Raw genomic sequence first — 57,671 nt, forward strand, 5'->3', positions numbered from 1 at the left:
GGGACGACTCACCCCACACCCCTGCACCCACCGTCGATGGGCCGACGCCGTCGACCGCTCCACACCCACCCCCGACACCCTCATCGTCCTCGGACTCCTCGGCCCGCAGGACCAGCCACCGCCGTTAGCCGGTCCCACGCCCACACCGGACCCGCCGACGGAAGGCACCCCTGATGGCTGACGAAACTCCGCCTGATCAGCACCGCCGTCACCGCCCACGCCCGCGACGCGTCGACCACGACGACGCCCAGACCGTCACCGACCACGGCGTTCCCGACGCCCGGCCGACGCTGGTAGCCCCGCTCCACCCCCACCGCCGACAACAAACCCACCCGACGACAACACCTTGCGCGACGTCCTCGCCCTGTCCCACGTCCGGCCGCGTGACCTCTACCTCGCCGACGTTCACGTCCCACGGCGTCTGACCCGGCTCCCTCGCTGATCTGGAGTTTTCACCTGTGCCCAGTTTCATCTTCGATGCTGCCGGCACCGCGCCGCTGCTGATGCACAACGCGCGGTTGGTCGATCCCCTCGACACCATCGTGCGGCAGATCCGGCCCATCTCGGCGAAGGCGAAGAAGACCGACGACGACCACGCCGAGATCGCCCAGCTGGAATGGCTCGGCGGCCTCTACCACGACCCCGATGTCGGTCCGTTCATCCCGGCACCGAACCTGACCAAATGCCTGGTCGAGGGCGCCCGCCTGTCACGCGACGGCAAGAAGGTCGAACGTGGTGTGCTGATCGAAACGATGAAGGTCCCGGTGCTGTACGAGGGTCCCCGGGATCCCGCCGCCCTCTACGCCGACACCCGCCACGTCCACCGCGCCCCCGTCAAGGTCGGCAACGCCCGCGTCATGCGCACCCGACCAGTGTTTCCCCACTGGCGGTTACAGGCCCGCGGCGTCTACGACCCCGCCGTCATCAACCTGGCCGATCTGCGTAACGCCGCCCACACCGCCGGCGCGTTGATCGGACTCGGCGACGGACGACCCACCTACGGGCGTTTCGTCGGCACCCTCGACGGCACGGACTGACATGGACGCCACCCGCCCAGTACCAGCCCCGGACGATGACCGCCGACCCACTCGCCGACCCGGCCAGCCGGCCGGCTCAGCCCCCCGATGGCAGATCCTCGCCACCGCGATGTCGCGGCTCCAGCCCGGAGACATCCTCAGCTACGACGAGATGGGACAACTGCTCGACCTCGACCCCGCCGACCACACCGGTGGCCGGCAGGCCATCCACGCCGCCGCCCGCAAAGCCGCGGAGGTGCTGCTCACCCGGCACCGCACGGTGTTCACCGTCGCACGGGGGCGGGGCTACCAGCACGCCCGCCCCGACCAGGTCCTCGACCTCGCGCACCGCCACCAGGCCCGCGCCGTCGCCGAGGTCACCGACGCCCACACCAAGGTCGGCACCATCGACCTCACCAGGCTCGACGTGACCGCCGCCCGGCTGGTCCAGGCCACCGCCACCGGCCTCGCCCACCAGACCGCGATGATGCGCCAACTCGACGTCCGCCAGAACCGGCTCGACACCGCGATGGCCGCCCTGCAGCAAATCCCCCGGATTGGTGACGCCCAGACCGAACCCCACCAACCCCGGCCCGCCCCCGGCGTGTGGGATCGCCGCGACGGCCCCGCCACCTACCAGCAGCCTTCCGTCGTCTCCCGGGTCGACCCGCAGGTCACCGAACTCGACACCGGCGGGCGCGGCACACCGCCGCCCATCAGCTCCCCACACCCCGAACCCGGGGCGTAGAGGGGGAACCCATGGCACGCCTGCGTCGCGGCGCGCCGAGCCAAGCCGCCCGCTCGGCTCGGCAGGGCAGCGCACGGCATGCCAGGGCCATCCAGGGAGGAACACCTCCGGGGTCCGACCCGACACCGGGCCGGACCCCGGAGCCCCCGACCGGCCACGACGACCCGAACCAGCACAACCCAGCCCGCCCACACTCCCCGGCCGGCCGCTCCAGACGCGCCGTAGCGACCTGACCGCCCGGCTCGACCGAACGCGCGACAGCCAGGTCCGTGTCCGGGCCGACGACCACCACCAGAGCAAGCACGACCGGCCGACCGGCCGGCAGGCACGAGAGGAGCGAGCAGTGATCGGCATCGCCCTGTTCAACTACCACAACGGCGGCCGGACGCCGGACGGCCGCTACGACTTCACCCGGCTCCAACAAGCGTTCGCCGACGTCACCGCGGCGCCCGCCCTGATCCTGTTCTGCGAGGCGAGCCGCTACCGCGACAACGCCGGCGCGGCGAAGTACGCCGCCGCCGAGGCCCTGTCGGACCAACTCGGTGTCCCCTACGTCGCCGAACTGGGCTCGATGCGACGCGGACCGATGCCACCCGCCATCTTCTACAACCCGGACCTGCTGATACTGCGCCGCTGGTGGAACCCCGACGACCCCGGCGTGTTCGACGACCAACGCAACGTCGCCCGGTTCGCCCTCCGCGACAGCGCACGAGCACGCGACCAGCGGCGGGAGTTCCTGGCCTTCGTGCACCACTTCGAACCGCTGTCCGGTGACGCCCGGCTCGAGGAAGCCCGCCGCGTCAGCCGCTACGGCAGCACCGAACCGCTGCCCGTCATCGGCGGAGGCGACCTCAACGGCACCGCGTCCGGCGGCCACCTACCGCAGCGGGACTGGATGGCCGCCACACCCCACCAGCGCACCCACAAAGGCACGCTCCGGCCGGACGGCACGTGGGGGCCGGACACCCGCGCGGTCGACCACCTCATTGGCGAATGGGACGCCACCACCCGGCAGCGCACCAACGGCTGCGGCCTGCACGCCGTCGCCGAAATGGCATGGCGGGCCGATCCCACCCAGCCGATCACGCCGACCGTCAACCCCGGCATCGACCCCGGCGGCGGTCTGCTCATCGACTGGCTCCTGGCCAACGACGCCATGACACCCCACGTCCTGCCCGACACCTACCGCGTCCACCTACCCGACCCCGGCCAGCCGCCGCCATCGGACCACCGACTGATCACCTGCTCCCTCACCCTGAACACCCCTGCTCGCCAGGAGCGGCGATGAACCCCACCACCAGTAGACGGGGCATCCTCGCCGCGTGTCTAGCCGCCGTACTTATGAGCGTCGCCGGCGGGTGCGGGACCGACACCGAGGACCCGCGGCCCGACCCGACACCGCCGTACGACGAGATGCCCCAAAACCTGTGCAACCGGCTGCGGTCGGAGGACCTGTTCCGGCGATTCGGGCTCACCCTCGCTCCCGCCCTGGACCACCACACGACCTACAGCGTGGGACGGACCCACTGGTTTGCGAACTGCATCTACGTCGCCCACGCCACCGACGGGCGTTTCACCACCAAACTCGGCGGCTTCGAACCCGTCGGCGGAATACAGGTCCGGGTCTACGACGACGTGCCAGGAGCGGTCGAGGCGTACAACCAGGACGCCATCCGCTACGTCGACCTGTGGGACGACACCACACCCGGCACCACCACCGCCGACCGCACCGGCTGGTGGGAGGACAGCGGAATATCGTTCGAAACCGTCGAAGACCTGGACGCGAACAGCACCACCGGCGGCGGCCTCGGAGCCACCCAGATCGACATCACTCACCTCGTCCGCGACGAGAACCTGGTCGTGATGGCGTACGTGCAGGCGCTGACACCCACCGCGGAGACGGACACCGCGCTCGCATTCCTGCACGACCTCACCGACACGCTGACCGACCAGACAGCCAGACGCCTCGGCCGCTAGCCAGACAACCCAACCCGACCAGACCCGAGAGATGAAGGACCGGAAACCACCACCGTCGCCTCCCAGGGCTGCAGGGCCGGCGACCGAGCCGCACCACAGCCATGAGGCTGCGGTCACGTCACCGGTGTCGGGCATCCCGAGCGGCCGTTCGTCGACTGACCCGACCGCGGCCGCCCGCACGGCAACGGCGACCGGTACGCCGTCAACCCGATGCCGGCGGCATCAACCCGACCCGCCGCCGGCCACACGGCCCGACCGACCGATAGAGGGGATAACCTTTGACCGCGGTGATGATGGACTACCACGGCCACCGCGAGCCGTTGCCCGACCCCGGCCGCGCCGCCGAGCTGTTCGCCGATCAGACTGAGTCGATCATGGCCCACGGTGGAACCGGCCAGACCATCTGGATCGGCCCCGTGAACAGGCAGGCTCAGCTGCGGATCGACGTCGACACGCACGTCAACCGGGCCGCGGTGTGCTGGCTCCCGGACGGCACACGGGGCATCGAGCACGAACCCGTCGGCCCGATCACGGTTGTCGAATCGCCCGATTCCGGCCTGGTCACCGTGCCCGCCGTCCTGGCCCGGGCCAGTGTCGCCGCCGCCGGCCGCGCCGTCGCCGAATACACCGCCACAGGCCGCCGACCCACCTGCCTCACCTGGCAGACAGAGCACCAATGACCCGGGGTGATGCCGGGCAGGGGTCGGGGGCGGCGCGATCGACTCTTGCGGGAGATCGACATGGAGATGGTGCCGCGCCGCCCGAGCGCAGCATATGACAGGCTGCGTTGCGCACCTCGGGCTCACAGCCGTTCGGGTCCACCAGCCCCGCCCGGCACACGGGCGTTGTGGGCGGTCAGGCCCAGGCCGCACACCGACGGCCGACCCGTCGCGTACCTGGGTGGGGCGTTCCTCACCACGTGGCTGTTCATGACCACGGCCGTCGATGGCATCGTTGACCCGAACGCCGCGCCGATCGTCGACGCGCAGGTCGCCAACTGACTCCGCACCCAGCGGCTGGCGTCTCTCCGCGTGAACAAGACGCCCGACGACGAGCGGTACCTGGAACTGCTGAAGGACCGGGCCAGCGGACAAGGCGCGCGCCAGCGGCGCGGCCGTGATGTCGCCGACCACGACCAACCGCAGCCGGAAGTTGACGAACTTCTACATGAAGCCGCCCGGAACGGCCGGATTGCACCCGGCGGCGAGCATGGCCACCCGGCCCGGCCTCCCCCCGCCCTGGATACCACACCCTGCAGTCCGGGCCTGCAGCCGTCAACGCCGACGCGGTCGTGGGCGTCTTGGGTGTTCGCTGGGTGCTCCCCGCATAGCGGGTCATATCCGGCAAATCTGGCCGGACAGAAGGTGATTCGATCATCGATCGATAACCATTTTCCCAGGTCATGTGGTGGGCCGCCTGGGACTCGAACCCAGAACCTAAGGATTAAAAGTCCTCAGCTCTGCCGATTGAGCTAACGGCCCGTCAAGGGCCAACCCTACTCCGCCTGGCCGCGGCTGCTGCATCCGCCCGTCTGCTGCCCGGGTCTGGGGCTGTCGCGGCTGACGGGTGACGGCGGGTGTCGGTGTACGGGCGCCAGTGCAGAGCCAGGTACGCCAGACGTACACACGCCGGGATGTCTGCCGATTCGGATCCGCCGGCGGCTGCGGACGCAGTGGCCTCCATCCGCTGTTCACGCTGGGTTACCAAGAGAGTTGGGTAGGTGCACCGGCTCGCGGCATGAGCGCACACCTGATCTTGGTTGGCGCGGATTCTGCTCGGGCCGGGGTCACGGCAGGATCGGCTAAACTGGCGGCGGCTGCCAGGAAGCCACCGGTCCGCGGGAATGGGCTTAGCCCACCTGGGGTGTGCAGCATGATCACCAACGTTCTCCTTTCGGCCTGACCGAGCGGACATCAGGCAGACGAGAGGAGACCGTCGTGCCTACCCTGGACATTCCGGCCCGTCCCGACCTCGACAGCTTCCGCCGGCAGGCCCGGTCCCTCCAGCGCGCCGTCCGGTCCGGCGACGCCGGCGCGGTGGCGCGGCTGGCCCACCACAATCCCGGCGGGGTTCCCGACGACCTCAGCGGCCTGCCGCTTGCCACCGCGCAGTTGGTCGTCGCCCGCGAGTACGGGTTCGCCAGCTGGCCGCGGCTCAGGCGATACCTCGCAACAGTGGTTGAACACGGCTGGGAAACCGGGCTCGGCGCGGTTTCGGTGGCCGACCGTGCGGACGAGTTCTGCCGCCTCGCCTGTCTGACGTACGGCCGCGAGGACGGGCCGGCGCGCTGGGCCGAGGCCCGGCGACTGATCGCTGAGCATCCCGATCTGACCTCGGCGAACATCTGGGCCGCCGCTGCGGCTGCCCGTCCGGACGACGTCGCTCGGCTGCTCGCCGCGCGTCCGCGACGGGCGGCCGAGCGAGGTGGCCCGTTCCGGTGGCGGCCGCTGTTCTACCTCGCCTACTCGCGTCTCGACCCGGCCGTGTCGGTCGAGCGTGTGCTCGCGGTCGCCGAGCAACTGCTTGCCGCCGGTGCTGACGCGAACGAGGGCTACCTCTTCGATGCCCTGCCGTCACCGTTCACGGTGCTGACCGGAGTTTTCGGCCTCGGCGAGCTAGGCCCGCGGCGTCAGCCCCGCCACCCGCACTGGCAGGCGTTGGGCCGGCTGCTGCTCGCCGCCGGTGCCGACCCCAACGACGCGCAGACCCTGTACAACGGAATGTTCACGCCGGATGACTCACACCTGGAGCTGCTGTTCGAGTACGGTCTCGGCGCCAGCGATGGCGGCCCATGGAAGACCAGGATCCCAGACCTGGACGCACCTTCGCAGATGCTGCGGACCCAGCTGCGCTGGGCGGTCGAGCACCACCAACCCGACCGGGTACGGCTACTGGTTGAGCACGGAATCGACTTCCGCTCACCATTCGAGGGTGCTGGGCTCACGTGGACCCCCGGCGACGGCCGGACGCCGGTCGAGCTGGCCCAGCTCAACGGCGACACCGAGATCACCGGCTATCTCATCGCCCGAGGTGCCACCCCGCCCGGTCCTGACCCGGTTCGAGAGCTGATCGCCGCAGCGTTCCGCGCCGACCGTTCCACCCTGGACCGCATTCGCGCCGAACATCCCGGTGCCGTGGACCATGCCCGCCGCACCCGTCCCGGACTCATGGTGTGGGCCGCGACTCAGGCGCCGATCGAGACGATCACGCTGCTGGCGGAGCTCGGCTTCGACGTCAACGCATACGGGCGTGGCGACGCCCCGGTCGAAGAGCCCTGGGAGACCGCACTGCACCACAGCGCCGGGAACGGCAACCTCGCACTTACCCGTTGTCTCCTGGACCTGGGGGCCGATCCCGACCAGCGCGACCAGCGCTTCGACGCAACTCCGCTGGGCTGGGCCAAGCACCTCCACCAGATGGCGACCGCCACACTACTCGAACCGGTCACCACCACTCCAGCCACCAGCCACTGACCTGTTCGAACGCTGCTCTCGCACCCAGGCAGACAGCACCGCCACAGCAAAGACCGGTGACTACCCCTCGCCTGCCGCGCTGGCGAAGAGCCGACAAGGCATGTAGACATCCGCTCAGTCGGCAAGTCCGGACCTCAATCGACACTGCAGGACGGTCACGAGGCGTGACGGCTCCGACTGGAGTGGCGCGCGACTCGCGGCACGAGCGGATACGTGATCAAGGAGGCTTATTCAGCAGGGTCCAGTAACCCACAGTGGACCCCCCGATGAATGAGGCGGCCCGCCCTCCCATAGGATGGAGTTTCCACACAACAACCAAAGAAAGCGGACCGCCGAGCATGTATCATACCACCGGCTTCACGACCGATCAGATTCGCGACCTCTGCGTGCTGGTCCGCGCCGAATGCCGGAACCTGGGCATGGAACCGTGGCCCCCGGTCCTCGGCCTCTACCGTGCCCTCGTGGTCGCGTTGACCTACATGCGTCGTAACCGTGTCCAAGCGGAGATCGCCGAGGCGCACGGCGTCTCCCAGTCGACGATCTCACGGGCGGTCACCGCCATCACCCCGGTCCTCGACCGCGTGCTGGCGGGGTTCGTGCCGACCGCCGACGAGCTCGACCCGACCGCCCAGTACATCGTCGACGGCACTCTGTTCCCCTGCTGGTCATGGCGCACGGACCGCTGTCTGTACTCCGGCAAGCACAAGACCACGGGCATGAGCGTCCAGGTCGCCTGTACCCTCGACGGCGCGCTCGCCTGGGTCTCCGATCCCGTCACCGGCAACCACCACGACTCGTACGCGATCAACGACACCGGTGTTCTCGTCAGCCTGAATCCCGGAGACTGGATCGGCGACAAGGGCTACGTCGGCAACGGCATGATCACTCCGTACAAGAAGCCCAAGGGCGGCGAGCTCACAGAGTGGCAGAAGGAATACAACAGGCAGGTCAACAAGATCCGCTGGGTCGTCGAACAGGTCATCGCAAACCTGAAGACCTGGAGAATCCTGCACACCGACTACCGCAGACCGCTCGCGACCTTCACGGAAACGATCTCCTGTGTCATCGGGCTGCACTTCTACAGGATCGCCTGTGAATAGACCTCAAGAGTCCGATCAGCTCGGGTGGCCCAGCGGAGCAGTTCACGTTGAGCCGATGCGGGCTGCGAAGATCGGCCGGTGGACGGCGATCTGATTGTGGCGATGGCACAACTTCGGGACGCGTTCGCCCAGTACCAGGGCAGGGCGGTGCTCGATGGCTGTCCGCATTGCCGGGGGCCGGCGTCGGTCGACGACCATGACTTGTTCTCTCTGTCGATCAGCATCGGCGGTACGGTCGGCAGCCGCGATGATCTGAAGCATCTGCTGCCTCTGCTGCTGGAGCGCATGGCCACCGCCACGGACCTCGACCCAGCGATCGTGCTGGGCAAGCTGTCCCGCGAGCGGTGGCGGACCTGGCCCGAACTCGAGCGGGACGCCGTTGACGGCTACCTGGATGCGGTGCGGCGGTCGTTGCTGGCGACGTACCCGTCGCAGGTCGGGTCGTTCCTCGACCCGACCACCTTCCTCGACGCGGTCGTCGCCGCCGGTGAAAACGTCACGCGATTCCTCGACATCTGGGACCTCACACTCAACTCGGCGGCAGACCGCCACCTGGCCGACACCGTGAACAGACTCAACTTCGCGGACCGGAGGCCGGCCACGCTGGCCGCCTGGCTGCGCCGCGAAACGGTCCGCAACCGGCTGGATCGCGCGTTCGCGCGTGACCACGCCATGTCGTGGGCTGACGACCTGGCGCGGGCCTACGATCTCGTCCGCTCGTAACAACACCTCGTGTTCGCCAGATCCACGCGCTATGTAACATGCCCGATGCCCTGGCACGGCAGAATATCGGGGGTGACCGCACGGAGCCGACTGACATTCATCATCCAGAGCGAAGCACTTGCTGGGGACGAGATCAGCCAGCGGATGGCTCTGCAGCCGACAAGAGTCGTCGAGAAAGGCGACCCGGTATCGGGGAGCAGTCCCGATCGTGGACAACGCCGATACACGACCTGGGAGCTGGCCAGTGGTCTGCAGGACGGTGTGGAGCCGGCCGTGCATCTGGAAGCGCTACTCCCTCTCGTCCATTTGCGGGTCTCTGCGCTTCGCCAGATCCAAGCCACGGGGGCGACAGCCTTCTGGTCGTGCTTCGTCACCGCCAAGCCGACTGGAAGCATGCTCTGGTTCGAACCGGAAGTCCTCTCCCGCCTCGGTGAGATCGGGGCAGCGCTCGAGTTCGACATCTACGACAGCGACGACGATTGAGCACTGACATCGGCACCACCGCGCCTGCCCTGCTGCTCGCTGTCACTTAAGGCGACGCCCGATTGGCGTCAGGTCCGGATGCAGGGACAGGTCAGGGCCGCTCGGCGTAGGTTCGGCACGTGCTGGAGGCGTGGAGATTGATCCTGACGACGGGCATGGCGCGGCAAGTCCGGCGGTGGCGGGCGGACAGCTACACGTGGCGCGCGATCGGAGCAGCCGCCGACCAGGCATGGGGTACCGCGTCCCAAGGCAACCAGCTCTTCGGAAGAGACCTGTATCTGGAGGCCGCGCGGATGCTCGGTGAGGATCCGGATGCTGATCCCTGGAACTGAGTGTGGCGAGGCGCGATGTCGTAGGCCCCGCCGAAGGGGTGCCGGGTTACGGTTCCCGGTCACCTGATGCTCGGCGGGCTGGCGAGTGCTTCGGTCAGCATGGTTGAAGACGCCGCATGCGTGCCGGGCAGGGTCGCCCATGGGCGCGATCAGCACGGGCTGTACTGGTCGCTGGTCGGCCGGCGGTGCAGGCCCTCCGGCGTGAAGGAGAACGATTCGGGGAAGTTGCCCGGCCGGTGGCGGACGGCGAGCACGACCGGTTCGGGATGGACGCCCTGCTGTCCGGTCTCGGACGTGGTGTCGGCGAGCATGTTCCACAGGTGGAAGCAGACCAGGTCGTCATCTCGGTCGGCGGTGCTGTAGGCAAGCGTTTTCGGGTAGTACGGGTTGGTTCCGCCGATCCACAGCGACGGAGGTCCGAACGTCTCGATGACCTCGGACAGGGTCCGGTCCTGCGCCACCCAATCGCAGATCAGGTCGCCCGCATGGTTCCACTCTGCCATCGTCAGGACCCGGTCCAGTTCCAGCCAGCCGAGGTGATGCGCGATCTCGGCGTAGATCGAGGTCGTCGCCTCGCGTAGGGCGTCTGCGGGCAGGATGGTGCGGTAGGCGCCGCTGACGCCTGTCGCGGAGACGGCGTCTCGGTCACGTAGACCGTCGCACGCTGTCTGCCACCGTGCCAGGCTGCCGTCCACGGCGGCCATCGCTTCCAGCACGAGCCGTTCGGCGATCTCGCCCCTGCCGTACATTCCAGGGCGACGAAGCACATCATTCAAACGATCGAGATGGTGCTGGCGCACCTCGGCGAGAGTCGGTTCAGGACGCTTCTGGCTGCTCATCGCACCCTGATCATGACACGTCGGTGTGATCCGACAGTGGTGCTTACCGGCAGGACCGCACGTCGAGCACCGCCAGTGCCGTCGCTCAACGTGACGCACCATCGGCGGCAGTTGAGGTCACGGCGCGCAGCCCTGAACTCGGCACCGACCGGGCGCGGTGAGCCTGCCCGCCGGGACGCCTAGGCGGCAGGTGAGGTCCGTACGCAATGCGGCTCGGGTCGACTTTGCATCGCTGTCCTTCAACGTCTAGCGTTGGGTCTACTTTCCATGTGGAAAGTACCGTTTATGAGTGGAGTACTCGATGGCGGGAATGAGCACACCGCGCGGCTCGGCTCGGCGACCCGCGACGAGGCCCGACGGAGGTGTCACCCGGCTGGATCCGAAGCGGGCCGCCGACGATCTCGCGAAGGCCGACGAGCGGCTACGTCGCGGTGCGGAGTTGGTACTGCCGCGCTGGTGGACGCTGGCGCTCTTGCTGTTCCTCGTCCTACAGACCGGCGTGAGCTGGGACATGCCGGCGTCACGCTGGCGCGGGGTGCTGATGGTCGCGGCCGGATCAGCGATGCTGGCCTGCGTCGCACTCGCCGTGACAAGGGCCCGCGCCCGCCCGCTCCCGATCAAAATCGGGTGGCGCAACGGGCTGCTGATCGCCGCTGTCGCGATCACCTCCTACGCCGTCATGATGGGACTCGGTCTCGCGCTGCGCCTCCTCGCGGTTCCCCTACCCTTCACGCTCAGCGCCGTCCTCATGGCTGTGACACTCGCGCTGCTGGGCGGGCGGTTGCGGCGCGGGAAAGGTAGCTACCTCCAGCGGGTCAGACGGAGCCAGTGGTGACCATCGACCCGCCCCGCCCCGACCCGGTCATCAACACCACGACGCGACTGTCACTCATGGCCGTGCTCGCAGCCGCGCAGGAAGTCGAGTTCGGCGCCGCGCGCGACGCCAGCGGGCTGAGCGACTCAGTCGTGTCGAAACAGGCGACCGCTCTCGAAACGGCCGGATACCTAGCCATGCGCAAGGGCCACGTCGGACACCGACCCCGAACCTGGCTATCACTGACTCCAACCGGACGCCGCGCACTGCGCAACCACATCACAGCGCTACGACGAATCGTCGATCTCGCCAACGAGTGACACCGCAGTCGAACCTACCAGCATTGCAATCACCCACGGTGACGATCGGTTCGCGGCATGAGCGGATCTCGCTGTACCGCCCCGACACCTTCAACCGCCGGAGCGGCCCGTGGCGGCAGGTTCAGATCCGGACGCCCGCGATCGGCGACGCTGCTTCGAGTGGAGGGCTCAGGCACGTAATTTGCGCGAATAACGTGCCTGAGCCCTCCACTCGGCGGCGGACCGAGACTCGACGGACCGAGGTGCGCGCTTCTCGGCAGATCCGCGCGTCGAGGGATCGACAGCGCCCAGCGAACCCTCACGCAACGTCACCAACCTTGACCGTCGCCACGTCGAGGGGTCAGTCGCCGTGCGTAGGTCGAGATCGAAGCGGTGTGCACTTGCAGCCGTACCTACCTCAGTACTCGGACCTGTACGCCGACAGCGGGTGACGTGTCGGGCGATCTTGGTGTCCTCAGTCGCGGGTTGGGGTCGTCCGGGGTTGGTGTGGTTGGAGGCTGGGAGGTGGTGTCGGCGGTTCGGGTCGGTCAGGCGGCCTGTGTGCGTCGGCGGCGGGGAACCAGCGCGGCGGCGGCCTCCGCCTTGTCCCGCTCGACCTGGAGTTCGACGATGACGGAGGTGTAGATGTTGCTGGTGATGGTGATGGTGGAGTGGCCGAGGAGTTCCTTGACGTCGGTGAGGTCGGCGCCTGAGGCTTTCAGGTAGGTGGCGGCGCAGTGTCGTAGGTCGTGCAGCCGGACCGGGGGCAGTCCGGCGTCGCGGACGAGGCTGTCGAAGCGTTTGCTGACGGTGTCCGGGTGCCACTTCTCGCCGTCGGGTTGGACGAAGAACCATCCGGTGTCCGGCCAGCTGCCGCCGCTGGCCAACTTCCAGCGGGCGCGGCGGGCGAGGTAGGCGCGCCACGCGGCGGCGGTGAAGCTGTCGAGGGCGAAGGTGCGGTTACCCGCCTCGGACTTGACTTTCTTGTCGACCGCTTCGTAGCCGACGGTGGTGCGTTGCAGGTCGACGGTGACGAGGGCGGCGTCCAGGTCGACGGTGCTGTCCCGCAGGCCGAGTGCCTCACCGCGACGCATGCCTCGGTGCATGATGCCCACGAATACCGGGTAGAGGGCGATGTCGTGGTCCTGGGCGTAGTCGAGGAAGGCTCCGGCCTGTTGCGGGGTCCACACCATGACCGGGCTGGGCTTTGTTCCGGTCTCGCGCCACCGTGCGACGGCTCTGTCCGTCCACACCCGGGGTTTGGGCTGCTTCGCCGACGGTAGTTCGACGTGCTTGGCCGGGTTGAAGTCGATGAGCCGGTTGTTGGATCGTGCCATCGCGTCGTTGAGTGCCTTACGCAGGGTGGCGCGGATACGTTGCATGGTCGACGGCCCGGTGGTGCGTGCTCCCCGGACGGTGGCGCGGATCTGCGGGTCCCCGCTCTGCCGGGCGATCTCGATGGCGGTGTTGCGGTCGGTGATCGCGGTGAACATGGCGGAGATGTGCTCGACCCGCAGTTTCACCAGTGGGACGGTGCCGAGGTGCGGGATGAGATGGTTCTCGATGTGGCTGGCGTAGATGCGTTTGGTGCTCGGTTCGATGGTGCGCCGGGACTCGAGCCACTGCCGCAGATACTCGCCGAGGGTCATGTCGACGCTGGCCGGGAGGCCGGTGTTGACCCGCTTGGCGATGGTGTCGCGGTCAGGCATCGGGTCGCCGGCCTTGACCTTTTTGAGCAGGTCGGCGATCTCGGTGGCGAGGGCGGTGTCGTCGCCGGCGAGCGTCAGCAACGCGATGGCCTGGCCGCGGTCCTTGACCGCGTCGTCGCGGCTGTCGAAGGTGTAGCGGCGCAGCGGTGACCGGCGGGAACCGTCGACTCTTCTCGGTAGTTCGAGTTGGTATCCCCACTTGCCGTGGTGGGAGCTCCAGGCGCCTCCGGCGCGGCGCAGGTGGGGGCACCGTTTGCCGAGTTTCTTACCGTCGGCGTCGCGGCAGGTGCAGGTCTTGTGGATGGATCCTTCGGCCATGGTGGGCGTGGCTCCTCGGGGTTGGGGGTGCGGCCGGTGGCTGCGGATTTCGTACGGGGTGATCGACGCGTGCGTCGGCGAGCAGGTCAAGTCGCCGGTGGCGGGTCGGGCGGCTGCTCGTCGGCGACGGGTAGGTGCAGGGCGTGGAGGATCGCCGCGACCGGTATCCGGTAGCGGCTGCCGAAGCGCAGCACGGCGACCGGGAACTGGCCGCGTTTGGCGAGTTCGTAGGCGGCGGCGCGGGACAGGCCGAAGATCCGCGCCGCGGTGGTGATGTCGGTGACCGGGCCGAGGGCGCGAATACGGTCGGCAGTCCAGACGGTGTCGTCGGGCTGCTCGCTGTCCGGGCCGGGGCGGTCGGCGAAGTGGTGGTCGGAGCTGGTCATGGCAGGGGTGGTCCTTCCGGGAGACGTGAGGTGGAGGGAATCCACCGGCCACAGAGGGAGGCCGGCGGGCCGCAGCGGGTCAGCGCGCCTGGATAGTCAGGGGCGGATACGCGGGCCTGGAAGGCCAGATCGGCGGCGGAACAGTCCTTGGCGTCGCCCAGGTGTCGCTCGGCCGGTCCACGCCTGCGGTACCGGTGGCCGTCGGGTGGGGACGGTTTTGTCGAATGGGTGGTGGTGGGCCCGCCACCGTGGTGGTGGCGGGCCCTCTGCGGGTGGGTTGGGTCATGGTGAGGTGGTGGGGCGTGGGAAGCGGGCGTCACCGAGACGCGGCCCTGGTCGGAGCCGGGGCGCCGGTTCGGGCGGTGTGGTCAGGGAGTCCGACTTGGCGAGTCGGGTGCGGCCCACCGGTGTGGGCACAGCAGCAGCCGCAGCGCGGCGGCCGCTTGTTGGGGGACGACGCCGTTGCCGAGGACCCGCAGCGCGCCGGTGCGGGGTATCGCGAGGCTCGGGTCGGTGACGTGGCCGTCGTTGAGGCCCATGAGCCATTCGACGAACGGCGGGGCCAGGACGGGTTTGTCATGTCGGCCGGGTTGGGTGGGTTCGGGGACGCGGCGGCCGAGCAGCTGTTCCCAGCGGGCCACCGCTGTCGCGTAGGCACCCCACCGGTCGGTGTCGGGCTGGCCCAGCCCGGCGACGGTGGTGCGCAGGTCGGCGCCGCCGTCGCCGTGTCGGCCCGGTCCCCGTGCGTCGGAGGCGCGGGGGGTGGGCAGGGTCCGGTCCGGCACCCGTACGGCCGCCGACGGCAGGGTGAGGTCGCCGCGTGATCCGCGCTGCCCCGGGCTGCCCTTGGCGCCGTCGGAGGCGCGTGGGGTGGGGAGCAGTATCTGTGACAGCGGTGGCCGCCACCCGGTCCCGGCCCGCCGGCCCGGGGTGCCGGTGTCGCTGGCCCTCGGCGTCGGCAGCAGCCGCGGGGCGGCGCCGGACTGTCGGTCGTTCCCGGCCTGCGGGGACACGTCCGGCCCATGTGGTGTCGTGTGCGGAGTCGGTGGGAGGTGGTGGTGGCGGGTGCCGGTCGGCTCGACCAGGTCGGGTAGTCCGTACTGGTGGCCGGGGCCTTTGCCGTCACGGGCGCACGGGGTGGGCAGTGTCGGTGCCTCCTCGTTCGGTGGGTGTGGCCAGCAGGAACAGGCGGTCTCGGCGGTGGGGTGCGCCGATGTCGGACGCGCGTAGGCATAGCCAGCGCGTGTCGTACCCGATCTCGGCCAGGTCGGCGTGGACGACGTCGAGCCCTCGGCGCAGGAGGGCGGCGACGTTCTCCACGAAGACGAGCCGTGGTCGTAGTACGCGAACGGCTTCGGCGATGGTTGTCCACAGGCCGCTGTGGATACCGGTGATGCCGGCGCGTCGGCCGGCGTTGGAGATGTCCTGGCAGGGGAAGCCGGCGGTGACGATGTCGACTGGTGCGACGGTGCTCCAGTCGATGGTGCGGATGTCGCCGAGGTTCGGCACGTCGGGCCAGTGGCGGTTAAGGACGGTGCTGGCGTGGCGGTCGGTATCGGCGTACCAGGTGAGGCGGCCGCCGAGCACCAGCTCGACGGCCAGGTCGAGGCCGCCGTAGCCGGTGCACAGCGAGCCGATCCGCGCGGCGGCGGGAGGATCAACGGCCACCCCACCTCCCGGCACCGCCGGTACCGGCCCGGTTCCGGCGTGTGGTGTCGGCGGCTGGCTGCCGCGTAGGCGGTACCGTCGCGCCGTGACCGACCAGACGACGAGTTACACGTGCCGCCACTGCGGCCAGCGCCACGACGGGCCGCCGTTGTCCTACGGCAGCGACGCGCCCGCCTACTGGAGCGACACCCTCGCCGCCGACGACCACAGCGGCCTCACCGACGAGCAGTGCGTCATCCAGGGACAGCACTTCTTCGTCCGCGCGCGCATCGTCATCCCGGTCACCGACGCTGACACCGACTTCGACTGGGGTGTCTGGGTGTCGCTGAGCCAGGCCAACTTCGACCGGATGAACGAGGTATGGACCACGCCCGGGCGGGAACGGGAGCCGTCCTACTTCGGCTGGCTGTCCACGGAGATCCCGATCTACCAGCCGACGACGGTGAACCTGAAGACCCGGGTCCGCACCCAGCCGGTGGGACACCGGCCACTGGTCGAGCTCGAACCCACCGCGCACCCGCTCGCCGTGGAACAACGCAGCGGGATCACCCTGGCCCGGGTACGGCAGATCGCCGAGGAACTGCTCCACGCCCAGCCCTGAGAACACGGCGGTCTCCCCGGCGGCAGACCGCAGTGGACGTCGCCGGTCGGACACATCGCTGCCACCGGGCCACGGGGAACGGTGGAGGTGGGTGGGTGCGGTCACGCCACCACCCCGTTCCCCGGATCCCGATGCGCGTGCTTGGGTTCGCGGGAACTTCCGGACCTTAGTGGCTTGGCCAGGACGAGGACGTCCTCGTGGGCGATCAGGTGCATCGGCACCCCGGCCTGGCGGGCCTTACGCACGGCGGAGAGTTGGAAGAACGACGGGCGGGCGATCAGCCGCCCGCCGCGGACGGCGGCGAGCAGCGCCACGCACCGCTCGACCGGGACGAGCCCGGCGGCGACGCCGGCGCCGATGACCGCCGACGGCAGGTCGACCAGTTCGCCGCGTTTGCGCCACGGCCGGGCGGTGACCACGACGATCCCGCCGGGCTTGAGCAGGGTGGCGCAGCCGGCGAGGATCTCGGTGAAGCCGTCGGCCAGGCCGGGCAGGTCCCGGTAGGCGAGGTTGCCCTTGTCGGTGCCGTCGTTGTAGGTGTTGTCGGACTTGTGCACGCCGGCGCCGGCCTGCGGGCGGACCAGGCCGTGCACGGTCGGCCCGTACGGCGGCGAGGTCACGACGAGGGACACCTGTCCGGCCAGCGCGGCCGGCAACAGGCTGGTGATGCGGGTGGCGTCACCACGCACGACCGACGCCCGCCCGGTCGCGCCCTGTCGGTGGGCGTGGACGACGTTGGCGTCGGCGATGTCGCTCCACCTGCTTTCGTACTCGACGCCGACGGCGTCCCGGCCGAGGTGGACGGCTTCGACGAGGGTGGTGCCGATGCCGCACATCGGGTCGAGCACGAGGTCGCCGGGTCGGGTGTAGGAGCGGACGGCGTGGGCGGCGATCGCGGGCAGCATCCGGGCGGGGTGTGTGACCGACTGGGGCACATAGCGGCCGCGTCGTTGGACCGGGCCGGTCGACTGGGCGGTCGCCCACACCGACAGGCCCTGCGGCCACACCGCCGGCCTCTGGCCCCGACCCTGGCCCTGCCCCGGGTCCCGGCCGGCGTCGTCGCCGGTGTTGGGGGTGGGTTCAGGCACGCCGCTCACCGCCCCGCTGGGTGGTGAAGACGAGCAGGTCGGCGTGGACCTTGACGTGGAGGACGAACTCCTGTCCGGCGGTGGCGCGGGCCAGGGACAGCAGTTCCTCGTCGGTGGCGTGGTAGGTGAACCGGTCGCCGTCGGTGTCGGCGGCGACCGCGACGATGTGCTGCAGGTAGCCGAGCCCCGCGCTGGTGGCGGCGTCGACGACGGGGGTGAAGTCCTGCGGGGCGGCGGTGACGCCGGCGGGGGCGGCGGTGACGCCGGCGGGGGCGCCGGCGACGAGGACCAGGCAGCCGCCGGGGCGCAGCAGTCGGCCGCAGGCGGTGAGCAGTCCGCCCAGCCGGGCCAGGTTCGCGGTGTCGTCGCGGGTGTGCAGGGGCCAGGTGGCGACGACGAGACTCGTACGCGGTTGCGGGTTATCGTCGCCTGGCGGGGTGGTCGGGTCGTCGCCGGGTAGCGGGGCGGGGTCGGTGAGGTCGTCGCCGAACCACACCCCCTCCTCACCGGACCCGTCCAGGTCAGGACCGCCCGGGTCCGGCCGGTGATCGGATGGCGGAGCCGGTGGTGGTGTCGGTGGGCCGACGGTCAGCCTCGCCGGCCCCGTGAACCGGGCCGGCAGGTGCGGGCGTCCACCACGCCGGCAGGCCGTGGTCAGCGCGTGGGTGTCGGTGAGGTCGACGACGGCGTCGCCGGGCCGGCTGTAGGCGGCGACGAGCCGGTACGCCAGCCGGCGGGTGATGGTCGTGTTCTGGTCGTCGCCGCTGCGGGCGGTGCGCCAGACGGTGATCGGCACCGGCGGGTCACCGGCGACCACATCGATCGGAGGGACGTTCGGGTTGCCGCCCGGGTGGGCGGGCTGCGGCGTGGAGTGCTCGCTCATGTGGTGTCGGCTCCGCGCCGCGCCGTGATGCGCTGACATCCCCCGAACCGGCGCGTGTGGGCTGTGGCGAACATCCGCCGCGCTCACAGGCGCTCACAGGCGTCGACCAGATTGTCTCGGTCGTCGGCGTCGGTCGTGCCGTGGCCCGTGCCCGGGGTGTCGCGGCTCTCCGGGGACGTGCTGCGGCGGTCCGGCCGGTCGGCCCTGGGTCGCGGCCGGCGTTGCCGCGGATGCCGGGGCGGCCCTGCCTGCTGTGCCCGGCGACGGGCGGGGGTGGGCGGGCGTTGTCAGCGGGTCGGGGCGTGTGCGGTGGACCAGGCTTTTCCGGCAGGGGTGAGCTGCTGTCAGGGCGGTGCTGGTTCTGTCAGCGGGGGTCGTGTCAGCGGGTGGCAGAGGACCGGCTGCTGTCACCGGCGGGGCGGCCGCTGACAGCGGCGGGGTGACAGAGGACTGTGAGCGGGTCGTCGTGTCACAGGGCGTGGACGACCGGGGTTGGCGCGTGACGCGGGTCGCGGACCGCGGCGGGGTGGCAGCGGGCCGTGGTCGGTGTTTCTGTCAGCGTGTCACAGGGCAGGTCAGGCCTCGGGTGACAGTGCGGCGCCGCCGCCTGGGCCGTGGATGTGGGGGTGGCCGGGGACGGCTGTCCGGGCGGTGGCCGGGGCGGCGCTGTCAGTGGTGTGTGAGCCCGTTGTGGCGGAATCGGTGGCGCCGTTCGCCGCGGCGTGACCCGGCGGACGGCACCAGGTTCCGTTTCTGTCAGGGGGGTGTTGACATGAGTGTGTCCGACACGGGTTGGCCGACGTCGGCTCTTGACGCGGCGGGGGCCGCGTTCGCGGCGTTGACGTGTGAGCCGGATCCGCCGCTGGTTCTCGACTGCGCGGCGTTCGCCGCTGACACGGGTCTGCCGGGGCGGGTGATGCCGCTGTCCGAGGTGCGGGACTGGCTGTTGCGGCGCCCGCGTGCCTACACGGCGCGGGATGAGGTGTGGCGGGAGGTGGTCCGTCGGGCCCGGCTCGACGGGCCGCACTGGGTGGTGGGTGCGGTCGGGATGGCGTTGCCGGCGTTGCGGCGGTACGCCGCCGCGCTGTGCCGGGGCTACGACGGGGATCCGGCGGATGTGGACGCGGAGATCCTGACCGGGTTCCTGGCCGCGGTGCGCGACCGGGTGGACGTGGCCGGGCCGGCGCCGTACGCGGGCCTGGTCAGGGCGGCGTGGCGGGCGGGGCGGGATCTGCGGTTGCGGCAACGCGGGTACGTGCCGGTGGAGGACATCGACCAGGTGGTTCCGGGTCCGCGGGCGCCGCGGGTGCCCTACGGGCATCCGGACCTGCTGGTACGGCGGGCGGTGATCCTCGGCGTCGTCGACGCCCGGGACGAGCAGGCCTACATCGATGTGCGGCTCGGCCGCCGGGCGGTCGAGCCGATCGCGGCCGGGATGGGGGTCAGCGTGGACGCGCTGCGGATGCGGCTGACGCGGATCGACGGGCGCCTCGCCGAGGCGTTGGCGGACGGGCTGCTGAGCGGGGTGGCGTCGCCGGAGACGATGGCTCGGCTGCGTCGTCGTGGTCGACGCCGGCCCGGTCGTGGCCCGGTCGGGCGGCGCGGCACCGCCGAGGCGGCCGCCTGATTCCTCGTCTGCCGGCGGTGTGACGGCCGCGTCCGATGCGATGTCGCGTCGGGCGCGGCCGTCTTCCGTGTTCGGACGAGGCCGGACCCTCGTGGCGGGGTGTCCAGGCGGGTCGGGTCGGAACGGGTCGGCCGGGGGCCGTGTGGCACCGGCCTTGGCAGCCTGCGGTCGTCGGTGTGAGGGGCCTGCGAGCGCGGCGGGTGTTCGCCGGGGCTCACAGCGGCCGGTTCGGGGGTGTGGGACCACTTGGGCCGTTACCGGCCGCCGGTCCCGCCCGCCGCCGGGCAGTTGTGAGCGGAGCGGACGCGATCCCGTGTGCCTCGGGTGCCGCGCCACCGATGCGCTGACACCACATCGATGACCGTGACCCACCCCGTGAGGGAGGACGAGCTCCTCCCCGGGGCCCACGGTTCGCCTGCTCCGTTCATCCGCGCCCGGCGGCGGTCCTGTCCCGACCGCTGTCGAGTCGCCACGCCCCCCTTGTTGTGGGGGCGTGGCGGGAGGTGACCACGATGTCCCGCAACCCACATCACATTCCACGAGCCCGACTGTTCCGCCGCCGCGCGCTGCGCGTGGCCGTGCCGCTGGCCGCTGTCGGTCTCGCTCTCGCCGTTCCCGCCGCCGCCCACGCCGACGCGGGCGGCGCCGTCCTGCTGGCGGCGAACTCGCTGCCGGTGGTGATCGCCAACCTGAGGAACTGGATCATGGGGATCCTCGCCGCGGTCGCCACCCTGTTCCTGGTCCTGGCCGGCGTGTACTGGGCCACCGCGGGCGGTGACCCGTCGCAGGTCGAGCGGGCCAAGTTCGCCTTCCGCAACGCGTTGCTCGGTTACGGCCTGGCGGTGCTCGCCCCGGTCCTGCTGCAGGTCGTCCGAGGCGTCGTCGGGGGCTGAGCGCGGTGTTGCTGACAGGTCCCGTCTTCGACGCGATGATCGCGTGGTTGACCGAGGCGGTCCTGGCCTGCGTCGTCGCGGTCTTCGACGTCATCACCGGGGTGCTGCTGACCACACCGCAGGTCACCGCGATGCCGCAGGTGCGGGCCCTCACCGGCCGGTCGGTGTGGATCGTCGACTCGGTCTTCCTGATGGCGTTCGTCGCCGCCGGTGTCCTGATCATGGCCGCCGGCGGCGGCGGCGAACAGTCCCGGTACACGGTCAAGGACCTGCTGCCCCGGCTGGTCGTCGGGTTCACCGCCGCGCACTTCTCCCAGCTCGTCTGCGCCCAGCTGATCGACCTCGGTAACGCGGTGACCGGGGCGGTCAGCGACGGCGCCTACGACGGCGACGGGGCGCTCACCGCGATCCACACCCACCTCACCGCCGCCGCCGCGAACCACACCGTTCCGCTGCTGTTCCTGATCCTGGCCGCGGTCATCGCCGTGCTGGCCGCGGCGGCCGCAGTCCAGATGATCGGCCGGTTCGTGGCGCTGATGGTGATGACCGCCGTCGCGCCGCTGGCCCTGGCCTGCCACGCCCTGCCGCAGACCGACCCGGTGGCCCGCCTGTGGTGGCGTTCCTACACCGGCTGCCTGACGATCCCCGTCGCGCAGGCGTTCCTGCTCACCGCGGGCGAGCAGATCCTGCTCGACCCGGCGGCGGCGCTGCCCGTGCCGGTCGACCCGGGCGGCACCGTCAACCTGCTCGTCGTGGTGGTGCTGCTGTGGACCACCGTCAAGATCCCCGGGCTGATGGCCCGCTGGGCCGGCCAGAGCCGACGCGGCATGACCACCCTCGGCGCGGTCGTCGTGGTCCAGCAGCTCGCCCGCGCCGTTCCCGGCCTGAACACCCTCCGAAGGAGTATCCGATGACCCGACCCGATCCCGACGAGCCGACCGTCACGGCGCGGATGCCCGCCGACGTCGACGCCCCCGACAAGGTCGCCTACGGGCTGACGTTCCACCAACTGGCGATCGTCGCCGCCGCCGCGTTGATCTTCTACTGCCTGTGGCAGGCGCTGCACGACACCGTCGCGGCCCCCGTCCTCGTCGCCGCCGGGGTGCTGATCGGCGGGCTCGCCGCCGGGGTGGCGCTCGGCCGCCGCGACGGCCTGCCGCTGGACGTGTGGCTGGCGCACGCGGTCCGCCACACCCGCGCCCCCCGGTCGCTGTCCACCGCATCCACCGGCGACGGCGCCGTCCCGGACTGGGTCGACGTCCCCCGGTCCCGGCGGCTGCCGCTACCGGCGCCGCTGCGGCTGCCCGCCGACGCCATCGACGACGACGGGCAGATCAGCCTCGGCGGCGCCCGGGCGACGATCGTCGGCACCGCCACCGTCAATCTGGCGCTGCGCACCCCCGGCGAGCAGGCGGCGTTGATCGACGGCTGGGGGCGGTGGCTCAACAGCCTCTCCGCCCCCGTCCAGATCGTCGTGTCCGCCCAGCCGGTCGACCTCGCCTCCCACAGCCGGGCCCTCGCCGCCGCCGCGCACACCCAGCCACACCCGCGGCTGACGGCGGCGTGCGCCGACCACGCCGCGTTCCTCGCCGACCTCGCCGTCCGCCGCGACCCGCTGCGCCGTCAGATCCTGGTCGTCAACCGCACCGCCGGCGCGGAAGCCGGCCCCCACGCCGCGCGGCGCCGCGCCGACGACACCGTCCGCGCGTTGTCCGGCCTCGGGGTGACCCCCCGCGTCCTGGACGGCGCGGCCGTCACCGCCGCCCTCACCGCCGCCGCGGACCCCTACCGGCCGCCCCGGCCCGGCGGGCTGGCCGCGCCCGACACCGTGATCACCACCGCCCCCACACCCGCCAGCCGCAACCCGAGGACATCATGACGATCATCCGCAACCGCCGCCGCACGGACGGCGGCCCCACCGGCGCGGCCGCGGTGGCGTCGACGGTCGCCCCCGCCGCCGTCGAGGTCACACCCCGCTGGCTGCGCGTCGGCGACGGCTACACCGCCACCCTGGCGGTGACCGGCTACCCGGCCGAGGTCGGCCCCGCCTGGCTGGAACCGCTGCTGTCCTGGCCCGGCCGGCTCGACCTCGCCCTGCACATCGAACCGCTGCCCGCGCCGGTCGCCGCCGCCCGGCTGCGCACCCAGCAGGCCCGTTTCGAATCGTCCCGACGGGTCGACGCCGACCGCGGCAAACTCGCCGACCCCTACACCGACGCCGCCGCGGCAGCCGCCGCCGACCTCGCCGACCGGCTCGCCCGCGGCGCCGCGAAACTGTTCCGCGTCGGCCTGTACCTCACCGTCCACGCCCGTAGCGAAACCGAACTCGCCACCGCCTGCGCCCAGGTCCGCGCGGCCGCCGCGTCCACCCTCATCGACGTACAACCCGCGACCTGGCGGCATCTCGCCGGCTGGACCACCACCCTGCCCCTGGCCTACGACGGGCTGCGGATGCCACGCACCATGGACACCGCCGCGCTGGCCGCCGCGTTCCCCCTGTCCAGCCCCGACCTTCCCGCCCCGCTGCCCGGCGCACCGGCCACCACCGGCGGTGTCCTCTACGGCGTCAACCCCGCCAGCGCCGGCATCGTCTGGTGGGACCGGTGGACCCAGGAGAACCACAACTCGATCATCCTGGCCCGCTCCGGCGCCGGGAAGTCGTACTTCGTCAAACTGGAAATCCTGCGCAGCCTCTACCAGGGCGTCCAGGTCGCCGTCGTCGACCCCGAGGACGAGTACCCGCGCCTCGCCGACGCCGTCGGCGGCAGCACCGTCCGGCTCGGCCGGCCCGGCGTCAAGATCAACCCCCTGGACCTGCCCGCCGGTGACCACCGCCCCGACACCCTGACCCGCCGGGGACTGTTCCTCCACACTCTCATCTCGGTCCTCGTCGGCCACCAGCCGCCACCCGCCGAACGGGCCGCCCTCGACCGGGCCATCATCGCCGTCTACCGACAGGCCGGCATCACCGCCGACCCGGCCACCCACCACCGGCCCGCGCCGCTGCTACGCGACCTCACACAGACACTCCACGCCGACGCCGACCCCGCCGCCACCAACCTGGCCGCCCGACTCGCCCCCTGGGTACACGGCAGCTTCGCCGACCTGTTCGACGGACCCACCACCCACACCCCGGACGGGCACCTCGTCGTCTGGTCACTGCGGCACCTGCCCGACGAACTACGCACCGTCGGCACCCTGCTCGCCCTCGACTCGATCTGGCGCGCCGTCGACACCCCGAAACACCCGGCACGGCGGCTCGTGGTGGTCGACGAGGCATGGCTGCTGATGCGCGACGGCGAAGGCGCCCGGTTCCTGTTCCGCATGTCGAAAGCAGCCCGCAAACGCCACGCCGGGCTGACCGTCATCACCCAGGACGCCGCCGACCTCCTCGGCACCGACCTCGGCCAAGCCGTCGTCGCCAACGCCGCCACCCAGGTACTGCTCCGCCAGGCCCCACAGGCCATCGACGCCGTCGGCGACGCGTTCGGCCTCACCGCGGGCGAACGACGGCTGCTGCTGTCCGCCCACCGCGGCCACGGCCTGCTCATCAGCGGCACCAACCGGACCGCGTTCGACGCCGTCTCCAGCGACACCGAACACGCCCTCGCGACCACCGACCCGACCGAACTGGCCGACCCCGACGAGGAGGACACCCTGTGACACCACCCACCGCCGCCCTCCCAGCGGCACCCGCCACCACGCCGCCACCGGCGCCCGACCCCACGTTCGGGCCCGGCTTCGGTGTCATCGCGCCGCCCACCGGACCCACCACGGCCCTGGTCGACGCCGCCGGCTGGGCCGCACAGCGGCCGTGGCTCGCCGGCGTCGCCGCCGCGCTGCTGGCCATCTGGGCCGCCGGCCGCAACCTGACGGAGGTTTGGCGGCACCGCCACCACGCCGACGGCGCGCGGCTGATCACGATCGCGCCGCCACCCGAGGTCGACCCGCACCACGCAGCCGCGTTGTGGGCGAACATGGCCGGCGTGCTGACCCCGTCACGGCGACGCCGCCTGCTCCACGGCACCCCGCACGTCGTGTGGCAGTACACCTGGTCCGGCCGGCAACTGCTCATCTCCATCTGGGTACCCGGCACCGTCCCGCCCGGCGCGGTCGAAGCGGCAGTACGAGCCGCATGGCCCAACTCGGCCACCACCACCGACGACGATCCGCCACCACCGATCCCCCTCGACGCGCGACCCGCCACCGGGGGACACCTGCTGCCGGTGCACGCGGAATGGCTACCACTGGCCACCGACCACGACACCGACCCACTGCGCCCACTGATGTCCGCCGGCGCCCAGCTCAAACCCGGCGAGTACGCCTGCGTGCAGATCCTCGCCCGCCCCGCCACACCCCAGCGGGCGGCACGGGCCCGCCGCGCCGCCGGACGGCTACGCGCCGGAAAAACCGCCGTACCCGCGCTCAACCCCGCCGCCCCGCTGCTGTGGCTACTCGACACGTTCCTCCCCGGCGGCGGTGGCAGTGGCCGCACCGCGGTGCCGACCGCCCGACGGGACCCCACCATCGACCGCGACGTCCGGGCGATCCTCGACAAAACCGCACACCCGCTGTGGCAGACCGCAATCCGGTACGCCGTCGCCACCACCAGCCGCCGCCCCGCCGCCAACCCACTTGGCCGGCTACGCGGCATCGCCGACACCCTCGCCTCCGCGTACGCCGTCCACACCGGCCGCAACCGGCTCACCCACCGGACCCGGATGCCCACGCCGGTGGTCGTCCTCGCCGCCCGCCGCCTCGGCCCCGGGTTCCTCACCTCCACCCCGGAACTCGCCGCCCTCGCCGCCCTACCCCGGGACCTGGCCGTACCCGGCCTGGACCGGGCCCGGGCCGCAGCCGTCCCGGCACCGGTCGCCGTCCCCGGCGGCGGACGGGGGGTGAAGATCCTCGGCGACGCCGAGATCGGCGGCCACCGCGTCGGCCTGTCGGTCCCCGACGCGAGATACCACACCCACGTCATCGGCTCCACCGGCTCCGGCAAGACCACCCTGCTGGTCAACATGGCCCTCGACGACATCAAAGCCGGCCGGGGCACCATCGTCATCGACCCGCACGGCGACCTCGTCCTCGACATCCTCGACCGCATCCCCGCCACCGTCGCCGACCGCGTCGTCCTGTTCGACCCCGACCAGCCCAACCCTCCGACGCTGAACCCCCTCGAAGGAGACGACCCCGACCTCGTCGTCGACAACCTGGTATCGATCTTCGGGAACATCTTCGCCAAGGCGTGGGGCCCGAGGATGGACGACGTCATGCGGGTCGCCTGTCTCACCCTGCTGCGGCACAACAACGTCACCCTGCAGCACATCCCACCACTGCTCAACAGCCCCCAGTTCCGGTCCGCGATGACCGTCGACCTCGACGACCCGGCCGGGCTGAGCGGCTTCTGGCAGTGGTACGACAGCCTCAACGACAGCCTCCGCTCACAGGTCATCGGACCGGTCCTCGCCCGCCTCCGCGCCTTCCTGCTCCGCGACTTCGTCAAACGCACCATGCGATACCCGAAGTCGAGCTTCGACATCGGCACGGTCCTCGACGGCGGGGTTCTGCTGGTCCGAATTCCCAAGGGCACGCTCGGCGAGGACACCAGCCGGCTGCTCGGCTCCCTCGTTCTCGCGCAGGTGTGGCAGGCCGCCACCGCCCGCGCCGCGATCGAACCGGACCGGCGCCGCGACGCCACCCTGATCATCGACGAAGCGCAGAACTTCCTGACCTTGGCGAACTCGTTGGACACGATGCTCGCCGAAGCACGCAAATACCGTCTCTCGTTGACTCTGGCCCACCAGGACCTCGCCCAGTTCCCCCGCGACCTGCTCGCCGCCGCCTCCGCCAACGCCCGCAACAAGATCTACTTCACCGTCGCCCCCGAGGACGCGAAGATCCTGTCCCGGCACACCATGCCCGAACTGGGCGAACACGACCTCGCCCACCTCGACGCCTACACCGCCGCCGCCCGACTCGTCGTCAACGGCCGCCACACCCCCGCGTTCACCATGCGCACCCGCCCACCACGACCGCCGGTCGGCGAAGCCACCGCCATCCGACAGGCAGCCGCCACCCGGGTACCCGCCCAGGACACCAGCGCCATCGACGACCTCGTCGAACGACTCAGCCGCAAACCCGCCGACCGGCGAACCCGCCCGAAAAGCGACCACGCCTGAAAAGGCTGTCAGCCCCGTGACGTCACCCGGGCCGCGCACCGGCCCGTCACCCGGCCCGTCACCAGTGACCGCCGGACACCAGCCGCACAGTGCTGACCTGCGCCGTCAGTGCCGCACACGCCCCTGACAGCCCCTCCGCACCGCCCCCGCCCCAGCCAGACACCCCTCCCGATCGGGAGGGAACCCCTTCCTGCCCAGGAGCAACCCGTGTACTCCCGTGTTCCCTCCGCCTCCAGCAAACCCGATCCGCTCGCCGTCTACGGCCGTATCGTCCCCCGCGACCACGCCCTACTCGCCCTGCTCGCCGAGCACTACCTGCTGTCCACCGACCAGATCACCACCGCGTTCTTCCACAGCCGCCGCACCGCCCAACGCCGGCTCACCATCCTGCACCGCCTCGACGTACTCCACCGCTTCGGCCGCAGCCACCACACCGGCCGGTACGGATCCCTGCTCTACACCCTCGGCCCCGTCGGCCTGCAACTACACCCCACCACCTACCACGACCCGACAGACACCAACCGCAAACCACCCCGCAGCTCCCTCGAACGCGCCAAACGGATCGCCGCAAGCGGCCAACTCAACCACCTACTCGGCGTCAACCAGTTCTTCACCGACCTGATCGCCACCGCCCGCCGCGACACCCACACCCACCTCGCGCGCTGGTGGTCCGAACAACACGCCACCACCGTCTACGCCCAGGCCGGCATCCGCCCCGACGGACACGGCATCTGGACAACCGCAGACACCTCCACCGGCTTCTGGCTCGAGCACGACAACGACACCGAGAACCTGGCCCGCGTCGTGGCCAAACTCCGCGGCTACGAACGCCTCACCACCTTCGGACCCCGCTACCCCGTCCTGTTCTGGGTACCCAGCCGACGCCGCGAAACCAGCCTCCTCAACGTCCTCACCGGACTACACACCGCCACCCCGATCGCCACCGCCGTCCACAGCCCCGACCCCGCCGGCCGGATCTGGACACTCACCTCCGACCCCGACCACCGCCGCCACCTACACCAACTCCCCAGCGACCACGGCCCCGACACCGTCACCAACCCGCAACGCTTCGACGCCAGGTAGAGGGCCCAACTGTCGGCGAGCAGGGGACTGCGTACCGATCTGCTGAGAACAGCGCACCTGACCGCGGGCTTCGCGGCGCTGGGCGTGCACGAAGCGCTGGTGCACACTCATGACATCACCGGAGGGGCTTGGCATCCGCTGGCACCCGCCAAGATCACTCTGCAGCGCCGTGCTCACCAGGCTGTTTCCCCCACGCTCCCGGAGATCCGGTCCAGGTGCTTCTCTGGTACACGGGGCGCGTGGACCTCTCCGGCCGTCCTCGACCCCCTCCTGGGTCTTGAAGCGGCGGTCGAGTAGGCCACTGCCCGCAGATCGTCATTCGTGCCGCCGGTCGGGCGTACCGCCGGCTGGTCAGGTCATCAGCCCTTCCTGATCGTCGCGGATGTCACCGCTGGCGCGGATGGCGTCGAGGATACTTAAATTTACAGACGCCTATCTATATGCTGGGAGGGTGTGCCCGTAGGTCGCTGACGTTGTTGGCCCGATGAGTGCCGTGCGCGCCGTCTGGGACGGGCTATCCAGGGGACACGGTGCCCGCTGTGGGCGTACGAGTCAGTGTGTGTGAACGTGAAGGCCAACTACGCCAAGGCACTGGAATCGATCACCGAGGCGATCAGCCTCTACGAGCCGCTCGTAAGCCAGCTGCCGCAGATGTTCGCCGGACAGCTGTTTTTCGGCCTATCGAACCCTGGCGGACGTACTCGACGGTCTTGGCCGCAACGAGGAGGCCACCAAGTTGCGCCAGCAACTCGACGAGGCAACCGATGGCGAAGCAGGAACGCGATGACGGTTGAGCCCAGAGAGACCCCCCGGCCCAGTCGCAGCGCGCACGACCACGCATTCCCCTTTGGCGACAGACGCACGCATCTGCCGCAGCGTGCGCACTGGGGTCAGCTGGTGGCGCGTTCCCACGGACGGTCGATCCACGGGTTCTTGTCGAGGTAGGTCGTGAGCCTGGGAAACCGCCGCCGGGTACTGGTCTCGTCGGTCAGCTCGGCCGGAGTTCCGACGAGTTCGTCGGGTCCGGAAGGCCCATCGATACCGAAGGGAGCCCCGGTCGCCGCGATGTGTGCCTCGAGTGGGAGGCCGCAGAACCAGTCGATCCGGGCGTTGCGCCGGTCGGGAGCCAACTCGACAAGGCTGTCAGGGTCGTCCTGGACGCGCTGCATGGTTCGCCGCCCGTGCGACATGATCCAGTCCTGCACGGCGAGGAAGTCGTCATCGTCGAAGGTACCTAGCAGCAGCGTCGCGGCGTCCCGGATCGGCCACTGGTAGAGCTCGTCCTGTGCCTGGAACCAGCGTGCCTCAAACTGTTCAATCTCGTTCGGAGTCAACGTGTGAAGGCGACGGAGGAGCGCCTGGGCGACACGTTCGGTGTCACTGCCTGCCTCAGCGCGGGCACCTTCGACGATGTGCCAGAAGACCGCCCGCTCCACTGCCAGACCGTACCAAGTCGATTCGCCCCCTGACGTGCGCCGACGCGAGCGGCCACGCGAGGCTTACCGGTAGATCCCGGCGTGAATCGAGATCAAGCGTACGGATCTGCCGCATGATGCACACGCCGGCCGTCGAGTCGCGGTGACAGAGGGTAGTCAACCGGCAATCGATGAAAGTCTCACGGGGCACGCCGTGAGCGCCATCAGCGCGTGAGTGAGATTCCGAGCTGAGACGCTCAAGACCCGCCTCGGCCGCAAGCGCGTCTTCGCGCTTGACGCAAGCCGGCTGCCGGGCAAAGGTGACTGCATGAACCTGCCGGTGATCAAGTTCGCGTTACCGTTCGGTTCGGAAGTCCGGTGGTCGGACATGTTGGCCGTACTGGTCTCTTCCGATCCCCTACCGCTGGTCGACATGCTCGACGCTGGACCGGTCGCCAAGGTCGATGTTGAACGGGAAGCTGCGGTCGATCCGTCGAACCGCCCCGACATCATCGTGAACGCGGACGGCCGGCGCCTGGCCGTCATCGAGATCAAGGTCCTCGCTGGACTCGGCCCTCAGCAGCTCGACGGGTACGCGCGCGCCGTCCCAGATGCCGGCGCCTATCTGGTGGTGTTCCCGCAGCGTCTGATGATCGACCTTGCCGCCGATCGCCGCTGGCAAGGCGTCAGCTGGGAGACCCTGCTGGACAAGTATCGATCCAGCCAGAACGAATGGGTCGCCACCTGCGCCGCAGCCTGGCTGGAGCACCTGGACCGGTCACTGCCCAAGGTTAACGCCTCCACCGTGTGGGACGACCTGGTCGACGGCGAAGACTTCGTCATCGCCATGCGCGCGCGGATGTCCTGGGTGTACGGACAGATCGCGCCGCCCCCACCGGTGCGGCACGATCTGGTCTCCTCCGCCGCCGGGACCAGCTGGGTCACCCGCCTGTACGCCGACGCGAAGGCCCCCGGCTACCGGGTCATCGCGGAAGTCGAGGAATACCTGCCGGTCCGAGAGTTTCCTAAGACCGCATCTCATTTGGGGTTGCTGTAGCGCTGGGTGATTCGTTGGGTCGGTATGGGTGATGTGGAGAAGTACTGCCCGGACTCGTTGTGGCACCTCGCGCAGCCGTTGCTGCCCGAGCATCCGAAACGCCATCAGGGCGGCGGCCGGCGACGCATCGACGACCGGACCGCGCTGGCGGCGATCCTGTACGTCCTGGACTCCGGCTGCGCCTGGGACGAACTACCGGAGTCGTTCCCGATCTCGTCGAAGACCGCGCACCGCCGGTTCACCGAGTGGGTCGCTCAGGGAGTCATGGCCGCGTTCCACCAGGCGACCCTCGACGTACTCGGCGCCGCCGGCCGCGTGGACTGGTCACGGGCCAGCATCGACGCCATGCACGTACGGGCGGTAAAAGGGGGGACCTGACCGGACCCAGCCCAGTGGACCGAGGCAAGCCAGGCTCCAAGATCCACGCGGTCAGCGACCGCAACGGTATCCCGCTGCACGCCGACATCTCCGCCGCGAACGTCAACGACCAACAGTTCCTCGAGGAGATGGTCGACGCCATCACACCGGTGCGTCAGCCGGTCGGCCGGCCTCGCCGACGGCCCGTGAAGCCGCACGCGGACAAGGGCTACGACTACCGCCACTGCCGGGACACCCTCGCCCGACGGGGCATCAGGGCACGCATCGCCCGCAAGGGCATCGAGTCCTCGAGACGGCTCGGCCGCCACCGCTACGTTGTCGAACGCTGTCTGGAGTGGATCACCCGGTTCCGGCGCCTCGCCCGCCGCTACGAACGCAAGGCTTCCCACTTCCTCGGATTCGTACAGCTCGCCTGCGCTGTCATCTGCTACCGCCGAGCAGCCCGTCTCAACCTGTTGACCAGCGACAACCCCAAATGAGATGCGGTCTAAGCACGCCGGCCCGGGGCAACGCCAACCCCGCGGGCCATCGATCAGAGTCTGCCTACTCCAGCACAGCGTTAAGACTTCCGCCGGCTTCGACTGGGACTACCTGCTGAGAATGTGGCCGCTCATGCGCCAGGCACCGCTGGACTGGGTGACCAACCCCGCCCAACCGAAGGCCTCCCACGACCGCGCCGGTCACCAAAGCCTCGTCGCTGCCGGCGCACCTCCCTACCTCGGCACCGGTTTCGGCGACGCACAGGCCAAGATGTCAAATACCTGCATGTTCGGACTTCGCGCACAACTGCCGGCAGCCATCACCCTGGGCGAGGTCGCTACGAAGATGCAGGCCCTGGCCCAGCTCATACGGAAACTGGCCGCCGTCGAGCCCCTGCAACAGGCGAGCTGACTCGACGGCAGCGGTTCTCATCCGGCCGTCGATACCGTGCCTGCGGCCTCGGCCGGTTGCCGTCCATGAAGCCCGAAGCGTCTGCCTTCCTAGACCGCTACCGTGGGCAGACGCGCGTCCATACCGAGTCCGACCCGTGTGTCTTCCTCCGCTGGTGCACCAACCAAGACCTGGTCCCGCTCGCCGCGACGCGGGTCGACATCGAGCGGGACGTGCGCTGGCTGCAAGATGTACGCCGGTACCAGCCCTCGACAGTCTCCCGCCGGCTGTCCGTCGTGGTCGGAGCTTGACGGACGTCGGACGATCTCCGAGCTGGCCGACGCTGTCGAGTATTTGGTCAGGAAGCATTGATCTGCCGTGAACCGGGCGTTGGCCGGCCGCCTGCCAGGTAACTGAAGGTAGGCGCTTTCCCCCGATCCGAGGACGCCGTCGCCCGTCCGCGTCTGCCCTCGGTGACATCCTCTGTGAGGGTCGCCGGCTCTTACAGCGTAGGCGTCGACGACGGCCCCACTGATCTGGTACGGGCTCACAGCGCAGGTCAGCGCCGGTTTTCGGTGGTCGGCTCGTGGGGCCGGGCTGACAGCGGGGGCCTTTACCGTTCACGGCGCCAACAACACCTCATCAGCTCCACCCCGGTCCGGTCCCGCCTCGGAACCACCGCCGCACCTGTCCGGTGCGCACGTCCACCCGCCCCGCTCGGGGCCGGTCGACGCCCGCGCCGCGCGGCGACCCGCAGGCCGCACCTGACCACCCCGCACCACCGCTGTCCCCGCAGACCGACCCCGCACACCTGATGGGTCGGTTGTCCCCGCGCGCTGTGACGCGCCCGTTCGTGAAGGAGATGGTTCCATGCCCAAGACCCCGCGTGAGGGTGCCCGCACCCCGGCGGTCGCGCCGAAAGCGACGATCCGCGCCATGGTCCTCTGTGTTCCGGCCGAGCTGCCCCGTGAGTCGCTGACCGCGCACCAGCTCGATCGCACCTTCGGTGTCCAGGGAACCCTGGCGCCCCGTTTCTGGGCGTCCCCCGCCCTGCGGCGGTGGCAGCGCCGGCGGATGATCAGCTTGCGTAAGGGCCGTCCGGCGTGCTGCGCCGGCGGGCCGGTGAGACTGCTCGACCTGGACGGCATGCGGCACGCCGCCGCCATGGGGGCGGGCATCCGTCACCAGCTGTTCACTCAGGTCGTGCACGGCACCCGCGCCGCCATCCCGTGGCCCGTATACGAGTCCCGGCACCTGACGGACCCGGCGACGTACCCGTGGGAGACGGCGGTCGCGGACTTCAACAACCAGCCCCGGGTCAACGCGATCCGGATGCACAACGCCGCCAGCTACGGCGCGGGGCAGATCGCTCTCGGCGAGCTGGAGATGTACCAGGCCGGTCACATGGCCTACCGGCATCACAGCGCGTTGGCGGCGATCGCCGGTGACGCGCTGATCACCGCTGAAGGGGCCAAGCTGGCCGCTGCCAGCGACGCGATGGCCGACCGGGTGACCTATCTCGAACAGGCCCACCGCGTGTTCGCCGCCATCGACCCGGACCAGCGGCTGCTCGCGGTCGCGGTCTGGCCGGGGGTGGGGAAGGAGACAGTCTGATGGGTCGCGTCGTGTTCCTGCTCGACGAGGTCGAGCGGCTCGCCGGCGCCTGTGTCCGCGCCCGACGCCGCGAGGCGTCTTCTCCGGTGCCTCCGGCGCTGCGGATCATGCACGACGAGTTCGGCCGGGTCTACCTGACCGGCGACCGCGTCGACGCGGGCGAGCACCAGCGTCTGTGGCCGGTCACCCTCGGCCTGACGGGGTGGCGGCCGGTGTCGGTGCGGGCCGGCGATTTCGCCGGCAGACGACACCAGCGGCTGCGGTGCGGCAGCCTCGGTGAGATCCCGCTGCGGGAGCCGCAGAGCCAGCTGCTCCACCACGTCCGGGCCGGCATCGACGCCGCCTGGTGCGCCTTCGTCGTCGACCACCACTGCGACGCCGGCATCGTCGCCGGTGTCGGCCGTGGACGCTTCTGCCTCCCGCGGTGATCCCGGCGGGACACCCACGCGGGTCCCATTTCGCCGCCCGGAGGACACGCGCTGCCGGCCGGTTTGACGCCACCCCTGCCGGACCGCCCCTGAGCGGGGGCGTCGACCGCGGCTACCCGCCCGCTCTGGCGGCCGTTCCCTTTCCTCCTTTGCCGGGTCAGCCCGGCGGCCTGACCGCGCCGCCCGGGCCCTGCCCTGCCGAACCACCCGTGGCGGCGACGCCGCCCACCCCTGTCTGGAAGGACACCGCGACATGGTTCACGTACCCGGTGACGCCGACCCGTTTGGCGCACATGTTCCACACAGCTCCCGCCCGACCTCGGCCGGCATGACAGTGGTCGACCGGACCTTCGGTGAGCACGGGCAAGGCTACGAGGTCACCGAGATCCGCCGGACCGGTGGAGGACTCCTCCTGCGGGTCCGTATCCACCGCGACGCCTACCCGCAGCAGAGCCACGCCCTCGTCGAGGTCTTCACCCCGGCGATGACCTGGACCCGGTTGACGCACGAACCGGTGTCGGCGTGGCACGACACCACCCCGTCCAGCAGCAGCAGCGCGATGCCGCTGACCGACCTCGCCGAGCGGCTCTTCCGACGGGCCGCCGCGATCCTCGGGTAGGCCTGCCCGCCGCAGAAGCCACACCCCGCCCCTGCCTCGCCGGGCCGGTCCGGGGACGGCAGCCGTCACCGTCCAGGGCCACCTGCGATGGCTCCGGCCCGTCGCCGGGCCGTTGCCCGTGCGGATCTCTGCACACCCCCGGGTACGGCCGCGCGGGCCGTGCCCGGGGCTGTTCGCCTTGTTGAGAGGAGCAGCACCGATGCCCCGAAGCCGTTCCCGGCCGTCGCCGCCGGCCGCCTGCCGCCCCGACGGTGACCTGACCGCCCTGCCCCCGCAGCGGTACGCCTGCCGCTGCGGTGAGGAACTCCGGCCTGTCCGGACAAGCCCTGGGATCAACGACTGGGCCTACGAGACCTTGTCCGGGCAGCGTCGCCGCGACGACCGGCCGCCGCTGCTGCGTGAGGACCCGGCCCGCTGGTGGGGGGAGCTGCGGCGGCTCACCGCCGCCGGCGACATGCGTGCGGCCCGGATCTACACGACCGTGACGGCCGCCGAGGACCTCGGCTTCAACCTGTGGTGGCACTACCACCACCCCGAACGGCCGTTGACCGCGCCACCGCAGCGGCGGCCGCCGTTCTGTTGCGGATCACCCATGTGGGCCAGCCCGGACGGGTGGGCCTGCCGTGTCACCCACCGCCTCTTCCCCTACACCCCCCGAGGCGCGCTGACCGCCACCGGCCGCGCGTCCAACCACCCCACGGCAATTTCCTCCACGCGCGCCACACCACACCGTGTTCGTTCGACCACCACGCCTGCGGGTGAGTCCACGGCCGGGCCCGGACGCTCCACCCCGGGGAAGGAATCCGACATGGCCGTTCACGTGCCCACCGCACAACAACTGGTCGACCTGCTCACCGACCTCATCCGCCGGCACGGCGACGAGCCCGCCGTCCACCAGCCGGTGTTGCTCGACCTCGACGGCGTACACGCCACCGTCTCCTCGGTCGAGCTGGCCGACATCACCGACGAGTGCCGGTGGTCGGGCTGCCACCGCGCCCACGGGCAGACGAACCCGCCAGACGACGCCCCCAGGCAGGGCGTCCACCTCGCGGTCGTCATCGGCGGCCTCACCGACTGACCGCGCGGTCGCACATCCTGCCCGCGCTCAGCCGGTTCCACCCCGATCCACCCATCGTCGACGTCCTCGACGCCCGCCCCGGCGTCGAGGACGTCGCCGTACCCGACGAACGGAGAACACCTGATGACAGAGGTCGACCGCCGCCTTACCCGACGACCCGGACCACACCGGCACCTGCCTGGTCGCCACCGACCACGTCACCCGGCCCCGCCGGGCGGATCCGCAGGGTCGGCGCTTGCACGCGGCGACCGCGCGGAGGCGGTGGCCGATGCCCACGCCTGACTACGAGCCTGCGCGGGGGAGCACCACCGTGGTGTCCGGCCGGTGGCTGCGCTACGAGCCGGTCCCCGGCTTCCACCGCTTCTACGAGGGCTACCTCGCCACCGTCACCGGCTGGTGGAACGGCGCCGTCGAGTTCACCCTCGACCGTCAGGCGGTGACCGCACTCGCCCAGACGTTCACCGCGATGGCCGATCACGTCGGCGGCGACTGGCGCACGGTCGACTTCGACGGCCACACCCTCACCGTCACCCGGCCGGTGTCCCTCGGCGGCGGCGTCCACCGGGCCGCACCCGACGACGGCGGCCGTTACCGGATCGGCTGGGGCCTGCCGTGGCGGCCGGTCGACCCGACCCGCTGCGACCGGATCTTCGGCCGGCCCTAGCCCGCCCGGCCCGCAGCCGGGCGCACACACCCCTCACCTGAGCGTCGGCGGCGTCCCGAGATCCGGTCATCCGACTTGATCACGAGACGCCGTCGAGCGTGCATCAACGCACGCCACCTCACACACCCGATCAGCAGCCACCACAGGGAGGACATGGATGAACAGCACACCGGAGCCGACCGCAGCACCCAGCGCCCTCGACAAGATCACCGCCGCGCTGGCGGACCTCGGCCAGAACACGGCGGCCGTGATCGCCCACCACGCCGGCGTCGGCTACTCGACCGCCACCAAACGACTACGCCAACTGGAGGAAGCCGGCCACGCGGAACCGTTCCGCGCCGACGACGGCCGCACCCTGTGGCGACAGACCACGAACACCACGACCAACGGCGACGACACCCCAGCGACTGGCACGACCCCCCACCCGCCGCCGCCCCACCCCGAGACCCCGGACGACCAGCGGGAAAGCCTGCCGGAGCCACCCCCCACGCAGACGGGGACCGGGGCCGCGGCGGAACCGGACGAGACGACCGGCGACGCCCCGGGCGAGTCGCCACGGCCGGCACCGGCCCACGACACGGACCGGCCGACCACCCAGCAGACGTTGCGGCCGACGGACCCCAACAGCCCGGACACCCCGGCCGCAGCCGAGGCCACCGACCCGGGCGGCGACGGAACCGTCGAGACCGGCGACGACGCCCCGGGCACCGACCCGGCCGGCGGCGACACCCGACCCGGGCACACCCCGGACCCGCCGGACACCCGGACCGCCCCCGCGACCGACAGCCGGTCCACCACGCCGCATCCGTCACCCACCGCGCCGGCACGCCGACCCAAGGGCACCCTGCGCGCGGCCGTCCGCGACGTCCTCGAAGCCCACCCCGACACGCGGTTCAAGACCAGCGACCTGTGCAAGGCCCTCGACACGGCGAACGAGGACGGCGGCGGGGCCAGGGTCAGCGCGGGCGCGGTCGTCAACGCCGTCCACAAACTCGTCACCGCCGGCGTCGCCGTCCAGGTCGCCGACCGGCCGGCGACGTTCCAACTCGCGCCCGCAGCCGACTGACCCGACCCACCGTGGCAGCCCGGGGTGGGCGTCGAACTTTGGCGGGCTCACGCCCACCCCGGTGCTCCTTCACCAACAAGGAGCGATCCAGTGTCTTATCTGCACTCCTACCTGACAGCGGTCGGCGGACTCCTCGCCGGCCTCGCCGCCGCCGCGCCCCTGATCGTCTGGCAGCGGCGGATCCTGCTGTACCAGCGGCGGGCCCTCGCCGACCGGGCACGGGACCGGGACCGCTGGTACCGGCTGGCCACCCGCAACGAGACCACCGACTTGCCGAACCGACGCGCCCTGCTGACCCACCTCGACGCCACCCTCTCGCTGGGGGAACCCCTCGGGCTCGTCCTGGTCGACCTCGACCGGTTCAAACACGTCAACGACGTCCACGGCCACGAACACGGCAACGACCTGCTGACCGAGGTCGGCCGCCGGCTGTCCGCCATCGGGCCCCCGGTCGTGTTGGCGGTCCACCTGTCCGGCGACGAGTTCGCCCTCGCCGTCCACGGCGACACGGCCGACACCGCAGCCGCCGCCCACACCGCCCACCGACGCATCTCGCACCGCCCCTACGACATCGCCGGCCAGCAGATCAGCCTCACCGCCAGCGTCGGCTACGCCGTCGCCGCACCACACATGCTGTCCCGCGATCTTCTACACGCCGCCGACCAGGCCATGTACCTGGCCAAACGCGCATCCACCGGCCTCCACGCCCACGACCCGGCCCGCGACACCCCTGGCCCGGCCGCCCGCTACCGCGACCTGCCCTGACCCGCCCCGCCACCACCGCCGAGGCCCCGCAGACCACTCGGGCCTGCGAGGCCCCGCCCACCCTGCGAAAGGAGCCCATCCGCCGTGATGCCCGACAACGCCGTCCACACCCTCACCGACTGCCTCCTACGCGTCGAGGCCCGCGCCGACACCGCCGGCTGGGGCCACCCGCCGCTGCTGCTGCTCGTCCAGGACCGGCCCGCCCCATCCGCCGCCGACCCCACGAGGCGCCGGACGCGCGCCGTCACCCTGCCGCTGAACCCGGCACGCCTGGGCCGCTACCGCGCCGGCCTCGCGGACCTCCTGACCGACCTCGCCGCCGCGCTGCGCCTCAACCGGCCGGTCGGCCGACCCGCCCTCGCCGCCTGCGTCGACCCGCGGCTGATCGCCGGCCTCGTCACCGAACCCACACCCGGACCCGGCCTGCTGGCCTGGGCCGTCTGCTACGAGGACGTGCTCGTCGACCCCGACGCGCTGCACGAGATCCGACGCGTCGACGCGGTCGACGCCGACCACCGCCACCACCGGATCACCAGATTCCGGGCCGGACCGCAGCCCACCGTCGCCACCGACAGCCATCCCGACCACAGCGGACAGTCGGCCACCCACGCCGCGCTGACAGACCTCCTCAAGGCCACGACCCGAGCCCGCCCGGCCACACCGGCGAGACCCTGACCGTCGACGGCACCAACGACCGCACCGCGAGGCCCACGCACGGCGCCGGGCCGGCCGCCCTTTCCGACGGCGTCGCCCTCGATCGGACGACTTGACCTTCATCAAGAGATAAGCGTCGATCGTCACGGTCGCCGGCCGGACCGGGCCATGACGCCACACGGGTGTCACCCGGTCCCGGCGGCGGCCCCCTGCCCCGTAACCCGAAGGGAGGCCATCCCGCATGTCCGACCGGAGCCGATCCCGCCCGTCGCACCGCGCCCGTGTCCCCGGCGACGTCACCGACCCCCTGCTGTGGCGGCTCGCCGTCGACGTCCTCACCGCCCACCAACCCGGCCCCGACGGCCGGTGCCTCATGCGGTGCCCCGACCACACCGACGGGCTGTGCCCGGCCGCGCGGCAGGCACGACGGGCGATGCGCGTCGCGCGCGCACCGATGGTCCAACCGGTTGCGCGGCCCGACGCCACCCGCGACACATCGCGGCACCCTGCCCGCGCCGCCGGCAGGTTCACCGGCTGGTTCACCGCCGGCCTCGCCGCCACCGCCACCCACCTGCGATCGCGGCTGCCACACCCCCTGCCCCGCCGGGTCCCCGGCGCCACCCTGGCCAACGTGTACGCCGCGTAGCTCCCACCCCAAGGCCGGATCCGGATCCACCAGCACATCAACAGACCCGACGGAGCCCCGCGCCTGCTCGACGACACCGTCTCCATCCTCGCCCGCTGACCACCACACCGAAAGGGACCACAGCCATGCCGCACCTCGACAACGTCCTCCACACCCAGCAGCGGCAGATCGACAGGTTCGGCTGGGCCGTGACCGCCGTCCTCCCCGACAACGACGGCGACGACGAGCACGGCCCGTTCGCCTACACCGTCGGCCTCACCCGCCACGGCTACCCGGAGCTGGTCATCGCCGGCCTCGACCCCTGCATCGCCCACGCGATCCTCAACACCGCCGCCGGACGGGTCTACGACCGCGCCGAACGGTTCACCCACGGCCAGCACGTCAACGGCCTGATCGCCGGCTACGACACGGTCATCGTCGACGGCCACGCCACCGACACACTGCACCCCGGCACCGCGTTCGCCCTCTACGGCCGCCACCGCGTCCGCCTGCAGCAGATCGTCTGGCCCAACCGGCATGGCCGCTTCCCCTGGGACGACGGCTACGAATACCCCACCTGGGTCCAACCCCTCATCGCCCACCCCGGCCAGCCGTGAACGGGGTCACCCGGGCCGTCGACGACCTCGCCGCCGAGATCGGCGCCACCGTCAACTGGACCGCACTCCACCGCCACCTGCACGCCCCGCCCGTCGCCGCCCTCGTCACCGCCGCCGCGACCGCCGCCCACGCCGACTCCCTGATCCGGGCGCACCAGCAGGACCTCAACGACATCCTCGACACCGCCCACCGCCGCGGTGGCCTCACCGACGACCCCCAGCCGTTCACCACCGCACTGGCCACGATCTCGCTGACCCTGCACGACCAGCGGCAGACCGCCATCGACCAGGCACGCGCCCTCACCACACCACTCGCCGAACTCGGCGTTCTCCACCTGCCCGAATGAACGGACAGGTCCCGGCCCAAGCCACAGGCCACCACCGCCAGCCGGCCACATGATCCACCCGCCGCCGTCCGGCGGAGTCGACGCACTGATCAGCAAGCGGGGCCGTCCAGATCGAACACCCGCGGCCCGCCGAGCAGACAAACGCACCCGCCGGCCTTGCTTCCCGACGCCGTGACCATCGGCCACCATCGGCCACCGCCGGCCACACCTGACCGCCACCGCCGGCCCCGCACCCCTCTTCCCGGGCGGGGCCGGCCGCCCCTTTGTCGACCTCAGGAGATTCACATGCCCATTTCCGACGATGATCCGCGACCGGCGGCCCTGGAATCCGTCCTGCGTGACGCCTGGGACGCCTTCCACCCCGGCCAGCCCGCCCCACTCGGCTGGCTCACCCACACCGCCACCCGCATCCACGACTACCTCGACGCCCACCCACCCGTACCGGCTCCGCCCGCCGCCCCGCCGACCACCGTCACCGAACAGGCAGCCGGGCTGCGCCGACAGGTGTGGCGCACCCTGCGCGACGCCGCCACCGACGACGACATCGACCCCGACGCCGCCGACAGAATCCTGGACATCCTGGACCTCCCCGGCCTGCCACGCCACTGGCAGGTCCGCCTCACCCTCCCGGTGACGATCGACGTCACCGCCACCGACCCCGACAGCGCGTTCGACACCGCCGAGTCCGTCATCGACGCCGCCCTCAACGCCAGCGGCCACGGCAGCCACATCGACTGGGCCGCCGCCGGCCGCGACGACGCCACACCCGGCGACCCCGACCCCACCGCCGACGAGCCCCCCGACCTGCGATGACACCGTCGCGCCGACACGTCCGCGCCGGCCCGGCAACCCGCGCGGCCAGCAGCGACGCGCGTCACGGCGCCGCCTGATCCACACACACGGCAGCCGTACCCACGCCCTTGTCAGCGGGCTGACGACGGGCCGCCGCCGCGCGGCGGAAACGCCGCCGTCCCCGCCCGCTGACGCGGACCACCGTCCCCCGCGCATCGACGACCGCGCGGCCGTGGCCGGCCGCGCGGTCGTCGCCACACCCCCGTACCCATCCACCGGTTCACGAGGAGACACCACCCGTGGGAACCCCCTGCTACGTCGGCGCCGCCGACCCCGCCCGCCCGGCCGTCGTCCGCGCCCGCTACGTCCACGTCAACGGCAACCCCTCATCCGTCATCCCACACCTGCGCCGGATCTGGGCCACCACCACCCGCCGCGACACCCACGCCCTCATCGACGCCGTCCTCGCCCACGACTGGGACCACCTCGGACCCGACCCCACCCCGGACCCACGGCCCACCCCCGGCCAGCACCACGTTCGCGGTGTCGGCATGACGCTCGACGACACCGACCCGGAGCCGCTCACCGTCTTCCCGCTCAGCCTCGCCGTCGACCTCGTCGCGACGTGGATCTACGTGATCAACCCCGCCGACGACACGGTCACCGTGCACAGCGGCGACGGCGAACCGGTCGGCGTCCACCACCTCTGCTAACCCCGTGAACCAGGAGAACCCCCGTCATGCCCTGCCGAGCCGCGCCACCGCACCGAACCCGCCACCCCGGTCCCGACGACAGGGGACCGCGATGACGATCCGATCCCTGCTGTCACTCGCCGTGGCGCTCATCGCCGTGTTCATCCTCTGCGCCGGCGGCCTCGGCGGAACCCTCGCCGGCGGAACCGCCGCCGCCGGCTGTGTCCGTGTCCCCGTGGCCACCTCACCCGGCTCACCCGGCCCCTCGGCGCCCGGCACGGCGGCGCCGACCGGGCCGACCCGGTGGCCGGCCGTCGGCGGCTGGGATAGCGGCCAGGTCGGCAACGCCGCCGCGATCACCACCACCGGCGCCCGTCTAGGGGTACCCGCACGAGGGTGGGTGATCGCGGTCGCCACCGCCATGCAGGAAAGCAGCCTGCGGAACCTGGCCGGCGGCGACCGGGACTCCGTCGGCCTGTTCCAGCAACGCCCCAGCCAAGGCTGGGGCACCCCCACCCAGCTCCGCGACCCCGTCCACGCGTCGGAGAAGTTCTTCGACAGGCTGGTCACGATCGACGGCTGGCAGACGATGCCGCTGGCCGGGGCGGCGCAGGCCGTGCAGATCTCCGCCTACCCCGACGCGTACGCCAAGTGGGAGAGGCCAGCCGCCGAGCTGGTCACCGCGATCGCTGCCACCGTCGGCCTCCCCGCCGACGGGTTGGCCGGCTGCGGAGCCGTCGGCCCGTGGACCCAGCCGGTGCTCGCCCCCGTCGGATCCGCCTTCCGCAGCCCGTCTCGGCCGGGCCACGACGGGGTCGACCTCGCCGCCCCCCGCGGCACGATCATCCGCGCCGCGTCGGCCGGCACCGTCCGCACTGTGCGCTGCAACGCCGTCCACGCCAGCACGGGCGCGGAGTGGGGCTGTCACCGCGACGGCGACCCCACGGTGACCCGCGGCTGCGGCTGGTACGTCGACATCGACCATCCCGGCGGCCTGCTCACCCGCTACTGCCACATGGACAAGGCCCCGATGGTGACGGTCGGGCAGCAGGTCGCGGTCGGTCAACCCATCGGCCTGGTCGGCTCTACCGGCCACAGCTCCGGCCCGCACCTGCACTACGAGGTCCACACCGGCGGTGACGCCAGCCCGGGCGGGGCCACCGACCCGGTGCCGTTCATGGCCGCCCGGAACGTACCCCTCGGAGCGCCGCCACCCTGACCGGCCCCATCCCCGCCGTGCGCCACGACCGAACGGCTCCCCACCGCGACACCCTCCCCGAAGAAAGCACCGTGTGACCACCGACCAAACACCGGCCACGAGGACCTGCTGGAGCGCCTGCCCGGCACCTCCTGTCCGGCGATGACCTCGACGAACTCTGCGACGAAGCCGGCCAGCCCGTGCTGCTGGACAGCACCGCGGGGCCGGTGCCCGTGCGGAAGGACATCGCCCCACGGCGACGCCGCTGTCATGGCCCCTCAACCGCGGCGTGCTGATCCGGCTGTCCGACGGCAGCGAGTTCCACCTCAGCATCGTCACCTCCCGCCGCCCCGACAGCCCCGTCCGGTTCCGCACAGCCGCCGGCGCGTCCGGCTGAACCGTCCGCCGCTCACCGGCGTCGCGGCACCAACCAGCCGGCTCGAACCCGGCAAGGGCCCGGCACCACCTGCCCGCCACGAGCCGCCGACACCTGCCTGCCCGCACGGCCCGAGCAGGCACACAACCCCACCAGCGACCCACCCACACCAAGGAGGAACCACCATGCCCCACACCCCGGGCGAACCCACCGTCCCCGACCACGAGAGCGGACCGTGCCTGATCGGGCAGCTCCACGACGACGGGCACACGGTCACCGCCGTCGCCATCCCCGACCGATCCGACCCCCAGCACGTGCTGCCGGTCCTCCGCAGCCTGCTCGACGGCGCCGACGGCGACATGCGGCTGATGACCGACCAGGTCATGACCCACGGCTGGATCCCCCTCGACACCCACACCCGGCCGGTGAACCCCACACCGCCCAGGCTCCGCTTCGACCTGCACGACGCCAGCGTGCCGCCGCACGCCGAATGGCTGTACCTGCTCGGCGACCGCGAACCGACGGTCCTGGTCCACGAGGCGACCGTGCACGGCAACTGGGCCCGGCACAGCCGCCACTGGCTACCCGCGCCCGCGGACGTCCCGCCACGGACCGGCCTCGGCGTCGCCGGAGACCTCGCCACCGGACACGGCGCACACCAGTGGCGGCCGGCGACGATCGGGCTCGCCGGCCTGCCCACCACCTGGCAGGCCGAGATCTGCTCCACCGAGTGGGCACGCGGCGTCATCGTCGCCCGCCTCGACCGGGAAGTCCTGCACGAGGTCATCGACGTGACAAGGCAATGGCACAAGGGCCGGCTGCCCGGCACCGGCCTGCCGGTACTGACCCTCGCCGCCCACGTCCTGATCGTCCTGTGGTGGAACGGATCGGGACACGAGCAGACACAGCAGATCCAGCCCGGCCTCCAGACACGGCCCGACGGCACCGACGACGAGGTGACGCGGCGGCTGCTGCCGAACCTCGACGCGCACTACATCATCGGCCAGCACATCCTGCCCTGGACGCTGCCAGCCGAAGACCATCCCGGATACCGGCCCGACGAGCTGCGTAACGGCGTCGGGCCGATCCGGGAGTGGGTCACCGAGGCCGGACTGCACACCTCCTACCCGCCCCTGTGGGGCTACCCGTTGCCGTTCATCGCCGCAGCGCTCGCCGATCTCGCCGACAACAGGCCGGCGGTTCTGGCCAGCTACGACCATCCCTACCAGGTCTGCCTCGTCGCCGGCGGTCACGCCCTGACCGTCACCCCCGCCACCTGGAACGGCCGCTCCCACGTGACCCTGCCGCGCCCGCTCGGCGGTTCCTGGACCGACGACCCGCTGGTCCCGGTCTTCAGCCCGTGGCAGGTCGCCACCCGCTGCGGAATCCTCCGCAGCCGCCACCACTAACCCCAGCAACATCCGCGAAAAAGGGAGAAACAGCGTGTCCGATCACCAGGACGTCCGCCTCACCCTCCCGGACCGACAACCCTGCGGCGGGTACGACCGTCATCGACAGCTTCCGCGCCGTCGGCGCCAGCGGCGAGGGCCGCGCCGGGGCACTCCAAGGAAGCGCACTTGACGCCGCGTATCGCCGCCATGTAGCTCCCCGCCCACCCCGAAATGGCGCGTGTTCACGAACCGACACGCGCAACCGTCCTGTCCGGAGATTCTCCATGAGCGCAGACAACGACACCGAGCGGATCACCGCGGCGACGGCCACTGACGCCACCGCCGCCGGGCTGACCCGCGTCACGTTTAACGCGACCGCCCGCACGACAGCCGCCCTCACCACGATCCTGGCCGTCACCGGCGACAACAAGACCGACGCAATCAACAACAGCCTGCGCGCGATCGCGACCCTGCTCGCCCTCGCCCACTCGGACGGCTCGGTGCACGTGATCGCCCCGGACGGCGTGACCCACGTCGTGCACCTGCCCTGACCACACGACTCTGCCATCCCACATCGGAAGAACGGCCGCTCCCACTCGCGCGAGGTCAGCGCCGCGCGCCGTTCGGCGGTTCCTGGACCGACGACGCGCTGGTCACGGTCTTCAGCCCGTGGCAGGTCGCCACTCGCTGCGGGATCCTCCGCGGCCACCACCAACCCCAGCAACATCCGCGAAAGGAGAAAGCGTGTCCGATCACCACGGTCGAGCACCTGACACCCGCCAACCCAGCGAGCCGTACCCCGCCGTGTCCGGCGACCACCTCGCCCCGCGGCACGTCATGGTCGGCGACCTCGGCGTCTTCGCCGGAGACTGGGCCGCCTACGACCACAACGGCCGAACCCGCTACCCGACCGGTTTCGTCGGCCGCCTCGACGCCCAGCGGGGACGCGACGGACAGTACGCGGTCTTCTCCTGTGACCGGAGTGTCGCCGAGGCGATCATCGCCGAACAGGAACGCCTCCGCGACGACACCCGGCGGCGCCTGACCGCTGAGGGCCTGCGGGGGCCGGACCTCGACGCCGAGGTGGACCTCGTGTGCGCGCCGCTGTACTTCGCCGGCGACGAGATCATCATGGACGAGCGACTCGTCCACGGGGAGGCCGACGGGCTCTCACGAATCTGCCCGGACGCCGACGGCCGGTACACGATCTGCGCCTGGGTGTGGGAGTGGCGCAGCGTCGACCCCGCCGACTGCGACCGCGTCGCCGGCACACCACCCACCCCGGCGCGGCAGCCCGCCCGGATCCCCCTGACGCACAGTCCGCTCCACGTGCCGCACGACCGGCTCACCGTCACCAGCCTCCACGAACGCCTGACCGCCAACGGGGTCGCGTTCACCGCGACGCTGCGCCTCGACGGCACCCCGGTCGGGACGGTCGAGAACGAGGGCGACGGCCGCGGGACCTGGCTGCGCCACCACGACCCCGCCCGGTTCAGCCGGCACGACATGCACGAGTACGTGCGGGGATGCCGCTACCGGCGCCAGCCCACCGACGAGGAGACCGTCCTCGACCGCCTGATCACCGAACACGACCTCACCCGCCGGATCGCCGCCCTGCCGGCCGGCACGATCCTGACCCGATCCGTCGACGACGACGGCGACTTCTGCGGCGACCTCGCCATCGTCGAATCCCGCACCGGCCCCGACCGACTCGACCAGCCCGCCGCGTGGACCAGCCTGGCGAACCACCTGGCCACCGTCGAAACCAGCCCGCACAGCACCCACTGGCAGGTATGGCGGGACGGCGCCTGGCAGCAGCTGCCCGACCCGACAACGGCCAGACCAGGCCGACGCTGACGCCACCCGCCCGCCCGCCGACGGCGGCCACCCCCGCCCCGCGCACGGGCGTGGGCCGCCCCGCACCCCCCGAACCACAAGAAGGGAAGGCACCACCATGACCCACTCCGACGGCCACCGCGGACAGCCCCCGCAGGACCCGACGAACTGGCCCGCACTCGGGCGCCGCCTCCAGCAGATCCAGGCCCGCATGATCCACGGCGACGGCGAACCCGTCCTGTCCGGCGACGACTTCTACGGCGAAGCGCTGCGCCGCCTACTCACCCGCACGGACTCCGGCTGGATGACCCGCGCCGACCACGACCGGTTCATCCGGGCACACCACGTCTTCAACGGATCGGCCGCCGCGGCCGCGAGGCGGCAGGCACGCGAAGCACGGGCCCGGTACGCCGCCGCGGCCCGCACCATCCGCGCCGAACTCGCCGCCTGGCTACGCGAGGCGGCGAACGAACGGACCGTGCCGAGCCGGTACCGGCGCGACGGCGTGCTCCTCGCCGCCGACTGGATCGACCCCGCCACCACCACCTGGCCCTACACCCGACCCGACCGCGACGAGAAACCGAAACCCGCCCCCACCGGCGACCCCCACTGGCCGCACGTCCTGCGGACGCTACGGACAGCGGGCGAACAGGACGGTCAGCAGGCCGCCGCCTGGTGGGCGCAGTACACCATCGGCGGCCGTACCACCGGCGACGTCACCGCCGTCGCCGAAGCGGTCCTGGCCGGCATCGACGCCGGCGACCCCGCCGTCCTCGACGCCCTGCCCGCCTTCGACACCGCCGGCTACGACGCCGACCGGTACCACGCCCAAGCACCCCACGACGCACCGACGTGGCACGACCTGTCCGACCCCGACCGGGCCGCCGCGATCGACGCCGCCCGCGACGGCTTCACCACCGCCGTCGAGGACGGCGTCGCCGCCCGATGCGCCGCCCTGCTCGACGGCGGTGCCCGGCCTGCCGAATAGCCGCTCTGCCCGACAACCCGGCAGGCATGCCCGACCCATCGCCCTCGGCCGGCCGGGCCCGAGGGGCGGCACCCGCACCCCCGGAAGGAGCAGCACATGAGAAAGCTCTGGTTCGACCTACGACGGACTCTGCAGCGGGCCGAGGAAGCCACCGCCCGCCCACCCGCCGCCAGAACAGGCACACCACCGACGGCGTGGCTCGTCCTCCACCCCGACACCGCCCAACTGTGGATCACCGCCGACACCACGCCCCGCCCCGGCGACGTCGCCGTCGTCGCCACCCACATCGACCGGACACCGCCCGCCGGCGAACAGACCCCGCCCTACCGGCAACCCCTGACCGAACCCGACCCGAACCGCGACACCACACTGGACCTGCTCCGCGCCGCCGCCCGGCAGGGACACCGGTGGCTCGTGGCCGACCCGTCGACACCGGCACGGCTGCACACCGCCGCCGCCTACGACACCGACAACCCACCACACGCGGCGGTCTGGACACCCGCCTGGCTCACCACCGGCGACCTCGGCCCCTACCCCGGTCAGACCGCCCACGGCTACCAACACAACGGATCCCTCACCGCCCGCTTCACCCGCACGACCCTGCAGCGGATCGCCGCCGACACCAACACCCACGCCATCCGCAGCCCGCGACCCGACACAGACCTGCTGGTGCTCCGCGACGACCGCAGCGGCATGCGGATGTTCGTGGTCCGCACACCCGCCCCGAGCGCCGTCGACCCCACCCCGCAAGCATCCGTCGTCGCCGTACGGCGACTCACCGCCGACCCCGAGGGCTGGTACCGCCTCACCGACGGCCGCTGGCCCTGGCGGCAGGCCACTCCACCCGCCGACCAGCGAGGCGACCGCCATCGACACGACCCCGACGTCTTCGAGCAGCACCCCGGGCCGACCGGCAGCAGGTGCACGGTGTGCGGGGCGACCGGATACGACATCGCCCACGAGCAGGCGCCGTCAATGACCGGGCACGGCACCGACAACACCATCCGGTGCCGCATCTGCGGCTCTTCGGAAACCGACGCCACCGAGATCGGCCGGATCAGCCGCCGCGCGGCCTGGCCACCGGCCATCGACCCCACGCCACAGGCGGGGACCTGATGGGGTGTCGACCCAGGTGGGCGACACACACGACAGACAGGTACAGCAGGCGCGGGACCTTGCCGTGCGGGAGATAGCGAATCTGTGGTAGCCGGTCGCGATCAGATGGCCGAGCATGAAGCCGTGACCGACGAACCGGAAGCTGTGACGTTGTGGCGTCCAACGGGCCCGGACGAACTGGCGCTGGTGGCCGCATCAGGATGGCGGGCCTGGCCGCCTCGCCTGCCCGACCAGCCCATCTTCTACCCGGTCCTCAACGAGGAGTACGCGACGATGATCGCCCGGGACTGGAACGTGCCGGCCTCCGGTGCGGGCTACGTGACCCGCTTCCGGGTGCGGCGACACTTCCTGGACCGCTACGACGTCCACCAGGTCGGCGGCCGGACCATCCTGGAGTACTGGATCCCGGCCGAAGACCTTCCCGCGCTCAACGCGAACATCATCGGCGTGATCGAGGTCGTCGCCGAGTTCCGCTGAGCAGGGGCCTTGGCTGCCAGGGACTGGACTCCGACGCTGACCGCCCATGCGGACAGCGGCAGGAGGGTATCGCCGAAGGTTGGTGAGGCCGGCATACTTGCCCGGTGACGGAGCGCCTCGGCGACGGGATCGAGCACGCGTTGCGGGTCGTGGACTGGACCGCGCACGGCGCGGATCCGGCCAGGGTCGTGTCCGCGGTCAGGCGGCTACGGCTGGTGGAATCAGAGCAGGACGGCCAAGACGCGTACCACGAGGTCCTCGACGCCATCGGGCACAACCACTCCGGCTGGCTGTATGACGCCGTAGGCCCAGCAGCCACGATTCTGGCGGCTGTCACACGTACCACCCAGGGCTGGGCGCGGACGACGGCGTTGGAGGTCCTCATCGACTGCCTCGCCTGGGTGCGGCCGGACCAGCGTTTCACCGACGCCGCCGGCCGCACCCGCAGCGTCCAGGCCGCCCTCCAAGATGCCGTGACAAGCCTGGAACCCGAACTGCGCACGACCGCAGCCGGCGAGGACACCACCACGCCCCTCAGCAGATCCGCCAAAAACCTGCTGGAAGCCCTGCACGAGTTCACCGACGACCCGGGTCGCCGGCGTGCCACGGTTCCCCAAGCGCCATCGGCGGCACGAGCGTGAGCTGTCGTGTCAGGCGGGCTGTCAACGACGGCCCGCGGAGGGCGGGCGTCCGCGCCGTCGTAGCGGTGCCGGTGGATTGCTGAAATGGGCCATCGCGCGCAGTAACTCCGCCCGTTCCGATGGCTTCGTGCCGCGCAGAACAACGAGTACCAGGAAAACTCGGGCCGTTGCCCAGATCGCCGTGCATGCGACAGGCACGGAGAGCGCGAACGCGGGCAGCACGTCCATCGAGGTACCTCCGGTAGACACGGCAGGCGCGTGTTCGGCTTCAGACCGGACACGGGCGTGCAGTCGACACCGGAGGTCTCTCCCGCCATCCGCTTGGCGCTCGGACGACCGGCAGTGCCGGGTTGAACCCTGGACATGGCTCGAACCGTGCTGACGACACCGCCGTGGGGGATACTCCCCTCCTGCTTTCTGTAGCGAGCATCTCACTTCCGGCAGCGGCTGACCAGAGGAACGGCGCCCACAGCCCCAACGAACTCGATAGGTGTCGTCGATCCTCCAGCGTCGGTGGCGAGCGTTCTCGTCGCCTGGTTCCGCCGACCCCGCCCAGCCGTCCGCCGAGCAGTCGCTGGCAGAACACCCCGCTCCGCGCGGGCGACGGCGGCGGACCTGACGGCCGACCCGACACAGCGACAGGCCAAATCGCCGATCTGGAAGCCCGATCGAAACAGTCACCACCAGTCCTGACCGGACACGACCGCGCCTCCCGATGGTAGGCGTCTGACCCGCAGTACCGCTCCGCGTAGCCGCCGGCTACCGCGCTCTTCCCGCCCGCTGTGGCCCACCACCGCCGCCGCGCGTCCCGGGAAGGGACGCGCGGCGGCGTCATTCCAAGGAGCATCCACATGCCACACCCGACATTCACCCCGATCCTTCGGGCGCTGACCGGCCGCACCCTGCCGGGGCAGTGCGGACACGACTTGATCACCCCCGAGCCCGCGGGTATCGGTTGCACGCTGACCGCCGCCACCGTCGGAGGTGCCCGATGACCTCACCCGCTCGACCCGCCACGCCGAAGGCCAAACCCCGGCCCATGTTCGGGCCGGTCCTGGCCCTGCTCGCCGGCGAACCGCACCGCGCGTTCTCCATCACCGACCTGGCCAGGAAGCTTCCCGGCCGGTCGTCCGGGGCGATCGGCTCCGTGCTGAACCGCCTCGTCGACAAAGGATGGGCGAGCATGTCGACCGGATCACCCCGCCGGTACACCATCACCGACGCAGGCGTCGACGCGTACCAGGCAGGGGCCGGCGCCAGCCGCGCCCCCGAAGCCACCACCGCGCCCACGCCCGCCGCGCCGGCGCCCACCCCGACCGGGCCGGTTCCACCGCGTCCAGGCGCCGTCCTACGCCCCAACGGTTCCTGGTACCTGCCCCGCCGCCTCGGCGACAGCACCGACGTCGAGGTACTGCGCCGGCTCCGCCGCGACACCATCACGGTCCTGCTCTACGGGCCACCCGGCACCGGCAAGACCAGCCTCATCGAAGCCGCCTACCCCGACGCGATCACCGTCGCCGGCCACGGCGACACCACCGTCGAGGACCTCGTCGGCAACTACGTCCCCCTGCCCGACGGCGGCTTCGAGTTCTCCCACGGGCCCCTCGTCACCGCGATGCGCGAAGGCCGCGCCCTGTTCCTCGACGACGCCACCCTCATCCCACCCCGCGTCCTCGCCGCCCTCTACCCGGCCATGGACGGCCGCGCCACCATCACCGTCACCGCCCACCACAACGAGCAGGTGACCGCCGCCGACGGCTTCTACGTCTGCGCCGGCCACAACCCCGGCGTCCACGGAGCGATCCTCACCGAAGCCCTCGCCAGCCGGTTCGCGGTGCACATCGAGGTCACCACCGACTTCGACCTCGCCCGGTCCCTGGGCGTACCGGACAGCGCCATCGACGCGGCGATCGCCCTCAACGCACGGATGCGCAGACACGAGATCGACTGGGCGCCGCAACTACGCGAGCTCCTGGCGTTCAAACGCGTCACCGACACCCTCGGCCTCGCCGCCGCCGTCGCGAACCTCGCCGCCGTCGCACCCGAACCCGACCGCCACGCCGTCGTCGACGCCCTCCGACAGGCCCACCACGGCGCCACCATCACCCCGCTCACCCTCGGCGAACAGAAGTGAGGCCCCCCGTGACCAGCGTCTCCGCACACGTCAGCGCCACCACCCCCACCCCGGCCACCGCCACCGCCCCTTCCTCGCCCTGGACATTGTGGTCGACCGCGTGGACCGCACACGCCGCCCTGCTCACCGGCCGACCCGACGCCACCGTCACCGTCACACCCGCCGCCGGCGGCCCGCCCGGCCGGAGCCACCCCGCCACCGCCCAGATCCACATCGACGCCGACCTCATCGCCGACCCGACGATCACCGACCCCCGCCGACCCGGACACCGCTCAAAAGTTCCGATCGCCTACGGCGTCCTCCTGCACGAATGCGCCCACGTCCTCCACACGCACTGGAACCCACCACCATCGGTGCCGCCCGTCGTCCGGGAAGCCGCCCTGCTACTCGAAGAGTCACGGATCGAACGACGCTACCGCGACGCCCGACCCCGGGACCGTCGATGGCTACGCCGCGCCGCCACCGCCATCATCGACCCCACCGACGCACCCACCGACACCCCGTGGAGCGCCGCCCACGCCGCCGCGCTGCTCCTCGCCCGGGTCGACGCGAAGATCCTCTACCCCGCCGACGTACGCCAGCCGCGACGCGCCCTCACCAAGGTCCTCGGCCGCCCACTCCTCAAAGGACTACGAAGCGTCTGGCTGGAAGCGCAGACCGTCGGCGACACCGACACCACACGCATGATCGACCTCGGCGACCGGTGGTGCCGGCTACTCGGCATCGACCCCACCCTCACCCCGGACCTACCCGCCGACGACGCCACCACCAGCACCATCGCGGTGGCCATCGCCGGAACCCTCGACGCGATCCTCAACAACCCCGCCGACACGCCGCCACGGCCGGCCGGTGGCCGACCCCGCACGGCCTCGCACGGCATCAGCACCCACACCCCGATCACCTGGCGCGAACGCGACGCCCGCGACGACGAACGCCACGCCGCCGCCCGGCTCACCGCCCTGCTGCGCCGCGCCCGCCACCGCGAACCCGCCCGCACCCGCGAGCCCAGCAACACCCCACCCGGACGGCTACGAACCCACGCCGCGGTCACCCTGGCCGCCCAACGAGCAGCCGGAGCCCTGCCGACCGCCCAACCGTGGCACCGCACCGTACGGCGTCCCGTCCCCGACCCCGAACTCACCGTCGGCATCCTCATCGACGCGTCCGGCTCCATGTACGACTTCGCCGAACCCATGTCCTCCGCCGCGTGGATCCTCGCCCAGGCCGCCACCCGCGCCGGAGCCACCACCGCGACCCTCGCCTACGGCGAACAGGTCACCGTCCTCGTCCCACCCGGACACCGCCCCACCAAAGTCCGCGACATGCGCGCCGACGCCGACATGGAACGGTTCGTCGACGCCTGCGCCGAAGCCGACCGCCTCCTGCACCTGTCCACCCCCGGCACCGCGCGCCTGCTCATCGTCGTCTCCGACGGCCACTACATCAACCCCGACGAAAGCCAGGCCACGATCACCCGACTCCACAACACCGGCTGCGCGATCCTCTGGCTCGCGCCCACCGGCCCACGCCAACCGCCGAAGATCTACGACAACACCACCACCGTCGCCGTAGACGACCCCGCCACCTGCGTCAACCTCATCGGCCACGCCGCCATCGAAGCCCTGACCAGGGCCTGAACCGCACGCCGCCATACCGGCGGACCGACCCTCGCCGGCCAGCGGAACGGCTCCCGACACGGTGTCGGGAGCCGCTCCGCGCGCCCGCGACTCCACAGGCATCCGAGTCCGGCACGACACATCCCGCCCCACGACCCGCCACCGCGTCGCACCAGCGATCGGCAGCAGACACGGGCCGCCGGGACCTCACCACCGGCGGCCAGCCGGCCCCATGACCACACCAGCCGCCGAACCCACCACGTCCCCTCACCGAACGGATCCAGCATGCCCGAGACCGCGACGCCCTTGCCCGAACCTCACCCCCGCGGCCACGTCGGCCCCCGGCTCCCCGCCCCGCCGCCCGGCCTCGACCCCGCCGACGACATCGACGGCGGCGCCACCGTGGCCGCGCCAGACGACGACAACGCCTCACCCGGGAAGAGCGGCGATCTCAGCGTCGGCGATCCGGCGCTGCGGAAGTCCCGACTACTGTCCAGGCAGTGCGCCACCTGCATCTTCCGGCCAGGCAACCCGATGCACCTCGCCGAAGGCCACCTACGTGACCTGGTAGCCAACGCACGCCGCAACGAGTCGTACATCATCTGCCACGACACCCTGCCCTACGCAGACCACGAGGCCGAGCCGGCGATCTGCCGGGGATTCGCCGACCGCTACCCGACCCAGACGCTCCAGGTGATTGGACGGCTCTTCGGCTTCCTACAGGTCGACCCGCCCGGCGAAGACGGGGCCGACGGCAGCGCCCCAGCGGCCAACGGAGGCCACCGGCCGGGCTGACTCCGGCTCGGCACCCCAGATCGCCACCGGTGGGCTGAGCAGGCAGACCGCTCAGCCCACCGGCCGCTCGTCGAGGAAGAAGCCGGTCCCTTTTTGCGTTTGTCGGCTCACCGCTGTCGACGCCAACGACGTCGCTCGTCTCCTGGGTGGCCCGGCCAGTGCGGTTCTCAAGTATCTGGTTGACCACCGTCCCGGGGAGCTGCTCGACGCCGAACCCGACCTCGTCGGCGCGGTCCTGATGTGGTGGGAGGTCTTGCACGGGAGGTTCGGCCGTGCGCGCACCCGCACCTGGATCGGCCTTGTCCGGGGTCCGTGCGTAAGGATCTGCCGCTAGCCGCCCGTTTTGAACGCGAGGGTGTACGGTGCGGCGCAGTGCTCCGGGGCGGAGGTGCGGTCGACGGTCGCCGGCTCTGGTGATGGCGCAGATGACGGGCGTCGCCCTGTCAGTAGACGTACTGGTCGCAGTCGAGCCACAGGTGGAGGTCAGCCAGTCGCCGCATCGTCTCGGCGGTGAGATGGAAAGCGGGTGTCGTCTCAGCGAGTGATCGGAGGCATCCTGATCGGCCGCGGTTCGCGCGACGGCCCATGTCCACCGGTTACTAATCGTGAGCAGCGGGCGTGCGTCGCCGGGCGACCGGCGCCGCAAGGTCCCCCAGCGCCACTCGGCCAAGCCTCTGCACATTTGGCGGCGTGCCTGGCTCTGCACCGGAACCCGTTCGCTGACAGCGTGGCTGCTTCCAGATCACGCCGCCCGGTCGGTGTCCGTGGGGGCGTCGACCGCGCACTGGCACCGTTGCGGTGTAGGCGACGCGCGGTCCGGTGGGCGGGGAACGGGCGTGTCCATGATCTGCTGGTCGATTGGGGATGGCGGGTCTTGAGCTGGGAAGGCGGGGCGCGCGGTGTCTGGTCTCGTTCGTGTGGTCGGCGGCCGTCGTGTGTGCTGCTCAGTCGGTGCTCCGGCTCGGGCGTCTCGTGGGATTCGGGTGCCGTCTTGTCTGGTCGCGTGGGATGCCGGGTTGGCGGGGGTAGTCGTGCGGGAGGTTCCGGTAGACGGATCGTAGCGATTTGCCGATCTTCTCGGCGAGCTGTTCCGGGGTAAGGTCCGGTTCTCTGTCCAGCCAGTAGGCGACCGCCTCGGCTGTCGTCCGGGGCGGGCCCGGTTCGTGGTGGGTGTCGGCGCTGGCAGTGTCCGGTTCGTCGTGGCGCTGGCGGTGGTTGTCGCCGTGGTCGTCGTCGGTGCTCCGGCCTGCTCGGTTCGGGGTGGTCTTTCCGTCCGTCGCCGCCGTGACCTGGGGTGCGGCGTCGTGGTTGCCGGCTGGGGGCGGGCCGCCGTCGACTGGTCCGGGGTCGTGGGCCTTGCGTCGTTCCGCCCCGCGCCGGCGGTCGTGTGTGGCGGCGGGTGGTGTGGCGTCGGATGCGCGAGGCGGGCCGGCGTGTTTCCGTTTGGTCCAGGGACGGCGGCTGGGTCGGTGGGTCGTGATGATCCGTTCTGGTGTGAGGTCGGCGGCGATGAGGGCGGTCAGTCCGGTGTAGTCGGCGGTGGCGGCGAGGCGTGTGGCGATTTCGTTGAGGTCGTACACGTGGACGGCGATGTCGGCGGTGGTGGTGTCGACGGCGGCGCGGATCTTGCGGTGCAGCACGGTGGCGATGGCGGCGTCGCGGCGTTCGCGGGTGATCGCGGCGCGGGCGGCGTCCAGGGACTCGTACAGGTCGAGGCCGTGGGTTTTGGCGAGGGTGTGTGCCCGGGCGGTGACGGCGGGGTGGCGTGCCCAGTGGTTGATCAGTTCGTAGGCGGGTGGGGTGGGTGGCAGGTCGCCGGTGGCGCGGAGCCGGTCGCGGCGCTGGTTTCCGGCGTGCATGAGCCAGACGAGGTAGCCGAGGGCGGACATGCCGGCGTAGAAGCCTGCGGCGAGGTGGTCGGGGTGGACGGTCCAGTTGAAGGTGACGGCGGCGGCGGCGATGGCGGCTGACAGTAGTCGGGGGCCGATCGCCCGTTCGCCGAGTCGGCGGCGGACGTCGGCGTTGGCCATCACCACGACGCCGCCGAGTTCGAGCGCGGCGACGGCGGGGACCGCGACGAGGGCTGGGATGTCGAGTGTGTCGACGGCTCCGGTGACCTGCCCGACGAGGGCGACGAGCAGGACCATGACGTAGAAGGCCAGGCGCAGGTGGGTGGTGCGTCGGACGGCGTCGGCGAGGTCGCGGTCGGTGGCGTCACGGCTGGTGGCGCGGGTTGATGTCGGGTGCTGGCCGGTCGCGGTGGTGGTGACGACGCGGGGGTGCCCGGATCCCGGGGTGGCGGCGGGTCGGGGGCGGACACCGTCGGTGGCGGGCTGGTGGGGTGGGGGTTCGTGGCGACCGGTGGAGGGTGTCGTCGGGCGGGTCATCGGTGTCCTCCGCGCGGGTCGGGTGCGGTGGGGCGGCGGCGGAGGTCGGTGGTGAGCTGGTCGGCCAGGGCGGTGGTGGTGTCGTCGGGTGTGGCGTCGATCTCGGCGAGGCGGCGGGTCAGGGTTCGGCGCAGGGTGCGGATCTGGTCGGGGTGGCCCAGGGCGGCGTGGACGCGCATCGCCTGCTGGTAGAGCGGTTCGGCGTAGGGGTCGTGGCGGATCGCGGCGTCGAGGACGGTGAGGGCCTCGGCCGGGTCGGGGGTCGCGGTGGCGAGGGTGAGGTGCGCGTCGAGGGCGCGGCGGCGGACGCCCTCACGGTGTGCCTCGATCCATTCGTAGTCGTGGCCGTCGGCGAGCGCGCCGCGGTAGGCGGCGACGGCGGTCCGGAGCGCGGTGAGCCGTTCGGCGGGGTCGGTGGTGTGGTCGGCGTCGCGCAGGGCGTCGCGCAGCCGCCACAGGTCGACGTCGAGGAGGGGCCGGTTCAGGGTGTAGCGGCTGGCCGCGTGGGTGAGGTGGTCGGCGGGCCCGCCGGTGCGGGCGAGGGTCTTCCGCAGGGTGGACACGTAGGTGTGGAGGCGGTGGGGTGCTCTGGAGCGGGGGGCGTCGGGGAGCAGGTCGTCGAGGATCGCGTCCTGGGTGGCGTCGCCGTCGTGGACAGCGAGGTAGACGAGCAGTTCGAAAGATTTCGCGCGCAGCGGTGTGGTGGTGTCCATGTCGACGATGCGGGCGTCGCCGAGCAGCCGCACGCTGACGTGGCCGCCGCCGGATGGTTCCGGTCGGGCGCCGCCGTGTC

60 protein-coding genes and 1 tRNA gene (2 of these 61 running past the window's edge) are annotated in these 57,671 nt (G+C 71.4%); 50 read left to right on the forward strand and 11 right to left on the reverse strand.

Annotated features, from left to right (window positions below; all coding sequences use genetic code 11):
- The 7 genes from O7610_RS20625 to O7610_RS20655 all read left to right on the forward strand — a co-directional run.
- Positions 1–181, forward strand: the 3' portion of a protein-coding gene (locus O7610_RS20625) for a hypothetical protein (protein ID WP_289211603.1). Its footprint begins 131 nt before the window's first position; the window shows 181 of its 312 coding nt (coding positions 132–312); the start codon falls outside the window, past its left edge; the stop codon is at positions 179–181.
- Between the two features lie 277 nt (positions 182–458).
- Positions 459–1,037, forward strand: coding sequence for a hypothetical protein (locus tag O7610_RS20630; RefSeq protein WP_289211604.1), 579 nt, complete (start codon positions 459–461; stop codon positions 1,035–1,037).
- Between the two features lie 109 nt (positions 1,038–1,146).
- A complete protein-coding gene (locus O7610_RS20635; RefSeq protein ID WP_289211605.1) occupies positions 1,147–1,764 on the forward strand; it encodes a hypothetical protein in 618 nt (205 codons plus the stop codon).
- A gap of 343 nt (positions 1,765–2,107) precedes the next feature.
- Complete coding sequence (locus O7610_RS20640; protein WP_289211606.1) at positions 2,108–3,052, forward strand: exonuclease/endonuclease/phosphatase family protein; 945 nt, start codon at positions 2,108–2,110, stop codon at positions 3,050–3,052.
- Positions 3,049–3,741, forward strand: a complete 693-nt coding sequence (locus O7610_RS20645) for a hypothetical protein (RefSeq protein ID WP_289211607.1) — start codon at positions 3,049–3,051, stop codon at positions 3,739–3,741. The genes O7610_RS20640 and O7610_RS20645 overlap by 4 nt, the downstream gene beginning before the upstream one ends.
- A 287-nt stretch (positions 3,742–4,028) precedes the next feature.
- Positions 4,029–4,421 carry an Imm1 family immunity protein gene (locus O7610_RS20650; protein ID WP_289213652.1) on the forward strand — a complete coding sequence of 131 codons (393 nt, stop codon included), beginning with the start codon at positions 4,029–4,031 and terminating at the stop codon, positions 4,419–4,421.
- 165 nt (positions 4,422–4,586) lie between these two features.
- The gene (locus tag O7610_RS20655) at positions 4,587–4,742 is read left to right on the forward strand and encodes a hypothetical protein (RefSeq protein WP_289211608.1); all 156 of its coding nucleotides are present in this window, start codon (positions 4,587–4,589) and stop codon (positions 4,740–4,742) included.
- Positions 4,743–5,146: 404 nt separating this feature from the next.
- On the opposite strand, the gene O7610_RS20660 is transcribed toward O7610_RS20655, so the two are convergent.
- A tRNA-Lys gene (locus tag O7610_RS20660) sits at positions 5,147–5,222 on the reverse strand.
- A gap of 456 nt (positions 5,223–5,678) precedes the next feature.
- Between O7610_RS20660 and O7610_RS20665 the strand changes: the two genes are divergently transcribed.
- The 5 genes from O7610_RS20665 (at position 5,679) to O7610_RS20685 (ending at position 9,852) form a co-directional block, all read left to right on the forward strand.
- Positions 5,679–7,214, forward strand: coding sequence for an ankyrin repeat domain-containing protein (locus O7610_RS20665; protein ID WP_289211609.1), 1,536 nt, complete (start codon positions 5,679–5,681; stop codon positions 7,212–7,214).
- Positions 7,215–7,480: 266 nt separating this feature from the next.
- On the forward strand, positions 7,481–8,314 hold the full coding sequence (locus tag O7610_RS20670) for a transposase family protein (protein WP_289211610.1): 834 nt from the start codon (positions 7,481–7,483) through the stop codon (positions 8,312–8,314).
- A gap of 78 nt (positions 8,315–8,392) precedes the next feature.
- Positions 8,393–9,037: a hypothetical protein gene (locus tag O7610_RS20675; protein ID WP_289211611.1), complete on the forward strand. Its 645-nt coding sequence runs from the start codon at positions 8,393–8,395 to the stop codon at positions 9,035–9,037.
- Positions 9,038–9,109: 72 nt separating this feature from the next.
- Positions 9,110–9,520 (forward strand): DUF4279 domain-containing protein, encoded by a 411-nt coding sequence (locus O7610_RS20680; RefSeq protein WP_289211612.1) that lies wholly within the window; start codon positions 9,110–9,112, stop codon positions 9,518–9,520.
- A 119-nt stretch (positions 9,521–9,639) separates the two neighbouring features.
- Positions 9,640–9,852 (forward strand): hypothetical protein, encoded by a 213-nt coding sequence (locus O7610_RS20685; protein WP_289211613.1) that lies wholly within the window; start codon positions 9,640–9,642, stop codon positions 9,850–9,852.
- 149 nt (positions 9,853–10,001) lie between these two features.
- Here O7610_RS20685 and O7610_RS20690 read toward each other — a convergent pair whose 3' ends face one another.
- Positions 10,002–10,628: a hypothetical protein gene (locus tag O7610_RS20690; protein ID WP_289211614.1), complete on the reverse strand. Its 627-nt coding sequence runs from the start codon at positions 10,626–10,628 to the stop codon at positions 10,002–10,004.
- A 352-nt stretch (positions 10,629–10,980) separates the two neighbouring features.
- Here O7610_RS20690 and O7610_RS20695 point away from each other — a divergent pair, with 352 nt between their 5' ends.
- Together O7610_RS20695 and O7610_RS20700 are read left to right on the forward strand one after the other, a co-directional pair.
- On the forward strand, positions 10,981–11,526 hold the full coding sequence (locus O7610_RS20695; protein ID WP_289211615.1) for a hypothetical protein: 546 nt from the start codon (positions 10,981–10,983) through the stop codon (positions 11,524–11,526).
- The gene (locus tag O7610_RS20700; protein ID WP_289211616.1) at positions 11,523–11,825 is read left to right on the forward strand and encodes a winged helix-turn-helix domain-containing protein; all 303 of its coding nucleotides are present in this window, start codon (positions 11,523–11,525) and stop codon (positions 11,823–11,825) included. The genes O7610_RS20695 and O7610_RS20700 overlap by 4 nt, the downstream gene beginning before the upstream one ends.
- A gap of 527 nt (positions 11,826–12,352) precedes the next feature.
- Here the strand turns inward: O7610_RS20700 and O7610_RS20705 are convergent.
- The 4 genes from O7610_RS20705 to O7610_RS20720 all read right to left on the reverse strand — a co-directional run bounded on the left by O7610_RS20705 (position 12,353) and on the right by O7610_RS20720 (position 15,885).
- Entirely contained in the window at positions 12,353–13,831 is a 1,479-nt protein-coding gene (locus tag O7610_RS20705; RefSeq protein WP_289211617.1) for a site-specific integrase, read from the reverse strand.
- A gap of 86 nt (positions 13,832–13,917) precedes the next feature.
- Entirely contained in the window at positions 13,918–14,217 is a 300-nt protein-coding gene (locus O7610_RS20710) for a helix-turn-helix domain-containing protein (RefSeq protein WP_289211618.1), read from the reverse strand.
- Between the two features lie 368 nt (positions 14,218–14,585).
- The gene (locus tag O7610_RS20715; RefSeq protein WP_502959116.1) at positions 14,586–15,362 is read right to left on the reverse strand and encodes a hypothetical protein; all 777 of its coding nucleotides are present in this window, start codon (positions 15,360–15,362) and stop codon (positions 14,586–14,588) included.
- Positions 15,340–15,885 carry a DNA cytosine methyltransferase gene (locus tag O7610_RS20720; RefSeq protein ID WP_289211620.1) on the reverse strand — a complete coding sequence of 182 codons (546 nt, stop codon included), beginning with the start codon at positions 15,883–15,885 and terminating at the stop codon, positions 15,340–15,342. The genes O7610_RS20715 and O7610_RS20720 overlap by 23 nt, the downstream gene beginning before the upstream one ends.
- 85 nt (positions 15,886–15,970) lie before the next feature.
- Between O7610_RS20720 and O7610_RS20725 the strand changes: the two genes are divergently transcribed.
- Positions 15,971–16,486, forward strand: a complete 516-nt coding sequence (locus O7610_RS20725; RefSeq protein WP_289211621.1) for a DUF2199 domain-containing protein — start codon at positions 15,971–15,973, stop codon at positions 16,484–16,486.
- Positions 16,487–16,587: 101 nt separating this feature from the next.
- Here the strand turns inward: O7610_RS20725 and O7610_RS20730 are convergent, their stop codons facing one another.
- Both O7610_RS20730 and O7610_RS20735 read right to left on the reverse strand, forming a co-directional pair.
- The gene (locus tag O7610_RS20730; protein WP_289211622.1) at positions 16,588–17,574 is read right to left on the reverse strand and encodes a TRM11 family SAM-dependent methyltransferase; all 987 of its coding nucleotides are present in this window, start codon (positions 17,572–17,574) and stop codon (positions 16,588–16,590) included.
- The gene (locus tag O7610_RS20735) at positions 17,567–18,457 is read right to left on the reverse strand and encodes a hypothetical protein (RefSeq protein WP_289211623.1); all 891 of its coding nucleotides are present in this window, start codon (positions 18,455–18,457) and stop codon (positions 17,567–17,569) included. The genes O7610_RS20730 and O7610_RS20735 overlap by 8 nt, the downstream gene beginning before the upstream one ends.
- Positions 18,458–19,229: 772 nt before the next feature.
- Here O7610_RS20735 and O7610_RS20740 point away from each other — a divergent pair.
- From O7610_RS20740 to O7610_RS20770, 7 genes are all read left to right on the forward strand, one after another.
- On the forward strand, positions 19,230–20,084 hold the full coding sequence (locus O7610_RS20740; RefSeq protein ID WP_289211624.1) for a hypothetical protein: 855 nt from the start codon (positions 19,230–19,232) through the stop codon (positions 20,082–20,084).
- A 512-nt stretch (positions 20,085–20,596) separates the two neighbouring features.
- On the forward strand, positions 20,597–20,977 hold the full coding sequence (locus O7610_RS20745) for a pilin (RefSeq protein ID WP_289211625.1): 381 nt from the start codon (positions 20,597–20,599) through the stop codon (positions 20,975–20,977).
- Positions 20,978–21,012: 35 nt separating this feature from the next.
- The gene (locus O7610_RS20750; protein ID WP_289213653.1) at positions 21,013–21,891 is read left to right on the forward strand and encodes a TrbL/VirB6 family protein; all 879 of its coding nucleotides are present in this window, start codon (positions 21,013–21,015) and stop codon (positions 21,889–21,891) included.
- Positions 21,888–22,856, forward strand: a complete 969-nt coding sequence (locus tag O7610_RS20755; RefSeq protein WP_502959041.1) for a PrgI family protein — start codon at positions 21,888–21,890, stop codon at positions 22,854–22,856. The genes O7610_RS20750 and O7610_RS20755 overlap by 4 nt, the downstream gene beginning before the upstream one ends.
- Complete coding sequence (locus O7610_RS20760; RefSeq protein ID WP_289211626.1) at positions 22,853–24,640, forward strand: VirB4 family type IV secretion system protein; 1,788 nt, start codon at positions 22,853–22,855, stop codon at positions 24,638–24,640. The genes O7610_RS20755 and O7610_RS20760 overlap by 4 nt, the downstream gene beginning before the upstream one ends.
- Positions 24,637–27,159, forward strand: a complete 2,523-nt coding sequence (locus O7610_RS20765) for a type IV secretory system conjugative DNA transfer family protein (RefSeq protein ID WP_502959042.1) — start codon at positions 24,637–24,639, stop codon at positions 27,157–27,159. The genes O7610_RS20760 and O7610_RS20765 overlap by 4 nt, the downstream gene beginning before the upstream one ends.
- Positions 27,160–27,366: 207 nt before the next feature.
- Positions 27,367–28,242 carry a replication-relaxation family protein gene (locus O7610_RS20770; RefSeq protein WP_289211627.1) on the forward strand — a complete coding sequence of 292 codons (876 nt, stop codon included), beginning with the start codon at positions 27,367–27,369 and terminating at the stop codon, positions 28,240–28,242.
- Positions 28,243–29,132: 890 nt separating this feature from the next.
- On the opposite strand, the gene O7610_RS20775 is transcribed toward O7610_RS20770, so the two are convergent.
- Entirely contained in the window at positions 29,133–29,678 is a 546-nt protein-coding gene (locus O7610_RS20775) for a DUF4240 domain-containing protein (protein WP_289211628.1), read from the reverse strand.
- A 307-nt stretch (positions 29,679–29,985) separates the two neighbouring features.
- Between O7610_RS20775 and O7610_RS20780 the strand changes: the two genes are divergently transcribed.
- From O7610_RS20780 to O7610_RS20915, 28 genes are all read left to right on the forward strand, one after another.
- Positions 29,986–30,714, forward strand: a complete 729-nt coding sequence (locus tag O7610_RS20780; protein WP_289211629.1) for a PDDEXK-like family protein — start codon at positions 29,986–29,988, stop codon at positions 30,712–30,714.
- Between the two features lie 24 nt (positions 30,715–30,738).
- Positions 30,739–31,571, forward strand: a protein-coding gene (locus tag O7610_RS20785; RefSeq protein WP_289211630.1) for an IS5 family transposase whose coding sequence is annotated in 2 segments (ribosomal slippage) — positions 30,739–31,075 and positions 31,075–31,571 — 834 coding nt in all. Because the reading frame shifts where the segments join, the coding sequence is not laid out codon by codon here.
- A 133-nt stretch (positions 31,572–31,704) separates the two neighbouring features.
- Positions 31,705–31,983, forward strand: coding sequence for a hypothetical protein (locus tag O7610_RS20790; RefSeq protein WP_289211631.1), 279 nt, complete (start codon positions 31,705–31,707; stop codon positions 31,981–31,983).
- Positions 31,984–32,832: 849 nt separating this feature from the next.
- Complete coding sequence (locus O7610_RS20795; RefSeq protein WP_289211632.1) at positions 32,833–33,576, forward strand: hypothetical protein; 744 nt, start codon at positions 32,833–32,835, stop codon at positions 33,574–33,576.
- Positions 33,576–34,004 carry a hypothetical protein gene (locus tag O7610_RS20800; RefSeq protein WP_289211633.1) on the forward strand — a complete coding sequence of 143 codons (429 nt, stop codon included), beginning with the start codon at positions 33,576–33,578 and terminating at the stop codon, positions 34,002–34,004. The genes O7610_RS20795 and O7610_RS20800 overlap by 1 nt, the downstream gene beginning before the upstream one ends.
- A gap of 253 nt (positions 34,005–34,257) precedes the next feature.
- Positions 34,258–34,623, forward strand: coding sequence for a hypothetical protein (locus tag O7610_RS20805; RefSeq protein ID WP_289211634.1), 366 nt, complete (start codon positions 34,258–34,260; stop codon positions 34,621–34,623).
- A gap of 199 nt (positions 34,624–34,822) precedes the next feature.
- A complete protein-coding gene (locus O7610_RS20810) occupies positions 34,823–35,701 on the forward strand; it encodes a hypothetical protein (protein ID WP_289211635.1) in 879 nt (292 codons plus the stop codon).
- Positions 35,702–35,969: 268 nt separating this feature from the next.
- Positions 35,970–36,365, forward strand: a complete 396-nt coding sequence (locus O7610_RS20815) for a hypothetical protein (protein WP_289211636.1) — start codon at positions 35,970–35,972, stop codon at positions 36,363–36,365.
- Positions 36,366–36,522: 157 nt separating this feature from the next.
- Positions 36,523–37,431 (forward strand): hypothetical protein, encoded by a 909-nt coding sequence (locus O7610_RS20820; protein ID WP_289211637.1) that lies wholly within the window; start codon positions 36,523–36,525, stop codon positions 37,429–37,431.
- 90 nt (positions 37,432–37,521) lie between these two features.
- Positions 37,522–38,196 (forward strand): GGDEF domain-containing protein, encoded by a 675-nt coding sequence (locus O7610_RS20825; RefSeq protein WP_289211638.1) that lies wholly within the window; start codon positions 37,522–37,524, stop codon positions 38,194–38,196.
- Positions 38,197–38,283: 87 nt separating this feature from the next.
- Complete coding sequence (locus O7610_RS20830; protein ID WP_289211639.1) at positions 38,284–38,871, forward strand: hypothetical protein; 588 nt, start codon at positions 38,284–38,286, stop codon at positions 38,869–38,871.
- A 220-nt stretch (positions 38,872–39,091) separates the two neighbouring features.
- A complete protein-coding gene (locus O7610_RS20835; protein ID WP_289211640.1) occupies positions 39,092–39,496 on the forward strand; it encodes a hypothetical protein in 405 nt (134 codons plus the stop codon).
- Between the two features lie 125 nt (positions 39,497–39,621).
- Positions 39,622–40,092, forward strand: coding sequence for a DUF4262 domain-containing protein (locus O7610_RS20840; protein WP_289211641.1), 471 nt, complete (start codon positions 39,622–39,624; stop codon positions 40,090–40,092).
- Complete coding sequence (locus O7610_RS20845; RefSeq protein WP_289211642.1) at positions 40,089–40,439, forward strand: hypothetical protein; 351 nt, start codon at positions 40,089–40,091, stop codon at positions 40,437–40,439. Before O7610_RS20840 ends, O7610_RS20845 begins: the two co-directional genes overlap by 4 nt.
- 285 nt (positions 40,440–40,724) lie before the next feature.
- Complete coding sequence (locus O7610_RS20850; RefSeq protein WP_289211643.1) at positions 40,725–41,252, forward strand: hypothetical protein; 528 nt, start codon at positions 40,725–40,727, stop codon at positions 41,250–41,252.
- 278 nt (positions 41,253–41,530) lie between these two features.
- Positions 41,531–41,944 (forward strand): hypothetical protein, encoded by a 414-nt coding sequence (locus O7610_RS20855; protein WP_289211644.1) that lies wholly within the window; start codon positions 41,531–41,533, stop codon positions 41,942–41,944.
- 91 nt (positions 41,945–42,035) lie between these two features.
- Positions 42,036–43,142 carry a M23 family metallopeptidase gene (locus tag O7610_RS20860; protein ID WP_289211645.1) on the forward strand — a complete coding sequence of 369 codons (1,107 nt, stop codon included), beginning with the start codon at positions 42,036–42,038 and terminating at the stop codon, positions 43,140–43,142.
- Positions 43,143–43,682: 540 nt separating this feature from the next.
- Positions 43,683–44,906, forward strand: coding sequence for a hypothetical protein (locus tag O7610_RS20865; protein WP_289211646.1), 1,224 nt, complete (start codon positions 43,683–43,685; stop codon positions 44,904–44,906).
- A gap of 266 nt (positions 44,907–45,172) precedes the next feature.
- Positions 45,173–45,439 carry a hypothetical protein gene (locus O7610_RS20870; RefSeq protein ID WP_289211647.1) on the forward strand — a complete coding sequence of 89 codons (267 nt, stop codon included), beginning with the start codon at positions 45,173–45,175 and terminating at the stop codon, positions 45,437–45,439.
- Positions 45,440–45,632: 193 nt separating this feature from the next.
- A complete protein-coding gene (locus O7610_RS20875; RefSeq protein WP_289211648.1) occupies positions 45,633–46,745 on the forward strand; it encodes a hypothetical protein in 1,113 nt (370 codons plus the stop codon).
- 97 nt (positions 46,746–46,842) lie between these two features.
- On the forward strand, positions 46,843–47,712 hold the full coding sequence (locus tag O7610_RS20880; RefSeq protein WP_289211649.1) for a hypothetical protein: 870 nt from the start codon (positions 46,843–46,845) through the stop codon (positions 47,710–47,712).
- 96 nt (positions 47,713–47,808) lie between these two features.
- Entirely contained in the window at positions 47,809–48,828 is a 1,020-nt protein-coding gene (locus O7610_RS20885) for a hypothetical protein (RefSeq protein ID WP_289211650.1), read from the forward strand.
- A gap of 123 nt (positions 48,829–48,951) precedes the next feature.
- Complete coding sequence (locus tag O7610_RS20890) at positions 48,952–49,305, forward strand: ADP-ribosylation/crystallin J1 (RefSeq protein WP_289211651.1); 354 nt, start codon at positions 48,952–48,954, stop codon at positions 49,303–49,305.
- 104 nt (positions 49,306–49,409) lie between these two features.
- On the forward strand, positions 49,410–49,946 hold the full coding sequence (locus O7610_RS20895; RefSeq protein ID WP_289211652.1) for a hypothetical protein: 537 nt from the start codon (positions 49,410–49,412) through the stop codon (positions 49,944–49,946).
- Positions 49,947–50,797: 851 nt separating this feature from the next.
- Positions 50,798–50,941, forward strand: a complete 144-nt coding sequence (locus O7610_RS20900) for a hypothetical protein (protein WP_289211653.1) — start codon at positions 50,798–50,800, stop codon at positions 50,939–50,941.
- Positions 50,938–52,080, forward strand: coding sequence for an AAA family ATPase (locus tag O7610_RS20905; RefSeq protein ID WP_289211654.1), 1,143 nt, complete (start codon positions 50,938–50,940; stop codon positions 52,078–52,080). Before O7610_RS20900 ends, O7610_RS20905 begins: the two co-directional genes overlap by 4 nt.
- An 8-nt stretch (positions 52,081–52,088) precedes the next feature.
- Positions 52,089–53,717 (forward strand): VWA domain-containing protein, encoded by a 1,629-nt coding sequence (locus O7610_RS20910; RefSeq protein ID WP_289211655.1) that lies wholly within the window; start codon positions 52,089–52,091, stop codon positions 53,715–53,717.
- A 264-nt stretch (positions 53,718–53,981) separates the two neighbouring features.
- The gene (locus tag O7610_RS20915) at positions 53,982–54,491 is read left to right on the forward strand and encodes a hypothetical protein (protein ID WP_289211656.1); all 510 of its coding nucleotides are present in this window, start codon (positions 53,982–53,984) and stop codon (positions 54,489–54,491) included.
- Between the two features lie 944 nt (positions 54,492–55,435).
- Here the strand turns inward: O7610_RS20915 and O7610_RS20920 are convergent.
- Together O7610_RS20920 and O7610_RS20925 are read right to left on the reverse strand one after the other, a co-directional pair.
- Positions 55,436–56,878: a hypothetical protein gene (locus tag O7610_RS20920; protein WP_289211657.1), complete on the reverse strand. Its 1,443-nt coding sequence runs from the start codon at positions 56,876–56,878 to the stop codon at positions 55,436–55,438.
- On the reverse strand, positions 56,875–57,671 hold the 3' portion of the coding sequence (locus O7610_RS20925) for an AfsR/SARP family transcriptional regulator (RefSeq protein WP_289211658.1). Its footprint extends 1,840 nt past the window's final position; 797 of the gene's 2,637 nt are visible here — the last part of the coding sequence; the start codon falls outside the window, past its right edge — the gene reads right to left on this strand; its stop codon occupies positions 56,875–56,877. The genes O7610_RS20920 and O7610_RS20925 overlap by 4 nt, the downstream gene beginning before the upstream one ends.

Source organism: Solwaraspora sp. WMMA2065 (assembly GCF_030345075.1).
Taxonomy (GTDB): domain Bacteria; phylum Actinomycetota; class Actinomycetes; order Mycobacteriales; family Micromonosporaceae; genus Micromonospora_E.

Excerpts from the sequence above, each read along its gene's own strand:
- O7610_RS20635 (WP_289211605.1), top strand. The coding sequence starts at position 1,147 with ATGTCGCGGCTCCAGCCCGGAGACATCCTCAGCTACGACGAGATGGGA.
- O7610_RS20645 (WP_289211607.1), top strand. The coding sequence starts at position 3,049 with ATGAACCCCACCACCAGTAGACGGGGCATCCTCGCCGCGTGTCTAGCC.
- O7610_RS20670 (WP_289211610.1), top strand. The coding sequence starts at position 7,481 with ATGAATGAGGCGGCCCGCCCTCCCATAGGATGGAGTTTCCACACAACA.
- O7610_RS20705 (WP_289211617.1), bottom strand. The coding sequence starts at position 13,831 with ATGGCCGAAGGATCCATCCACAAGACCTGCACCTGCCGCGACGCCGAC.
- O7610_RS20710 (WP_289211618.1), bottom strand. The coding sequence starts at position 14,217 with ATGACCAGCTCCGACCACCACTTCGCCGACCGCCCCGGCCCGGACAGC.
- O7610_RS20735 (WP_289211623.1), bottom strand. The coding sequence starts at position 18,457 with ATGAGCGAGCACTCCACGCCGCAGCCCGCCCACCCGGGCGGCAACCCG.
- O7610_RS20740 (WP_289211624.1), top strand. The coding sequence starts at position 19,230 with ATGAGTGTGTCCGACACGGGTTGGCCGACGTCGGCTCTTGACGCGGCG.
- O7610_RS20745 (WP_289211625.1), top strand. The coding sequence starts at position 20,597 with ATGTCCCGCAACCCACATCACATTCCACGAGCCCGACTGTTCCGCCGC.
- O7610_RS20750 (WP_289213653.1), top strand. The coding sequence starts at position 21,013 with ATGATCGCGTGGTTGACCGAGGCGGTCCTGGCCTGCGTCGTCGCGGTC.
- O7610_RS20755 (WP_502959041.1), top strand. The coding sequence starts at position 21,888 with ATGACCCGACCCGATCCCGACGAGCCGACCGTCACGGCGCGGATGCCC.
- O7610_RS20760 (WP_289211626.1), top strand. The coding sequence starts at position 22,853 with ATGACGATCATCCGCAACCGCCGCCGCACGGACGGCGGCCCCACCGGC.
- O7610_RS20780 (WP_289211629.1), top strand. The coding sequence starts at position 29,986 with ATGAACCTGCCGGTGATCAAGTTCGCGTTACCGTTCGGTTCGGAAGTC.
- O7610_RS20790 (WP_289211631.1), top strand. The coding sequence starts at position 31,705 with ATGCGCCAGGCACCGCTGGACTGGGTGACCAACCCCGCCCAACCGAAG.
- O7610_RS20795 (WP_289211632.1), top strand. The coding sequence starts at position 32,833 with ATGCCCAAGACCCCGCGTGAGGGTGCCCGCACCCCGGCGGTCGCGCCG.
- O7610_RS20800 (WP_289211633.1), top strand. The coding sequence starts at position 33,576 with ATGGGTCGCGTCGTGTTCCTGCTCGACGAGGTCGAGCGGCTCGCCGGC.
- O7610_RS20805 (WP_289211634.1), top strand. The coding sequence starts at position 34,258 with ATGGTTCACGTACCCGGTGACGCCGACCCGTTTGGCGCACATGTTCCA.
- O7610_RS20810 (WP_289211635.1), top strand. The coding sequence starts at position 34,823 with ATGCCCCGAAGCCGTTCCCGGCCGTCGCCGCCGGCCGCCTGCCGCCCC.
- O7610_RS20815 (WP_289211636.1), top strand. The coding sequence starts at position 35,970 with ATGCCCACGCCTGACTACGAGCCTGCGCGGGGGAGCACCACCGTGGTG.
- O7610_RS20820 (WP_289211637.1), top strand. The coding sequence starts at position 36,523 with ATGAACAGCACACCGGAGCCGACCGCAGCACCCAGCGCCCTCGACAAG.
- O7610_RS20830 (WP_289211639.1), top strand. The coding sequence starts at position 38,284 with ATGCCCGACAACGCCGTCCACACCCTCACCGACTGCCTCCTACGCGTC.
- O7610_RS20835 (WP_289211640.1), top strand. The coding sequence starts at position 39,092 with ATGTCCGACCGGAGCCGATCCCGCCCGTCGCACCGCGCCCGTGTCCCC.
- O7610_RS20840 (WP_289211641.1), top strand. The coding sequence starts at position 39,622 with ATGCCGCACCTCGACAACGTCCTCCACACCCAGCAGCGGCAGATCGAC.
- O7610_RS20850 (WP_289211643.1), top strand. The coding sequence starts at position 40,725 with ATGCCCATTTCCGACGATGATCCGCGACCGGCGGCCCTGGAATCCGTC.
- O7610_RS20860 (WP_289211645.1), top strand. The coding sequence starts at position 42,036 with ATGACGATCCGATCCCTGCTGTCACTCGCCGTGGCGCTCATCGCCGTG.
- O7610_RS20865 (WP_289211646.1), top strand. The coding sequence starts at position 43,683 with ATGCCCCACACCCCGGGCGAACCCACCGTCCCCGACCACGAGAGCGGA.
- O7610_RS20870 (WP_289211647.1), top strand. The coding sequence starts at position 45,173 with ATGAGCGCAGACAACGACACCGAGCGGATCACCGCGGCGACGGCCACT.
- O7610_RS20880 (WP_289211649.1), top strand. The coding sequence starts at position 46,843 with ATGACCCACTCCGACGGCCACCGCGGACAGCCCCCGCAGGACCCGACG.
- O7610_RS20885 (WP_289211650.1), top strand. The coding sequence starts at position 47,809 with ATGAGAAAGCTCTGGTTCGACCTACGACGGACTCTGCAGCGGGCCGAG.
- O7610_RS20900 (WP_289211653.1), top strand. The coding sequence starts at position 50,798 with ATGCCACACCCGACATTCACCCCGATCCTTCGGGCGCTGACCGGCCGC.
- O7610_RS20905 (WP_289211654.1), top strand. The coding sequence starts at position 50,938 with ATGACCTCACCCGCTCGACCCGCCACGCCGAAGGCCAAACCCCGGCCC.
- O7610_RS20915 (WP_289211656.1), top strand. The coding sequence starts at position 53,982 with ATGCCCGAGACCGCGACGCCCTTGCCCGAACCTCACCCCCGCGGCCAC.
- O7610_RS20920 (WP_289211657.1), bottom strand. The coding sequence starts at position 56,878 with ATGACCCGCCCGACGACACCCTCCACCGGTCGCCACGAACCCCCACCC.